Genomic DNA, 57,256 nt, shown 5'->3' on the forward strand with positions numbered 1-57,256 from the left:
TTCTTAAATCTGCACAATCTTACGGTAGCTCCGAGAGGTGATCCAAAAGACGATCAGGTAGGTGACGAGAAAGACACCACAAACGCTGAGGGTTACGACGAGGACTTGGCCACTATTGATGACACCGAGGACTTTAAGAATGAGGCGGATCATATGGTAGGCAAAGGCCAGGTGGATAAAGGCAAAGATGAGAGGGAGGAAGAAGACGGTCCGCACTTGACGGTTGATGGTCCGTTTGACCTCGTTTTCATCGAGCCCCACCTGTTGGAGGATGACGAAGCGGTCACGGTCTTCATAGCCTTCTGAGATTTGCTTGTAGTAGATGACGATGACGGTTCCGACCATAAAGATCAATGACAAGAAAATACCGATAAAGAAGATGCCACCAAAGAGGCTATTCAACTCTGCCACATCATTGGCTCGGTTGCCTCCATAGATAAATGTTCCTTGGGCCTGTTGGCTACTCAATTCATCGATCATCTTGTCATAGCTGGCTGCCAGCTTGAGTTGCTGGCCTTCGTCAACATTGACATTGAAGCCACCATAAATATTGGTATTGATGGCAAGATCCGGAAACTGAGCGACAAAGGCTGAGAGGTCTGGCACGATCAGGTAGTTGAAATCCTCCGTCAGCATGTTAAACTGATTGGGCACGTGATCGGTGATAAAATCCTTGGTCACTTCTTCCTTGACTTGGAAATCTTTCCCATTGATGGTGAACTGCTTTTGCCCTATCAGAGCCTTGTTATGAGCAAAGAGGATGACTTGGTTGCCGGTCAGATCGACCTTTTCTCCGGTCATTTGCTCATAGCTAGCTGTATCAAAGACCATAAAGACAGTTTTAGGAGTGACGCTGCGTTCATCAGCTGGATAGACGGTGAAATCCGTACCCTTTTGTGATTTGACCCCAAAGTTGGCATAGGTCATCAGATCGCGATTTTTGATCTCAAGATGATGCTCAGAAGCAAATTCATCAAATTTCTGATTAATCTGCTCCAGGTCTACCCCTTTTCCTTGGACTGAGAAATCATGAGGAGCCATGATTTTCTTGACCATTTCGCTACCGACATAGATGTTGGTTGCAGCAGAGATCGTCACCAGCACCATGGTCGAGAGGATGGCAATGGTCGCAAGCCCCACTGCATTTTTCTTCATGCGATAGATGAGGTTAGAAACCGAGATCATGTTGTTGGGTTGGTAATAATAACTCTTCTTTTTCTTAAGAAGGTGCAAGAAGACAGTGATCCCAGCATTAAAGAGCAGGTAGGTCCCGATCATAACCAAGACAACAGCTAGAAAGAAGATCAAAATCGCAGACATGGGGTCTTTGACAGACAAAGCCAGGTAGTAGCCAAAACCGAGAGAGGCTAGGCCCAGGATGGTTTGGGGCCACAAGAAGCGAGCTTTCTTTTCACCACTAGCCTTCTCACGCGTCAACTGCAAGGCATTCAAACGGAGAATGCGCCAAGCATTGAGAAGAATCAAAAGGGCAAAGATGAGACCAAAGGTGACAAAAACTAAGACCACAATCCCAGGTTGGAAGGTGGACACTAGCTGGACCTTCATCTTCATGAGTTTCAAGAGAAAGGCAAAGATCAGCTTGTCAAAAAGGGCTCCAATCAAGACACCGGCTGAGATGGTTAGAAAGCCAAAAAGCAAGAGTTCCTTGAAGATCATGCTGATGAGATGGCGTTTTTCAAGGCCTAGCATGCTGTAGATCCCCAGCTCCTTGGAGCGATTTTTCATGACGAAGCTATTGGCATAGAGCACGATGATAGCTCCCGCAGCATTGACCACGAACAGTCCCAAGACCAGGGTAAATATCATGGGATCTCCCCCTCGAAGCTCATGAATGTGAGGATTAAAGGTCAGGGAGTCAAAGAGGTAGGCGATGGTCACTGCGAGAATGACCGCAATCGCAAAGGGATAATAGAGCTTGCGGTTCTTGATCAGATTGGAGCAAGCTAGTTTAGTGGTTAATCGAAACATCTACTCCACCTCGCTTGCCATGACCGTCAGAGTATCCGAGATTTCTTGGAACATCTGACGCTCCGTCTTTTCTCCGCGGAAAATCTGGTTGTAAAGGATCCCGTCCTTGATAAAGAGCACGCGCTTGGCCCGAGCTGCTGCTGCGGTCGAGTGGGTCACCATGAGAATGGTTTGGCCCATGGTATTAATATCTTCAAAGACATCTAGTAACGCAGCTGAAGACTTGGAATCCAGCGCCCCTGTTGGCTCATCAGCAAGGAGGATTTCTGGCGAGGTGATGATAGCCCGTGCTACGGCTACCCGTTGTTTTTGCCCACCAGAGATTTCGTAGGGATATTTTTCAAGCAGTTGGTGGATGCCCAATTCCCGACTGACGCTATCGACCTTGCTCATCATTTCCTTGACCGGTCTGCGGGAGAGGACCAAGGGCAGAAGGATATTGTCCTTGACAGACAAGGTATCGAGCAGGTTGAAATCTTGAAAGACAAAGCCTAGTTTTTCCCGACGGAAACTGGAGGCATCCTTGTTTTTGATGGTCGAGGTGTCGGTGCCATTGAGGTAGACCCGGCCTTCCGTCGGCTGGTCCAGCATGGCTAGGATATTGAGAAGTGTCGATTTACCGGATCCTGATTCCCCCATGATAGCGACATACTCACCCTTCTCCACGGTGAAGTGGATATCTTTTAGGGCTTCAACCTGCGTTCCTTGGAAGCGGGTTTTGTAGATTTTTTTGATATGTTGAACATCTAGCAATGACATACTTTTCTCCTTTTACTAGTAGATCAAGAAAAATTCTTGGGTTTGTTGTAGGACTTGGAGACCAAATTCCGTCTTTTCCAAATCGGTTTGGTTATTTGGTTTCTTAATCTTTTTGGGTTGTTTCATCCATTTCAAGAGTTTCATTTTCTTGACCTCCTTCATTTGATGAGACTATTGTATAAAAAATAAAAGGCGGCTACCATAACCTAACCTTTCATTTTGACCTTTATTTCTTACATTTTTGTAAGATGGGGAAATCCTAATCCATGACCAACTTCTTCTCTTCAAAGTGAATGGCAACGGTCGTGCCTTGACCGACCTCTGAATGGAGGGTGATCCTGTGGCCCAATTGCTCTGCGATTTTCTTAGATAGATAGAGTCCCAGCCCTGAGGATTGCTGGGTCAGGTGGCCATTATAGCCGGAGAAGCCCCTCTCAAAGACGCGAAGGACATCGCTATTTTTGATCCCAATCCCGCTATCTTTTATATAGAGAGTCTGGTCTTTAAAATAGATTTCAATTCCACCGGTGCTGGTGTACTTGAGGCTATTGGACAAGAGCTGCTCGATGATGACCAGGAGCCACTTGCGATCGGTGATGACCTCCTGCTCCAAATCATGTAGGTCCACGGTCAAGTTCTTTTGGATAAAAAAGAGGGCATACTTGCGGACTACTTCTTTGACCAAGTCTTCTACCGACACGCGCTTTAAGACCAGATCATCATGAAAACTCTCCAGTCGCAGGTACTGCAAAACCAGATTGGCATAGGAGTCAATCTTAAAGAGCTCCTGCTCCATCTGCTGCTTGACAATGGGCGTCTCGACATCTTGGACCAAGAGCTGACTAGCCGCAATGGGCGTCTTAATCTGGTGAACCCAGAGGGTATAGTAATCCATCAGGTCATTGAACTTGGCCTGGGCTGTCTTCCCTTCCTCCAAGCGCGCCTGCTGTTCTTCCGTGTATTTTTCATAAAGGAGGTGTTCCAGTGGTGAGGCAACCTCAACTTCCTCATATAGTGTGGCTTTGCGGTAGTCCCGAAGGGTCATGGCGAAATCCCAGACCAAGACACAGAAGGCAAAAAAGCCAAGCACTAGGGTCGCATAGAGAAAAACCGTCCCCGTCTCTGGAAAGAGATAGGCAAAGACCAAATCAATCATCAAAAAGATGACCAATAGATAGAGTAGGCGCCTGCGGGATACCACATACTGCCAGAAGATCGTTCCAAATTTATTCATGGGTCAACCCGTATCCGATGCCTTTCTTGGTTTCGATGAAGTTTGACAAGCCAGCCTCTTCTAATTTCTTGCGAAGGCGGGCCACATTGACAGACAAGGTATTGTCATCAATGAAGAAGTCGCTATTCCAGAGCTCCTTCATCATGTCATCACGCGCCACGATACTGCCCGCATGTTCAAATAGGACGCGCAGGATCTGAAATTCATTCTTGGTCAGCTTGATGACTTCCCCTTCATACATCAAGTCCGTAGACTTGAGATTGAGGATGGCTCCCCGGTGCTCCAGCAGATTTTGATCCGTGCCAAATTCGTAAGAGCGGCGCAAGAGCCCTTGGACCTTGGCAAGGAGCACATTTTGATCAAAAGGCTTGGTGACGAAGTCGTCTCCCCCCATATTGATGGCCATGACAATATCCATGGCTTGATCCCGTGAAGAAAGAAACATGATCGGAACCTTTGAAACCTTGCGAATCTCTTGGCACCAGTGGTAGCCATTGTAAAGAGGCAGGCCAATATCCATGAGGATCAAGTGAGGGTCACTTTCAACAAAGATCCCGAGGACATCCATAAAATCCTCTACTGCAACCACTTCATAGCCCCATTGTTCCAATAATTGTTTGACCTGTTGGCGGATAATTTCATCGTCTTCCACTAAGAGAATTTTATGCATGGCTTTCTTTCCTTCTTTTTTTCTTCTTCCTATTATAACAGATTAAACAGCAGAGAAAAAGATCGAGCGTAGCCTTCTTAACAGTAAGAGCTTTTTCTACTCCCATTTTTGTGCTATACTGAAAGAAATAAGACACGGGAGGCACAGATGTCAACTATTTTTGATTACCTAAAAGAAGTGACCTACGATTCCATATATGACCGCCCCTTCAAGGAGCTGGATGTCCTCGCATTGACAGAGCTGACCTATCTGCCCTTTGGACACATTGTGCCTCAAGGAGATACAACAGGAATTCCAGTGCGCCTGTCTGATGCGATGGAACTGATCGATCGGACCACCGATTTCATCGTGAGTAACCAGCACCTGCAATTAGTCGATGAGTTGGCTACTTCAAAGCGCTTTAAAAACATCAAACTCCTCAACTACGTCGATGAGTACGATCCCGATGTGCAAAAACAGTTTGCGGCCATGACCTATCGGATTAGTCTGGATACGTATTTGGTCGTTTTCAGAGGGACTGATGACACCTTGATCGGCTGGAAGGAAGACTTCCACATGACCTATATGGACCATGTACCAGCTCAGAAGCGCGCGTCCAGCTACCTGCAACATGTCATGAAGGAATTTCCAAAAGGACGTTTCTTAGTAGCCGGTCACTCCAAAGGGGGCAACCTTGCGACCTATGCTTGCTCGTATCTACCTGATTCCTTATTTGAACGGGTCGACGCGATCTACAGCTACGATGCTCCTGGCCTCAACAAGGCCATTATCGAGACCGAAGGCTACCAGCGCACGTCTCCAAACATTCGTCGCTTTGTCCCTCAAGGGTCCATTGTTGGCATGATGTTGGAAGTGCCAGAACCGACGACCATTGTCAAGAGTCACGCCTTTGGTGGCTTTGCCCAGCACGATGCCTTTACTTGGGAAACTAAGGATTATAGCTTTGTGACCGTTTCTGAAACCAGCCCCGATAGCCAGCAGACCGATCTGACCTTGAAGCAATGGGTTCGCGAAACATCGGCAGACGAGCGCAAGAAGTTTTTTGACACCTTTTTTGGTATTTTTCTGGATGCCGGCATCACTTCCATCAATGATCTAACCGATCTCAAGCAGCTAGCTAAGGCCAAAGAAATCCTCCAAAATGCCCAGGATTTGGATCCAACTGAGCGGGAGATGCTAGAACGATTGGCCAAGCAGCTCATCGATACCCGCTTTCAAGCTTGGAAAAAATGGCAGACGGTTCCCCGCATCCTGGTTCAAATGGCCACATTTTTCAAGCGAAAAAAAGCAGTCGAGCTTTCCTCACCACTGCTCTTAGAACACAAGGAGTGAGGCTCAACTACTGAAAAAAGAGACCACTTCTTCTATTCACTAAAACGCAAAAAGAGGCTGGGACAAAAGTCCTAGCCTCTCAATTATTTTTGGATTGTCGAGCAAGACGCAGTGGTTGAGTGGGCTCTACTACGCTGATTTCATCAGCTTTTACAGCCCTACTCAACTGTGCGGAGGTGGGACGACGAAATCGAATTCTAACGAATTACCGATTTCTGTCCCACTCTCTTTTCTATTTTCTATTGGTTCTGAGGAGATGGAGTATCTGGCGTGCTTGCTTCTGTTACAGCTGCGCTTGCAGGCTCTGTTTCTGTCTCAGTTGTGGCAGGCTTGCTTCCTTCTGAAGCTGCTGCTTCTTTTTCCACCGGAGTTTCTGTAGCGACAGGCGTTTCAACCGTGGTAGCTGGTTTGCCCGCTTCGTTTGCAGATGGCATTGCTGCCAACTCTGCCTGGAAGGCTTGGATGGCCTGTAGTAAGGCTGCTTTATCACTCTTTGGATTAGCCAATTGGTCAAAGAGAGCTTCTAAGCGATCAAATACCGCATCACTAGCTCCCTTGTCCTGCAATTGTTGGTGCAGGGCCATCAATTGGTTATAGAGCTGTTGATAAAGAGCGACATCCCCAATTTGAGGTTCTTCGGTTTGCTTTTGTTTTTGCTTTTCAATGGTATCACTGATTTCGCGTAGAAGTGCTTCCCCACTTGAAATAGCCTTGTCTGGATCGGTCTCATTTTTAAGCTGAGCCAAGCCTGCTTCAAAAGCAGCTCGTTTGCCTTGGTCTTCGACTTGTGGCAAGAGCGACTGGATTTGCTCTGAGAGGGCTGTCAAAATCTTGTTCTGTTGACGTGCTTCTGTCGCCTTATCCAACTCTCCATACAAACCTTTGAGGAAATCATAAACCGCTACGTTGTAGGATGGGGTTTGACTTCCTTTTTGATCCAAAACTGTTTTTTCAATAGGATAGGTTTGGCCTTTTTCTTGAGAGAAGAGCTGGTCAATTGCCTGTTTGGTTTGGTAGAGTTCCATAAAGTGAGACTTGGAATCCCAGGCCTCTTCAAAGGCTTGGGCCCGATAGAGTTTCAAAGCTAGATCTGCTGCCTTGGTGCGCAATTCTGGTGTCAAGCGCGCATCGCTCAAGCTTTGATAGAAGTACTTGAGATAGTCGACCGATGTCACACCCGTCCGATCTTGCATCTCCTGAACAGCTTCTAATAGCTTCCCTTCCTGCTCTAAACGCTTGCTGTCCTTGGCAGCATAGGCTTCCTGCAGTTGAGAGACCAACTCTTCCTTCTTCAATTGGAAGGCTTCTGTGTCTAGCAAGCGCACTTGTTCCAGCAATTCTTGGTAACGACGATCTAGGGCTGTCTCTTCTTTTGGTTTGACCGCTTGGGTCGCATGAATGTACTGCTCATCAACCTGTTTGAGACTGGCTAGATAGCCCTCTGTTGAGTTACTTGGGAAGCTCTTGACATTTTCCAAGAAGTGGCCCAAGATCAGCTCAATCCGTCGTTGTTGCAATGGATCAGAAGCATAGAGACTGCGGCTTTCTGCTAAGAGCTGGTTGACCCTGTCCTCTACAACTTTCTTGTCCAAGTCTCCTTTTTTGTAAGGAGATTGGATGGTTGGAAGACGGTGGGCTAAGTAGTCTGCTAGTCCTGCTGAACGCACCTTGATGTAGTGGTTGTGATCGCCGTGCGGGATGACAAACTGACCATTTTCAATCTGGAGGCTATAAGGAGAAATCCCCGAACGAAGCGCTGTTGCATAGAGTTCATTGATAAAGTCTAGTTCAGGATTGCCAGTTTCAAGTGGGATGCGGACATGTTCCTTCCGAACGGCATAAGGATGGATGTGGGTCGGATCGTATTCTTGGTCTGGATTATTAAAGACAAAGAAACCATTGGAAATCTTAATGGCCTCGCGAGGGACACCGTAGGTCTTGCTGATGTACTGGATCTTTTCCTCATCTGAGGCATCGCGAGAATAGCTGGCAACGTCATCTGTCAGTGGCTGTCCCTTATCCTCTTCTTTCTTACCTGCCAGAGTTGCCTCTGCTGCTGCAATCTCTTGAGGAGAGAGGTCCTTTTTATAGAAATAATGAGCGTGGTTGCCATGAGCGACCATGTAACCGTCCTCGTCCTTACTGATGACCATGTCTGCATGGAAACCATGATCGTGCTCCTCTTCGTGCTCGTGATCATGACTGTCCCCATGTTCATGCTCGTGACTATCTCCGTGTTCATGCTCGTGCTCATGGCCAATTGGTTTTGTACTTGGACTTGAAGGCCGGTTTGGACTTATTTCAGCAGGTGTAGTAGCACCTTGGGCCCGAAGCAGTTGGAATTGCCGCGCCAGCTCACGTTCTAAAGGAGATAGGGAGCTGTAAGGGATAAAGTGGAAATGATCCCCGTGAGGGTAGACAATCCCTTGATCGGTCCACTTGGTAATCTTACTTGGATCAAAGACAGAACCATCAGATTCCACATGACGAGAAGTCAGAGGGGTTTTTTGCAATTCTTCCATCAGATTGCTGAGAGTTGGACTCGGTTTCGAGCTTACAGGTTTAGAAATCGTTGGGGTCGTCTGTGTAAGGGTTGGACTAGCAGACGGCTGACTGCTCGCTTGTTTTCCTAAGCTTGGGGAGGCTTGATTTGGAGTCCCTTGATTCTTACCTGCTTCTACACTTGGGTTTGCGCTTGCTAAGTACGAGCTTCCAGCCTGTTGGCCACTTTGACCGCCTAGGACAGAGAGGGCCGCTGCTAACTCGCCAGCAGATAAGGCACTCTTTGGAATATAATGGTAATGTCCACCATGGGGCACAATGAAGCCGTCTCCTGTATCTGAAATGACATCTCCAGGGCTAAAGACATAACCATCGTCCGTACGATAGCCTCCTCCTGAATGGTTTTTAGCAGTCAGCGTTTCAAGGGTCTTCCCCTCTTTTAGCGCTTGACTTGGCTGACGAAAATCTCGAGTTTTAACCCCTTTGTGCGAGGAGCTCGCCTGCACCGATCCCGTTTCCCCTTCTTCTTTAGCGCCTCCTTTTTGTTGTTGAGCGATCTCTTCGATCGAGCGCACATTGACCGTATGCTGCGCATCCTTTAAGTAGAGATAGTATTTACCAGCGCGTTTAATGATATAGCCATCCTTGACCTTGCTGACAATATCAGCTTCTTGGAGCTGATAAGTTGGATCTCGCAAAATCAACTCCTCACTAAAGATGGCATCAAATGGGACCTTACCACTATAGTAATGAAAATGATCTCCATGAGAAGTGACAAAGCCTTCATCCGTAATTTTGATGACAATCTGCTCCGCTTGAGTCTTTTCCTTGGCATTGACCGCTTCGATGCTGTCTTCCTTTTTGCTGGAGGCAGTCGATGACGCTTTCTTTTCTGCCTGTAGATACTGAATCTGATTCTTTTTCTCTTCCTTAGCTTGTGGTTGCTGACTGAGCGCATAGGCACATAGTCCTATTCCCAAGGTCGCTACCAATCCAATCGTTCCCTTTTTCTTCATTCTTGATTTACTCCTCTAATTCCTTGGCTAAAGTCGCCATATTTTCTTCTAAATTTTCTAATAGATCCTTATCGTTTTGCGGATCGGCTTCCAGTGGATCCAAGACCTTGACACGCGCCCCTGTTGCCTTGGCGATACTATCTGCCACTTTTGACGACGTGTTCTTTTCCACAAAAATCGTTTTCACCTTGTAATCTTTGACAAACTGCTGAATCTCTGCCAATTGCCGGGCGGTTGGTTCCTGCTCAGGGGAAATCCCTGCAATCCCCAACTGCTTGAGACCAAAGCGTTTGGCCAGATAAGAAAAGGCCGTATGCTGGGTCACAAAGGTCTTTTGCTTGGCCTTGTCAAAGACAGGCTGGTAGCGGGCTACTAGTTCCTCACAGCGCTTTTCAAGCTTTTGGGCATTGGCCTGATAGAGCTTCCTATTCTTTGGATCGATCTCTCCCAAGCGCTGAGCGATAATCTTTCCTTCCTCTGCAATTTTCGCAGGGTCCAACCAGGTATGCGGGTCATACAGGTGCTTGGCTTCTTTTCCTTGCCCAGCCTCGACATCCTCTAATCCAGCCACCTTATCAAGTGTCATTCCTTGACTACCTTCGATCACCTGTAACTTAGAACCTTGTAGGTTAGGATCTAAGCGACCGGCCCAAGATTCCAGGGTCTGAGAATGATAGACAAATACATCCGCATCATAGATCTGAGCCACTTCCTTGGTTGAGGGCTCGTAATCATGGATCCCTGCACCGGACTGAACCATCCAGATGTCATTTTGATCCCCAGAGATTTCCTTGACCAGGGCATAGATGGGATAAAAACTCGTGACAATTTTAAGACCTTTTTTAGAAGGGGGCTTGCCTGCATTTACTTGGCTAGCACAACCTGCAAGTAGAAAGAAACCGAGGAACAAGAGTCCCAGCACCTTCATTTTTCTCCTTATCATCCTTCACCTCTTTTTCATTTTCATTAACTAGTTTATTAATCAGTTAATTAACTAGTTAATAATACTGCTAATCATTTGCTTTGTCAAGTCTTTTTTGCATATTTTTCCTTTTAATGCTAGAGACTAACAATTTCCTAGACCCCACGAGCCTTTCTTACCGTAAAAAAAGAGGCTGGGACAAAAGTCCTAGTCTCTCAATTGTCTTTGGATTGTCGAGCAAGACGCAGTGGTTGAGTGGGCTCTACTACGCTGATTTCATCAGCTTTTACAGCCCTACTCAACTGTACAGAGGTGGGACGACGAAATCGAATTCTAACGAATTGCCGATTTTTGTCCCACTCTCTTTTATTGACGGTAGAAATATTGATCAGCTGGGTAGTTTCCTGCAGATTGCGTGAGCACCAGACGTGGCTTGCTGGTGTCAGACTGGTCTCCATCTGGATTTTGGAAGCCAATTTTCAGCAGTCCAATCGCCGCACCGGTCTCACCCATCTTCATTTCAACATAAGGGATCTTGCTCTTCTTATCTGAGTCCGCAACGGCCTTGAGGCTACCTTGGCCCTTGACTTTCCCATCTGCTTGGATGACGATCTCAGCCCCTTTGCCATTGCGCCAGGTTCCAGCTAGGCTTGAGAAATCGCCTCCGTTAATGGCTGCAATATCCAAGTCTTTCTCTTTTTTCGGTTGCGGGTAGGCTTTCCACCACTCTAGATGGTAATCCCGAAAGGCCACATCCCCAAAGAGAATCCGACGTTCTTGCGAAGCCACTCCATCAGGACCTGTCACACCTGCTGGGATCAAGTACAAGATTTGCTCTTGCCCTTGGATCGCAGTCGCATTGGCTCCAGTGAAATAAACTTCATAATAGCCTTTTCGTTTCTTAGGCTCTTTTTCTTTATTGAGCAGGTAACTTGCCCGAGTGCCTCCGCTCCAGAAAGTCCAGCCAGTCTCACCATTTACAATGCTTGGAAAGGCGTTTGTCTTGTTTTGGTAATATTCTTCTGGAGTATAGCCATAAAGTTTAAAGCCGGAATCGGCGATTTCCTTTTCATAAGTATCATTGGAATAAGCACCTTCAAACGGTGAGAGATTGCCATCAAGGACAACATCATTTGGATCTGTCGATTTGAAAAAATCCTCCCGGTTGGCAAAGACCATCTCGTGGTCGGGATTTTTATCGGACATGGTGACCGTAATCAAAGGCTTCTTATCCGTCTTATATTTGAAGACGCGAACAGTGACTGTAAAATCGGTATTGCCATCGGACTTTTTCATCTTGCCTGTCGAAACCTTGTTAGACCCTTCAACCTTCCAATCCGTGCTAAATTCAGCAGCTACCTTACCGTCAGCCGTTTGGTAATCGATCTTCCAGGCCTTGCCTTTTTTCTCGATTTTGGCTTCGTCCCGTTCATTGGAGACATAATCGCCACTCAAGTCAATGGCTTTTTCTTTTGGCTTGGTGACCTTCTTGCTGGTCTGGTTAAATTCCTTTTGATGGTCTGGTTGGATGTTGGAACTAGAGTAGAGATAGACCCCACCGATCAGAACAGCTGCTCCGACCAGTCCCAAAATCGGCCCCAGGTATTTTTTCTTCCATTTTAGATTCATTTTACTACCTCCATGGAATAAGATCTTTACACTAGTATACCCTAAATCGAAAGTATAGTAAAATTCCCCTCTATGTAGTGGTTTCCTAAGTTTAAACTGACCAGTTGTAGCACAGAATACCCGTTTTTCAAAAACAATATTTTGTTTATCATTATTTTTTTATCGTTTTTCGATACTTTTTCGTTGACTATTTTTTTATAAGGAGTATACTATAAGTGAAAAATAAAAAAACTTTAAGGAGGCTTGCGATGAAAAACTCAAAAACCTTAAAAAATGTCATTGAAGTCTTAACGGCTTTCATTTACTTCTGTGGCTTTATGACCCTGGCTGCACTGGTCGTCCACCTGCTTTCCCGCATGGGGCTTTTTAAAGATCTCATTCAATCAGGTCGCTTGTCCTTTGATGTGAATGGCATCCAGCTCTTCCCCAAACATCCGCAACCTCTCTGGCAGTTGCTCTTCCCACTAACCTCCAGTGCTATCTATATTTTTCTTCTCATCACCATTCGCACCTTCCTCCAAAATCTTTACCAAGAAAAGATCTTTTCTCACTCCAACATTGATCTTTGCAACCGAGCTTGGAAGGTCTTGCTGGTTTTAACCTTTATGTCTGGCACACTTGAAACCGGTGGTGATGTTTATCTCCTTCCCTTCACCTTCCAATTCTCCTTTAATTCGGATCTTCTCCTAGCCGTTGCAATTGTCTGGGTCCTTGGCAAAATTTTAGAGAGAGGGATTGAGATCGCAGAAGAAAATGAGCTAACCATTTAAGGAGGTTGCCATGATTATCGTCAATCTAGATGTCATGCTAGCCAAGCGAAAGATGAAATCCAACGAGCTAGCCGACAAAATCGGCATCACCACAGCCAACCTCTCCATCCTCAAAACTGGCAAGGCCAAAGCCATCCGCTTCACCACCCTTGAAGCCATCTGCAAAGAACTCGACTGCCAGCCAGGAGATATCCTAGAATACCGGCCAGATGAATAGGACATATATTTAAAAATATAATTGGAGACCTTCCTTAGGTGAGGACGGACGGTAGCGAATCCCTTTGGGATTCCATACCTAAGATTTGAGCCCACTGTCTCAAATCTTCCGAGAGTCTGAAATGATACCGTTTCAGACTCTTTTCTCACTGCGGAAGTCTCCATTAATATTCATTACTAATAGAACTCATATACCATCCTTATAAAATTCAATGATGGGAACTATATCGACACAAGAAAAGCACTCCCGCGGGAGTGCTTTTTTTCTATAGTGGTCTGTTTAATAACACTAAATCTTATCGATTATTAAAGTTATCTTATTCAATCGAACTTAATAAGTTTTATCAATTTACTCTTCTATAACTTCAGCTTCTTTACGAATCGATTCGAGATCTTGTTCATATTGTTTTGTATCATAATTAATCATCTTAGAAAGTTCTTTTTGCAAGTTCTCTCCCATAGGTTTCATAGTAGCAAATGTCATTCCGCCTGAGATTACACCTGAAACAACTGGTAAAACTTTAGAAACCCCTTTTGCAAAAGTCCCTTTAGTAAGACTAATTCCAAAGATTTTTAGAACTTTTTTCAAAATTGGATAATACATCGTTTTAGTTAAAGCTTTTTGAGGAATTGATTTTAAAGCCTGTTTTCCAATCGCTACTCCACCTGCACGTAAAATTGCAGCAGCTCCTGATACACCCAACATAATTCCCAAGTATAGTAACAATGTATCTTGTGCCTCTTCTGTTAGCTTATCTTTTTCAGACCATAAATATTGGAAACCATAGATATACCCCAGCTCTTGAGCTAATTTTAAAGACATCGCATAATATTGTGCAACATTAGCAGGGATTGTAATTGCCATAGCAACTCCTCCTGGTAATCCCGCTAATACAGATGCTCCGCTTGCCATCAATACATTATCCATAATACATGTTTTCGCAACTTTATCCAATCGTTCTTTGTCAACCATGTTTACTGGACCGTCTAATAGTAGTTGATTCACCTGATCTCTGCTCAATCCTTTTCCAAACTTATCCATAAGAAATTGATTTCGATCAACTTTAACAACTGGTATTTTAGCAACTTGCTCTAATACCTTAATAGCCATATCCTCTGGTCTATCGTTAATTTTCTCTTTTGCACCATTAAATGCTTTACCGATTTCTTTTGAAGTAGTATTTGCGATATCACCTACAACTTTAGTTGTTGTGTTAAATCCATCTCCAACAATTTTCGTTGTGGCATTCACTCCATCTCCAACAACTTTTAAAGTCCCATTTGCAATATCGCCAGCTCCCTTGACAATATCATCCCAAAAAGCCATAACAAATCTCCTAAACTTTTCTTCAAATAATTCTATAGATAAAACAAAATCTATATCTAAATTATCCTACATGGAGATAATTTTGTCAATGGATATATAAATATTTTAAATTCTAGATAAGTAGTATTTACTAGCTAAAACACTAGTGGAAACAGCCTTGAATGGCTGTCTCATATACAAGAAAAGCACTCCCGCGGGAGTGCTTTTTTCTTTCTCTATCGTTTAGCCGATAATGCTTCCATTTGGAACAGATGGATCAACAGTCAAGACCGTTAATTGATCTCCGTGTTCTGCGGAAAGGATCATGCCTTGGCTGACATATTTCTTCATCATCTTCCGTGGTTTGAGGTTGGCCACGATTTGGAGTTTCTTGCCGACCAATTCTTGTTCGTTTGGATAGAATTTCGCGATACCAGAAAGGATTTGACGGTCTTCGCCATCTCCTGCATCTAGACGGAAGCGAAGCAATTTGTCTGATCCTTCGACTCGTTCCACTTCTTTGACTTCTGCTACACGGATTTCAACCTTGTCAAAGTCTTCAAATTTGATCTCGTCTTTTTCAGACTTGAGTTCCACTTCTTCTGGAATCCATTCTTTTTCTTGTGGTTTTCCTGCAGTCATTTGAGATTGGATGTAGGCAACTTCTTCTTCCATGTCGAGACGTGGGAAGATTGGAGTTCCTTTGGCAATCACTGTGACACTTTCAGGGAAGCCTGCTAGGGTCAAGTTTTCAAGATCGAAGTCCAAGCCCAAGCCAAGTTGTTCCATGATGGCATTTGAGGTGTTCATCATAAATGGTTGGATCAAGTGAGCCACGACACGAAGGCTAGCAGCTAAGTGAGCCATGACTGCTGCCAATTGTTCCTTGTCGCCATCTTCTTTAGCGAGAACCCAAGGAGCAGTCTCATCGATGTACTTGTTGGTACGAGAGATGATGTTCCATACGGCTTCCAAAGCGCGTGGGTAATCAACCGCGTTCATTTGCTTGTGGTATTCAGCGATGTTTTCTTCAACTACCTTAGCCAAATCAACATCAAATGCAGTGACATTTTCGACATAAGCCGGAACTTGACCACCAAAGTATTTATTGATCATGGCTATCGTCCGATTAAGGAGGTTTCCAAGGTCATTGGCCAATTCATAGTTGATGCGGGCCACATAGTCTTCTGGTGTGAAGGTACCGTCTGAACCAACTGGCAAACTGCGCATGAGGTAGTAACGAAGTGGATCCAAGCCGAAGCGTTCCACCAACATTTCTGGGTAGATGACATTCCCTTTAGACTTAGACATCTTGCCGTCTTTCATGACAAACCAACCATGGGCAATCAAACGTTCTGGCAATTTAACATCCAACATCATGAGAAGGATTGGCCAGTAAATCGAGTGGAAACGAAGGATGTCTTTTCCGACCATGTGGAAGACGGTTCCGTTCCAGAACTTGTCAAAGTTTTCATGATCTTCTTGACCATAACCAAGAGCTGTCACATAGTTGAGAAGGGCATCAATCCATACATAGACCACGTGTTTTGGATTGGATGGAACTGGCACACCCCAGGTAAAGGTGGTCCGAGATACCGCCAAGTCTTCCAAACCTGGCTCGATGAAGTTTTTCAACATTTCATTAAGACGGCCATCTGGCGTGATGAAATCAGGTTGGGATTTGAAAAATTCCACCAAGCGGTCTTGGTATTTGCTGAGACGAAGGAAATAAGATTCTTCAGAAACCCATTCTACTTCGTGGCCTGATGGGGCTACCCCACCGATAACCTTGCCATTCTCATCACGGTATACCTCAGCCAATTGGCTTTCTGTAAAGAACTCTTCATCAGAGACTGAATACCAACCAGAGTACTCACCAAGGTAGATGTCGTCTTGCACTAGCAAACGTTCAAAGACTTGGGCCACCACTTTTTCATGGTAGTCGTCTGTCGTACGGATGAATTTATCATATGAGATATCAAGTAATTGCCAGAGTTCTTTCACTCCAACGGCCATCCCATCTACATAAGCTTGTGGCGTAATCCCAGCTTCTTCTGCTTTTTGCTGGATCTTTTGACCATGCTCATCGAGACCAGTCAGGTAGAAAACATCGTAGTTCATCATGCGTTTGTAACGCGCCAAGACGTCACAGGCGATCGTTGTATAAGCTGAACCAATATGCAATTTACCAGATGGGTAATAGATAGGGGTTGTGATGTAGAATGATTTTGTCATTTTCTTTTCCTTTCAGGGCTAATGGAACCCAATTTAGTAACACTCTATTATAACATTTTTAGGAGACCCTGAAAACCCAAAACCAGCTAGGATCTAAGGAAGACAAGCAAAAAAGCTGACCGAAGTCAGCTTTTTTTTATGTATAACAAATTATGTTATCTTACTTTCCAAGATAGTATTCTTTTACAACGTTCAATTTTTCGTCAAATTCGAATACCAATGGTGGGAAGTTAGGGATTTCCACGTCCATGATTTCGTCATCTGACAATTGTTTGATGTGTTTAACAAGAGCACGGATTGAGTTACCGTGTGCTCCTACGAATACGTTTTTACCGTCCTTAAGAGCTGGAGCGATTTTATCTTCCCAGAATGGAAGGGCACGTTCCAAAGTAACTTTCAAGTTTTCAGCATCTGGAATCACTGAATCGTCAAGTGAAGCATAACGACGGTCAGTGTGTGCTGAGTGTTCATCATCACGGTCCATTGCAGGAGGCAATACATCGTAAGAACGACGCCAGATGTGAACTTGTTCATCACCAAATTGTTCAGCAGCTTCTGCTTTGTTTTTACCAGTCAAACCACCGTAGTGACGTTCGTTCAAGCGCCATGATTTTTCAACTGGAACCCACAATTGGTCAGAAGCTTCAAGAGCCAAGTTAGTCGTTTTGATCGCACGTTTCAATACTGAAGTATAAGCTTGGTCAAATTCGATACCAGCTTCTTTGATCAATTTACCAGCGTCGATCGCTTGTTGTGTACCTTTTTCAGACAAATCAACATCAGCCCAACCAGTGAAAAGGTTAGCTTTGTTCCATTCAGACTCACCGTGGCGAGCAAAAACCAATTTTACCATTAGATGGATCTCCTTTTTATTCTCCGAGGTTTCCCCCGTTTATCTATTCTATTCTACTAGATTTTTAGTGAAAAATCTAGTGGCGACCATAGAAAAGTGCAATTTCTCACAAAAAAGAGCCTGACGGCTCTGGTTTCTCTCCCATTAATTTTTCTGACAGTCGGGGCAAATGCCATAGACGGTCATCTGGGTCTTGGTGATCTGGTAGCCACTTTGACTCGCTGCTTCTTTGCGAAGATCTGGGACTTCAATGTCCACATCTGCGATACGGCCACATTTTTCACACACCACATTCAAATGGTCATGCCCCATGAAATCAAAATAGGTCGTGGTATCATTGCGAACCTTGATCTCAGAAACAACCCCCTCATCAATCAAAACCTTGATATTGTTGTAGACAGTTGCTAAACTCATGCTTGGAAACTGAGGCAATAAATCACGATAGATCTTCTCAGCGCTTGGATGTTCATGACTCGCCACTAAATAAGAAAGAACTGCTCTGCGGGTATCGGTAATCCGAATGCCCTTAGCACGCAAATTTTGCAAGACTTCTTCCACGCGCTCTTCTTCATGACGATGCAATGCGTTCACTATGATTCCCCCTTTCCAATATGATTTAATCGATTCGTTACCCTTATTATATCATGTTTCAAAATAAATCACTATTTAGAATGCTTTTAATTAAAAAAAATGTCCAGTGGACATTTTTTTCACGAGCCTGAAAATGGAAGAGCGAGTTTTTGTCCGGGGGACATTGATTCACGAGCCTGAAAATGAAAAAGCGAGTTCATGTCCGAGGGACATTGATTCACGAGCCCGAAATAGATTCATCTACTCTCAGCCGATCCAACTGGTCATCCAGCGCACGGTTCCTAGGATCATTTTGACCACGAGGATCATAAAGCAAAATTCCAGTACAAACCACAGCCCTTTCAATAGATACAAAATAGGTCGGATAAACAACAAGGCAAAGAGGCCTAAAATGAATCGCATGGTCTTTTCTCTCTTTCTTTTTTCCTATTATACCCTTATCCTATAGAGCTGTCCAACAAAAAAACCACCCTAGAAATCTAGGATGGCTTTTCAAAATGCAATTATTTAACTGCTTCTTTAAGAGCTTTACCAGCTTTGAATGCTGGAACTTTAGAAGCTGCGATTTTGATTTCTTTACCAGTTTGTGGGTTGCGACCTTTACGAGCTGCACGTTCACGAACTTCGAAGTTACCGAAACCGATCAATTGAACTTTTTCACCTTTTGAAAGGTATTCTGAAACTGCTGCGAATACAGCGTCAACAGCTGCTGCTGAATCTTTCTTAGTCAATTCTGTAGCTTCTGCCACTTTTGCGATCAAATCTTGTTTGTTAGCCATTTAACAAATCCTCCAATTTTTTTTAGGCTTTACGCCTTAACAGTACTATCATATCTAAAAAAAGCCTTTAGGTCAAGTACTAAACCTGTTTTTTTAAACATTTATTTAGCTTATTCGTAGCGCACCAAAACTGCAAATGCATTCTCACCTGTATGGGTTTGAATAATCGATCCAGTTTCGAGAACAGGGATCGCTTTTTCGACGAGTGATTGCAACTGAGCCTTCATTTCATTGGCCCACTCTGGTGTCCCTGCGTAAGAAATCCCGATCTCAGCCACCTTGCTGTGGGATAGTTTTTCTACTAATTCATCCAACCATTTCTTAAAGGTCTTGTTTCCACGTCCCTTGACGATTGGTTCCAATTGATGGTCCTTCATTTCCATTACCACACGGATGTTGAGAAGCGAGCTCAAAAGTCCGGTAACACGGCCAATCCGACCACCTTTAACTAGATTTTCCAAGGTAGATACGCCGATATACAACTCTGTCTTTTCTTTGACTTCTTCAATACGAGCTAAAACGGTGTCTAGATCTGCTCCTTCTTTAGCCAACTTAGCTGCCTCAACCACTTGGAACTTCATGGCTTGGTCTGTAAAGCCACTATCAATCACAGTTACTTCTGCCCCTGACAAGGTTGCCCCTTGACGAGCCGCCTCTACGGTTCCTGACAAGGCATGAGACATATGAATTGAAACGATATGAGCTCCATCTGCTGCTAGGTTTTCATAAATTTCCGCAAAGACTCCAACAGGTGGTTGGCTGGTCTTTGGAAGATTTTTGCTAGACTGCATTAAGCGCAAGAAGTCCCCTTCGCCCAACTCACTGTCGGAATAAAGGACTCCATCCACCATAACAGAAAGTGGCACAATGGTAATGCCATATTCTTCAACCACTTCAGGCTCAATTGTAATAGATGAGTCTGTAACTATTTTAATATTTGCCATATATTTCTATACTCTTCCTAAGAATGTTCTGTTTTCATTATATCAAAAAACACGGGGTTTTGCAGTGAAAGATATCCATTCCTGCTTCCTCAGTCGTCTGCGGCAGAAAAACCTGTATTATGAAGGACATGGTCATGGACGATGCCTTGATCATCCAAGAGCAATCCATGGAGGACTCCACCATAGACAGCGCCCCCATCGACGCCCATCTTCTGATCTGAAATCCAAAGATTTTCGGTACCGACCGGCTCATTGAGCAGTCCATAAACCGGCGTATGGCCAAAGACGATCCATTTTCCTGTATGATTCTCCGCTTCATGGAATGGTTTACGAATCCAGACTTTTTGGTAATCACTGGTTTCCCGCCAATTTTCAAGGGTTAGATCCACACCAGCGTGAACAAAGTAATAGGTCTCTGTCTCGTAGTCAAAGGGCAAACTGCGGATAAAGGCCACCAAGTCAGGGACGGCACTCTCTACGGCTTGTGCATCCGCAATGCCATCCACAGGAGCATCGAGCGGCCGGCCTAAAAGAGAGTTGATGGTCGTATCGCCACCATTTCTTCGATAGTGGTCATAACGCTCTTCTGGATTGTCCAACCAAGCTAAAAACATGTACTCGTGATTCCCAGAAAGGCAGACAGCTCCGTGGTGGTCTACGTAGTCTTTTACGATTTCAATCGATCGTTTGCTGTTTTCGCCTCGATCTATCAAATCCCCTAAAAAGACCAATTGAGCTTTTCCATCCCACTCTGTCATGAGCTCTTCTAGCATTTGTGCTTTTCCGTGAATATCCCCGACTACAAAGTATGTTGACATTGGTTCAAACCTTCTTTCTCTTAACTCTTGAGAAGTTGCTCTGCTTGTTGACGGGCAGCTTCCGTTAGATCCTCTCCTGCCAGCATCTTGGCAATTTCTTCGATTCGTTCTTCTCTATTGAGCAAACGCACAGTAGATACAGTTGAGTGTTCATCACTGATTTTCTCAATATAGAATTGATAATCTGCTGCAGCGATGACTTGAGGCAGGTGAGAAATAGCAAGCACTTGGCCATTTTGACCAATCTTATGAATTTTCGCTGCGATGGCTTGAGCCACGCGCCCAGAGACTCCTGTATCCACCTCGTCAAAGACAATACTGGTTTTTCCTTCTTTTCGAGAAAAAGCAGACTTAATGGCCAACATCAAGCGTGACAATTCTCCGCCAGATGCCACCTTGACAAGAGGTTTAAAGTCCTCACCTGGGTTGGTCGAAATGTAAAACTCGACGGCTTCATTTCCCTCCCGATTAAACTTAGCCTTGCTAAAACGCACTTGAAAACGCGCCTTGTCCATGTAGAGATCTGCCAATTCTTGCTGGATTTCATTTTCCAAAGCTTGGGCCAGGGCATGCCGCTGATCACTCAAATCTTGAGCCAAGGTGACCAAACTCTTTTCCAAACGTTTCAGTTCTTTTTCCAAATCCTCAGACGAGAGGTCACTTCCGGTGAGGAGGCTATATTCTTTGGTGATTTGCGCCAGGTATCCCAAGACGTCCTTGACTTGGCCACCATACTTGCGCGTGATAGAGTGGATCAAATCCAAACGTGATTCCACCTGCATGAGGCGATTGCCATCAAACTCCAGACCATCGACCACATCTTCTAAGCGCTTGGTAATATCCTCAAGGGCATAAAAGGTTTCAGATAACTGGCTTGAGAGCTCTTTGTAGCTGGGATCGTATTCTTCGATGCTTTCCAGATCATTCATGGCTGAGCGAACATTGGAGAGGCTCGAAAATTCTTCTGCATCCAGCATAGTATAGGCATTGGTTAGGGTATCTGCAATCATCTTGTGATTGAGCAGGCGTTGGCGTTCTTGCTCCAGACGCAGGTCCTCATCCACTTCCAAGGAAGCAGCCTCAATCTCTGCAGTTTGAAACTCCAACATCTCAATACGGGCCTTGTTTTCCTGCTGATTGCGCTGGAGTTCCATCACTTGTTTGCGCAGGCGTTTGTAATCTTCAAAGGTCTGACGATAAGCATCTTTAGTTTGGAAAAAGGCTGCATCCCCAAATTCATCCAGCATAGCGATATGCAATTGGGGCCGCATAAGTTCTTCCTGATCATGCTGGCCATGGATGTCCACCAAATGTTGCCCAACTGCCTTTAAGACAGACAAATTCACCATTTGTCCATTGATCCGGCTGACACTTCGTCCATTTTGCAAGATCTCTCGGCGAATGATCAATTCATCGGTCCACTCTAGTCCTTGCTCTTCAAAGAGAGCCGTCAAGTGACGATTGCTCTCAACGGTGAAGAGACCTTCGATTTCCGCTTTTGGGGCTCCGTGTCGAATGACATCCGTCGTTGCACGGCTTCCCAGCATCATGTTCATGGCATCGATGATGATGGATTTACCAGCACCTGTTTCCCCTGTCAGTACCGTCATTCCCTTTTCAAAATTTAAGGAAATCTCTTCGATAATGGCAAAGTTCTTAATCGAAATTTCTAATAGCATAGGCTCTTACCACCCAAAGATTGATTTGAGGATATTCTCTGCTTCTGGAGCTGAATAGGCGATCAGCAAGATTGTATCATCATCTGCGACAATACTAAAGATATGATCCTTATAAATCTCCCGCAAGCGCCGTTTAACTAAAGGAGCTGTCCCTGGAACCATGGTGAAATTGACATATTCTCCCATGCGACGATGAGACAAAATATTGCTTTCGATCATCCCGATCCCTTGGTGGTGCTTGCGTGGCAATTCATAGACATAAGTCATATCTTTCAGAGGACGTTTTACGATACCCAATTCTTTGATATCCCGTGATACTGTCGCTTGGGTTGCTGAGATTCCTTCTTCTTTCAAATGTTCGACGATTTCTTCTTGTGTCCCCACTTCATGATCGCGAATGAAGCGGCGAATTTTTTCTAATCTAATATTCTTACTCTTCATGTTTAAATTCCTTGTGTGCCCGCTCCACAACAGCCTCCAGCTGCTCTGTAGTTGGCTTTGTTTTCTCTTCTTTTTTTTCTAGATACATCAAAAATTCGATGTTGCCATGGCCTCCTTGGATAGGGGAATAATCTACTCCCATTACCGCAAAGCCATGTGTCCCTGCAAAAGCAGTGACCTTTTCAAGAACGGCTAAATGAATCTTAGGATCCTTAATGATCCCATTTTTCCCGATCTGTTCGCGTCCTGCCTCAAACTGAGGTTTGACCAAGGCCACGACTTGTCCATTATCTGCCAAAATCCGGTGAAGGGCTGGCAGAATCAAGTCCAAGGAAATAAAGCTGACATCGATACTCGCAAAGCTCGGTGTCGCTTCAAAATCATCTGGCTCGGCATAGCGGAAATTGAACTGCTCCATCGAGACCACCCGAGGATCATTGCGCAATTTCCAGGCCAACTGATTGGTCCCGACATCCACCGAAAAGACCTGGCTGGCTCCGTTTTGCAGCATGACATCTGTAAAGCCACCTGTAGAAGCCCCAATATCAATCGCAATTTTCCCCTCTACAGATAAACCAAATTGGTTCAGGGCTTTTTCTAATTTAAGACCTCCCCGGCTGACATATTTAAGCTTTTCGCCTTTTAATTTCAACTCGGTTGCTTCATCAATTTTTTCACCCGGTTTATCGAAGCGCTCACCATTGATAACGGCAACGACAAGACCTGCCATCACCCCTCTTTTGGCTTGTTCGCGGGTATCAAATAGGCCTTGTTTATAGGCTAATACATCCACTCTTTCCTTAGCCATCTATTCGTAATCCTTCTATTAATTTCTTGATCGCTCGCGGATCAAAGTCGCAAGTAGCTGTAATCTGATCCAACAAGTCCTCGCAAGCATCTAATTCGCTTGTCAGCAAAGCTTTTGATTCTTCCAATCCCAACAGAGCTGGATAGGTCGATTTTTCAGCCACTAAGTCCTTTTGAGGGGTCTTCCCCAAAGCCTCAAAATCAGCGACCAAATCCAAAATATCATCCCTCACTTGAAAAGCCAGGCCTAATTTTTTCCCGATTTTTTCTAAAAGCTGAGCAATGTCTGCTTGCAACTCTAAAATCAAACCAGCTGCGATGAAAGGATAGGCAAGGAGGCGTCCTGTCTTATTGGCATGGATAGTCTGCAACTCTGCTAATGTGAGCTGTTTGTGCTCCCCTTCCATATCAAGGACTTGGCCAGCTACCATTCCACGACTACCGGAAGCATCTGACAATTCAAGGATCAAAGAGACCTTGACCGCATCAGGAAGGGCACTGGCAGCAATCATCCCAAAGGGATCAAGAAAAAGCGCATCCCCTGCTAAAATCGCCAGGTCTTCTCCGAATTTCTTATGATTGGTCAATTGCCCCCGACGGTAATCATCATTGTCCATGGCTGGCAAATCATCGTGAATAAGGCTTCCTGTGTGGATCATCTCTAAAGCCCCTGCCACTTGAAAGTGAGCCTCCGTCAATTCCTGTCCAAAGGCCTCTAACAATTCTAGAAGAAGCAAGGGGCGCAGGCGTTTTCCTCCTGCCTGGATCGAATAAAGGACCGACTCCACTAAATGGGGGACAACAGATTTTTCCTCATAAAAAGAGCGAACTGCTTGCTCTACTCTATTTCGTTTTTCTTCTTGTCTCATGCTAGATCCGCTTCAGTACCATCTGCTTGCATGACCTTGACCAGGGTTTTCTCTGCTTGATCCAAGGTATCTTGCAATTCTTTTGATAACTTCATTCCTTTTTGGAATTCTGTGATGGCTTCTTCAAGAGCCACATCACCACTCTCTAATTTTTGGACAATGGCTTCCAAATCTGCTAAATTTTCTTCAAATTTCTTTTCTTTCGACATGTTTTACCTCTACTTCTAACTGGCCATCTCTCATGATGAGGGATAGCGGATCCCCTTCTGTTACTTTTGCAACGGAATCTAGGACCTGATCTCCTTTCTTGACCATGGCATAGCCACGCGCAATAATCCGACTGGTATCGAGCATCAAGAGGGCTTCTGATAAGCCTTGCACCTTGATCTTTTGCTCTTTTAGGACTTGTTCCACTCGGCTGGTTAAGATTCTCTTATCTTGGAGCAGGCGATCTTGGTAGCGCTCGATGCGATGCAAAGGAGACATGGCTTCTAGGCGATGACGCAGACCTTGCAGCTGATTGGCCCCTTGCCCATAAGCATCTCGCATCCCTTGTTTCAAGCGCAATTGCAACTGATCAATCTTTTGCAGGTAGCCATCATAGAGTCTTTCAGGCTGTCTAAAAATAACCGATTGACTTAATTTTGCCAAGCGTTCACGATTATAGGCCAAGCGATTGGACATAGCTGTTGCCATGCGATTTTCCTGCTTTTGTAAATGGGACAAGAGATCCAACTTCGTTACTGGAGTGGCCAATTCAGCAGCAGCTGTCGGAGTAGCGGCTCGTCGGTCTGCTACAAAATCGGCTAGAGTCGTATCTGTCTCATGTCCAACACTGGAGATAATCGGAATCCTCGATTCAAAAATGGCTCGCACCACTGCTTCTTCATTAAAGGCCCAAAGATCTTCAATTGAACCACCCCCACGACCGATAATCAAGACATCCAAATCATCCCGTTGGTTGGCTCTTTGAATATTAGCAACCACCTCACTAGATGCTCCTTCACCCTGAACCTTGGTCGGGTAGAGCACAATCTCTACACCAGGGAAGCGTCGGCTCACCGTTGTGATAATATCGCGAATCACGGCCCCACTTTGACTGGTGATGACCCCGATCTTTCTAGGAAATTGTGGCAGAGCTTGCTTCCACCGATCCTGAAAGAGCCCTTCTTCGGTCAACTTTTTCTTGAGTTGCTCAAATTGGATGGCCAAGGCCCCTACCCCATCTGGCTCAGCCTTTTCAATGACAATGGAATAACTCCCACTTGGCTCATAGAGCTGAATGCGACCGATGACGTTGATCTTCATGCCTTCTTCTAGCTCAAAACCAAAGCTTCGATAAACCCCAGCCCAGACCGTTGCCTGAATGACCGCTTTTTCATCCTTTAATGAAAAATACTGGTGGTTGGGACGTTTTCGGAAATTGGAGACCTGCCCTGTCAGATAAACCCTTTCCAAATAGGGATCCTTATCAAATTTTAATTTCAAATATTTGGTCAAACTTGATACGGATAAATAGTTGGACATAGGAACTCCTTTCTGCAGAATATGATCAAGTTTAATTATACCAAAAAACACCAAAAAAGGCTGGCAGACAAAGCGAAATCATGAATTTCCTTTCTCTACAGGCCTCATTTTATTCAAGTTGCTCTCTACTTGTCTGTTTGACACCAGCATCCTTAAAACTCAAGACCAAGTTGGAATACACAAAAAAGACAAGTCACAGTACTTGTCTTTTTATTCTTTAGGAGGCTATTGCTTTCCTATTTTTGATAGGTTTTTACGACCCAATCAACTCCTTCATCTGCCGTGAGGGTATAGACAGGATTCTCAGTCGTTTCATAAAAGGTCATCGAGAGAGTTTTACCATCCACGAATACTTCGATTGAGTTGGTATCGCGAATGATCAAAAAATGATGATCCTTTTCAGCATCCAACTGAATCCATCTCGATTGAAATGCTGGATTTTCTTTTCCAGAAATGGGGTGCCCAAATTGGTCTCGACTTAAGCTAAAGCGTTTTTGAGAGGCGTCGTAAACCAATTGCAAGACACTATCAGGATCGGTTTCATCGCCATATCCAAGGATAAAGGAGCGACCCGGTTTGGTATCTAGCTCAAACAAGGTTTGTTTCCCTCTCGCTGGGATCGTAATCTGATTGCCCTGAACAATGGTTTCTGATGCATGTTCTACAAGAAAGTGTTCTTTCACTGACTCAGGTAACTCCTGAACCAATCGTCCGTCTTTCAAGGACAATTTTCTTGGAAGAGTCATACTACCTGCCCACCCATGAGCTAAATCATGACTGGGGATAGACCGGTGCCACATTTGCATCCAGGCAACCATGTATCGTTCGCCATTTGGTCCTTGACTAGTTTGAGGGGCATAGAAATCCAAACCACCATCCAATTCATCATAAGAATCGACATGAAAGCGCCCTGTTTCCCAATTCATGTCACCGATAAAGGCAACCGTCGAATTTAAATTCCAGTATTTTTCTTGCTGCCTTTCCATTTCAATGGGAGACAGAATCAAGACCCATTTGCCATCTAAAGGGAAGAAATCAGGACACTCCCACATAATCCCTTGCCCTTTTTCACCTTCTAGAAGGACTGATGTAAAGTCCCAATCTACTAGATTACTTGATGCAAATAGGAGAATTTGACCTCTGTCATCTGGCGTCTTAGAAGCAACGACAGCGTAATAGCTTCCTTCGTATTCAAATACTTTAGGATCACGAAAATCTGCAATATCTGCGATCCCCTCAATATGTTGAGCATGGATCACTGGATTAGTAGGCAACTTTTCAAAGGTAATGCCATCTGTCGACACCGCAAGACACTGAGTCTCCTCGCGCTTTTCCTCATCGTCTACATGACCAGTATACAGCAAATAGAGCTTGTCATCTTTCACAATAGCACTACCTGAGAAACAACCATCCTTATCATAGCTTTCACTTGGTGCTATAGCTACTGGTAATTCTTCCCAATGGAGAAGATCTTTTGATTTGGCATGCCCCCAATGCATGGGACCCCAAACACTATCATAGGGATAGAATTGGTAAAACAAATGGTATTCCCCACGGAAATAAACAAAGCCATTTGGATCGTTCATCCAACCGATTGGAGGTAGCAAATGAAATGCTCCTCTATATTGCTGGTCAACCTTCTCCCTGTTTTCATCGATATACTGATTTGCTTTTCGAATGCTTTCCTTCATCTTTTTTACCTACTTCCTATTTTCAGTGCTGGTAACCTGATCTTTGTCGCTCCACTTCTTCATCCATTTGGGGATTTCTTGGCTGATGGTCGTCGGTAGAACCACATAAGCCTCCTTGCTCAAGTCTTCTGCAATGGCTGAATGGAGATAGGTCGCAACCGCCACACGCTCAAAGAGACTGACCTGTGGGAATTGACCCGCAAATCCTGCGATCATCCCTGCCAAGGTATCTCCCATGCCACCTGTTGCCTGATAGGGACCACCAACATCTAGCTGATAGCCTTCTACTTGCCCACTTGTCCAAATGCGGGTGTGTGGCCCTTTTTCTACAATGACAGTCCCTTGAGGAAAGTTCTGTACTGCTCTTCGACTCTTGTCTTCAGTCTGGCTTGCTAGATCAAGCCCTGACAGTTTTTCCCATTCTTTTTGATGAGGGGTAAAGACCAACTGAGCCTCTGGCAGGTCAAACTGAGAGGCTGCAAAAAGACTAATAGCTCCTCCATCTAATATCAAGACCTGCTGGCTAGAGACTTGTTCAAAAATCATGTGCAAGATCGCTTGGCTTTCTCTTGCTTCCTTTAAGCCCGGTCCTACGAGAATCACGCTGGCTTTTTTGAGCTGCTCACAAAGGAGTTCGTGATCTGCCAAATCAAAGCCCATAGCTTCAGGAAGATGGCTATGAAGGGCTGTCAGATTATCAGGATTTGTTGCAACAGTGACTAGACCCGCTCCACTGTGAACCGCAGCAAGCGCCGCCATAATGATGGCTCCCCCATAAGGGTAAGTCCCTCCAATCAAGAGCAGGCGACCAAAATCTCCCTTATAAGAATTCGCCTCTCGCTTCACAATGACACGCTGGATCTCTTCTTTCTCAACTATTCTCATACCTTCCTCATTTCTAGCGAAAAAGGAGAAGCCACGACTCCCCCTCCATCTTTTATTTTCCTCTGAATTCTGCAAAGACTTGCAAGATCTTAGCAGCCACAGCTTGTGGTTGATTTTGTTTGGCTACCAATTGATCATCCGCATAAGGCCGAAGGGCTGGAAAATCACCAATCTGAACTGCATAAAGAGCTTTTTCAAAGAGCTCGATATCATTTTGATCATTGCCAAAAGCCACGAAATTCTCTCCACAGAGTTCTTCTACGGTTGTTGCTTTATGCGTATCTGCTGGATTGAGATAGATGCATTTTTCATGCGCATGATAGCGGATATGGGCCTTGTCTGTCTTTTCGATTCGCTCGATGATCTCATCCACGAGCTCCTCATGGCCACCCATATAGATCACAACCTTAATCGGATCTGTCAGCTCCTCTAACGAACGATACTGGGCTTTCTTGAGAGGGTCTACATTAGCAACAAAAGGAATCTTTTCCAAAATCTGTCCGCTATAATCAAAGGTATCATCCACAAAAAATGGTAGATTGTAATGACGACAAAAGCCAAGGACTTCCCGATACACATCTTTGTCCAATTGTTCCTCATATACTAATTGTCCCTGACGATAGGCCAATCCACCATTTAAGCCTATCACGAGTTGTTGACTCAATGGATCCCCTAAAAGGTCCAAGCAGTCCCGGTAAGAACGTGCAGAAGCAAAGGCAACTTCATGGCCAAATTCTTCTGCTCTCAATAAGACCTGTTTGATTTCATCATCGATTGTGACACCATCGAATGACAGGGTTCCATCTAAATCAAATACAAACTTCATCTTGTTCACACTTTCATTTTTTTAAGGCACGAACAGCTGCTTCGTAGGTCTGCTCCATCAGCATGGTGACGGTCATAGGACCAACTCCTCCTGGTACCGGGGTAATATGACTGGCCAAAGGGGCAACGGAGTCAAAATCGACATCCCCACACAATTTGCCATTCTCATCACGATTCATTCCGACGTCAATGACGACGGCACCTTCTTTCACGAAGTCTGCTGTTACAAATTTCGCACGACCGATCGCAACAACCAAGATATCTGCTCTTCTAGCAATTTTAGGCAGATGATGGGTCCGAGAATGGGTCAAGGTTACCGTCGCATTTTTGGCGAGGAGCAACTGCGCCATTGGTTTCCCAACGATATTGGAACGACCAATCACGACTGCTCGCTTCCCTTCTAGATCAATCCCATACTCTTTGAACATCTCCATGATGCCAGCAGGTGTTGAAGGGACCATGAGAGGATTTCCAGCCCACAAGCGTCCCATATTCAATGGATGAAAGCCATCCACATCTTTTGTCGGATCAATGGCTAAAAGGACTGCATCCGCATCGATATGCTTAGGCAGTGGCAACTGAACCAAAATCCCATGCCAAAGGGGATCTTGATTGTAGTGTTCGATCACTTCTAATAACTCAGCTTGGCTGATGCTTTCAGGAAGTCGTCTCACTTCACTCCGAAAGCCTGCCGCAATAGCAGAACGCTCTTTATTTCTTACATAGATTTTGCTAGCTGGATTATCTCCTACCACGATTACAACGAGGCCAGGCACAACTCCTGTCTCTTCTTTTAATCGTGCTGTTTTCTTCGCAATCTCACCCTGTAATTTTGTAGCGAGCGCCTTCCCATCAATGATTGTCGTCATGTCAATTCTCTTTCTAGTCAAGTAATGAAAATAGTCCTCTCTATTATAGCAGATTTCAACTCTCAAACCTAACTGTTCCTGCTTAGAATTTCTTATAGACGAAAACTATAACCAGATGGACAAAAAATGAGCTTGAGACCACCCCAAACTCATCCACTCAGCTACTTAGTAAAGTAATTCATAAATTTCCATTGCAATTAAATCAATGCTATCAAATGTATAGGTTTCACGCGCTTTAACATCACGAAGTGTAAAGGTTGAACCTTCTTCTTCATTGTGGTTATAGGCTACTTCAGCGACAACAACACCGTCACGTTCAAAATTACGTTTTAAGTTTCCACCGTCTTTTGTCATCGTCTCCAAACGGTTAATAATCCGTACTAAATGTGATTCCATTTTATTTCTCCTCTTTACTTTCTACTCTCCTATTTTATCATAAAAGAGAAAGCTCTTCCAATAAAAATTCACATTTTTCCATTGATTTACTCTCTTCTTCAATCCTTAGCGACATTCCGTAGCAAATTCTTGCAAACTTCTAGAATACTGATATAATGAAACTATAAATCTTTGACTATTTTTGACCTTTTAAAAATAGGCTCGTCTCTTGATGGAAAACCATCAAAAACCTACTGTGAGGTATGTATATGCTTTGTCAAAATTGTAAAATAAATGAATCAACCATCCATTTATATACAAATGTAAATGGACGTCAGCAGCAAGTAGACCTCTGTCAAAATTGCTATAAAATTATGAAAACAGACCCAAATAACAGCTTCTTGAAAGGCATGAGCCAACGGAGTCAACTCACTGGAGATCCTTTTGAAGATTTCTTCAATAACCTTGGAAACTTCCAAAGTCCGCAAGAACCTCAAACTCCTCCAACTCAATCCGGAGGCAGTTATGGAGGTGGCGGCTACGGCCAAAACAATAACCGTGGTGGTGGTCAAGACCCTCGTCAAGCACGCCCTCAAAAGCCAAAAGGTCTTTTAGAAGAGTTCGGCATCAATGTCACAGAGATTGCCCGCAAAGGGGATATTGACCCTGTCATTGGCCGTGATGAAGAAATTATCCGTGTCATCGAAATTCTCAACCGTCGAACCAAGAACAACCCGGTTCTGATTGGAGAACCCGGGGTCGGAAAAACTGCCGTTGTGGAAGGCCTGGCTCAAAAAATCGTTGATGGCGACGTTCCACATAAATTGCAAGGAAAAGAAGTCATCCGCTTAGACGTCGTCAGCCTCGTTCAGGGCACAGGCATCCGTGGTCAATTCGAAGAACGCATGCAAAAATTAATGGATGAAATTCGTCAACGCGAAGATGTGATTTTGTTCATCGACGAAATCCATGAAATTGTTGGCGCAGGATCAGCCGGCGAAGGCAATATGGACGCTGGAAATATCCTCAAACCAGCCTTGGCGCGTGGAGAACTCCAATTAGTTGGGGCTACTACCCTCAATGAATACCGTATCATTGAAAAAGATGCGGCCTTGGAACGTCGGATGCAGCCCGTTAAGGTCGATGAACCAACGGTTGAAGAGACCATCACTATCCTCAAGGGCATCCAGAAAAAATACGAAGACTACCACCACGTCCACTATACAGACGGGGCCATCGAAGCGGCAGCTATTCTGTCAAACCGCTACATCCAAGATCGCTTCCTGCCAGACAAGGCCATTGATTTGTTGGATGAAGCAGGGTCTAAGATGAACCTGACCCTAAACTTTGTAGATCCAAAAGTGATCGACCAGCGCTTGATTGAAGCGGAAAACCTCAAAGCTCAAGCAACCCGCGAAGAAGACTTTGAAAAAGCAGCCTACTTCCGTGACCAAATCGCGAAATACAAGGAAATGCAAGGTCAACATGTCACCGATCAGGAAACCCCTGTCATCAGCGAAAAAACGATTGAACACATCGTTGAACAAAAGACCAATATTCCTGTTGGTGATTTGAAAGAAAAAGAACAGTCTCAATTGATCAATCTGGCTTCTGATTTGAAAGCTCATGTGATTGGTCAAGACGATGCCGTAGATAAAATCGCGAAAGCCATTCGACGCAACCGTGTCGGCCTAGGATCGCCTAACCGTCCGATCGGAAGCTTCCTCTTTGTCGGACCTACCGGTGTCGGAAAGACCGAACTGTCTAAACAATTGGCGATCGAGCTCTTTGGCTCTGCAGACAATATGATCCGCTTTGATATGAGCGAATACATGGAAAAACATAGCGTAGCAAAACTAGTCGGAGCTCCTCCGGGCTATGTTGGCTACGATGAAGCTGGACAACTAACGGAAAAGGTCCGTCGCAATCCTTACTCCCTCGTGTTGTTGGATGAAGTGGAAAAAGCCCATCCAGATGTCATGCACATGTTCTTGCAAGTCTTAGATGATGGCCGTTTGACAGATGGTCAAGGCCGTACTGTCAGCTTTAAAGATACTATTATCATCATGACCTCTAATGCTGGAACCGGTAAAGCTGAGGCCAATGTTGGTTTTGGAGCTGCTCGCGAAGGTCGAACCAACTCTGTACTTGGAGAACTCGGGAACTTCTTTAGCCCTGAGTTCATGAACCGTTTTGATGGCATCATTGAATTCCAACCTCTATCAAAAGAAAACCTTCTTCAAATCGTTTCCCTCATGCTCGATGAAGTCAATCAACGTCTCGCACAAAATGAGATTCATCTGGATGTGACAGAGAAGGTCAAAGAAAAATTGGTCGATCTGGGTTACGATCCAAAAATGGGGGCCCGCCCACTCCGTCGTACCATCCAAGACCATATCGAAGATGCCATTACCGATTATTACCTGGAACATCCAAGTGAGAAACAACTCAAAGCCGCCATGACCAGCAATGGGAATATTAGCATCAAAGCTGTTCACAAGACGGCTGAAAAGAAGTCAGAATCATAATCAGTAAAGGTACATTCAGAGACTGGAAAATCCAGTCTCTTTCTTTTTTCCCTCCAGATTTTTGCTAAAAAATATGATATAATGATGAAAAAATAAGAAAAGAGAAAACCATGACCATTCCAAGTTTTGGTGAAAAAAAACAAGATGTGACCTACGTCAATCGCTATGGTGTCTACGCTGTTATTCCCAATAAGGACAAGGATCAGATCATCCTCGTTCAAGCTCCAAATGGGGCTTGGTTCTTGCCTGGCGGGGAAATCGAGGCAGGTGAAGATCACTTGCAAGCTCTGAAACGGGAACTGATCGAAGAATTAGGCTTTACCGCTGTTTTAGGGCAATACTATGGCCAAGCAGATGAGTATTTCTATTCCAGTCATCGCGACACCTACTACTACAATCCTGCCTATATTTATGAAGTAGTGGATTATACAGAGGCTCAAAAACCACTGGAAGATTTTAACAATCTTGCTTGGTTTCCTGTAGAGGAAGCTATTGAAAAACTCAAACGTGGCAGTCACAAATGGGGCATTGAACAGTGGAAAAATACCCACAAAAAATAAAGGAATTCTTTCACAAAAATTAAAAAAGTGCTATAATAAATGAAGATAGAGGTTAGGAGGAACTCATATGAAGCTCATTAATACCACAAATAGTCATGCTGCACTGGTCAAAAGCCAACTTGCCAGCACTGACGCCTTGCTTGTCGAGGTTTATTCCGCGGGCAATACCGATGTTGTTTTTACACAGGCCCCGACACACTATGAATTATTGATCAGTAACAAACACCGAGCTATTCGTGAAACTGAAGTAGAAAAAATTCGTGAGTTCTTTTTAAAACGTAAGATTGATCTTCAAATCATTGACCAATCCGCTATTAAAACCCTCTACTCCGATAAACTAATTGAAATTTCCTTTCCAATTACAAAGTAAGGCCAATTTGCCTTACTTTTTTTATTTCCTTAATGCATGAATCTATACACCATTTTAGCCATTAAAAAAGAAGTTCCTTTATGGAACTTCTTTTAATGTATTTTATTTAGCTTCAAATCCTTCTGCGACTGCGTCTGCAAAGTTCTCTTCGACGATGCTTGCACAGTGATCACAGATGGTTGCATGGTAGTGACGTTCAGCCGTTGTTGGATCGATGCGACGGCAACGCTCACAAACTTCACCAGCGGCACGTTCAACCGTGAAGGCTACATCTTCAAAGGTCACTGCACCTTCTGGAGCTGGGCCTTCTGCGATAATTAATTCAGAAACAATCAAGAGTTGAGCAACATTGCTATCAACAGCTCCAAGAAGTGTTTTCACAACTTCATTTGGATAAACTGTCAAATGAGCTTCAAGTGATTTACCGATCACTTTTTCATTCCGCGCTTCTTCCAAGGCTTTTTGAGCTTGACCACGGAAGTCCATGAAGGCTGACCAAGTATCCAAGATTTCTTCTTGGTTGGCAAACGTTTGAGCTTCTGGCAATTCTGACAACTGAACGAAGTCTTCTGCTTCAAACTCAAGATAGGACCAGATTTCTTCAGCAGTGTGAGGAAGAATTGGCGTCAAGAGTTTCGTGATTTTCACAAGGATATCATAGAAGACTGTTTGCATTTGACGGCGTTCAAGTGATTTTGCACCTTCAATATAGACAACATCTTTGGCAAAGTCAAGGTAGAAGGCAGACAAATCAACGTTAATAAAGTTAACTAGCGCCTTGTAGATCGTCAAGAATTCGAAGTTTTCATAAGCATCACGGATGGTCTTAACAAGTTGGTTAAAGCGAATGGTCATGTACTTGTCAACTGAACGAAGCTCGTCATAAACAACTGCATCCTCAGCTGGGTTAAAGTCAGAAGTGTTGGCAATCAAGAAACGAAGAGTATTCCGGATCTTACGGTAAGTCTCAGACACTTGGCTCAAGATATCCATTGAGATACGCACGTCATTACTTGAGTCTACACTAGTTACCCAGAGACGCAAGATTTCAGCACCAAATTGCTTTTCAACATCACTTGGAGCAATGGTATTTCCAAGAGATTTAGACATCTTCTCACCTTTCCCATCCAAAGCAAAACCTTGAGACAAGATTTGTTTGTATGGTGCAACACCATGGTTCGCCACAGATGTGATAAGAGATGAGTTGAACCAACCACGGTATTGGTCTGAACCTTCTAGGTAGAGATCCGCTGGATATTTGAGTTCAGGACGGTTAACGACAACCCCATTCCATGATGAACCTGAGTCAAACCAGACGTCCATGATATCTGTTTCTTTTGTAAATTCGCCATTTGGTGAACCTGGATGCGTAAATCCTTCTGGCAAGAGGTCTTTCGCTTCACGCTGCCACCAGATAATGGAACCATGCTCTTCAAAGAGTTGCGCTACATGTTCGATGGTTTCAGCCGTCATGATTGGTGTTCCATCTTCTGCATAGAAGATTGGAAGAGGCACACCCCAGGCACGTTGACGAGAGATGACCCAGTCACCACGGTCACGAATCATGTTGTAAAGACGGACTTTCCCCCATTCTGAGTGGAATTTAACTTTTTCAATTTCGTCCAAGATATCTTGACGGAATTTCGATACTGAGGCAAACCATTGTGGAACTGCACGCCAGATAATTGGTTTTTTCGTCCGCCAGTCAAATGGGTAGGAGTGAGAGATTTCTTCTTGAGCAAGGAGCAAATCGCCAAGTTTTTCGATAACCGTTGGAACAACCTTGTCATAGAACTGACCTGCAAAGTCAGGGCCAGCATTCTCCATCATGATTCCGCGTTCGTTAACAGTAACAGCAACTTCGAGACCATTGGCAATCCCTACATTGTAGTCATCCTCACCAAAACCAGGAGCAGTATGGACGATACCAGTACCTGAATCAAGGGTTACATGCTCACCAAGGATCACCAATTCATCCACTTCAGGATCCCATGGGTGTTCTGTAACGATATGGTTCAATTCTTTCCCTTGGTAAGTCGCAAGGACTTCAGCATTTTCCCAACCGAATTTTTCAGAAAGGCTTGGCAAGAGCTCAGATGCTACGACATACTTGCGGTCAGATCCAGCAGGTTTCACTACGACATAATCAAACTCTGCCCCCACCGTCAATCCACGAGAAGCTGTAACAGTAAATGGAGTTGTTGTCCAGACAACGATGTAAGTGTCTGTATCTAGGACACCCTTACCATCTTTAACCTTGTTCGCATAGTAAAGAGACGTTGATACCAAATCATGGTATTCAATCTCTGCTTCAGCAAGGGCTGACTCAGAAGACCAAGACCAGTAAACTGGCTTAGCCCCACGGTAGATATAGCCTTTATTGGCCATTTCACCAAAGACGCGGATTTGCGCTGCTTCATAGTCAGGCGTCAAGGTTACATAAGGATGCTCCCAATCACCTGAAACACCTAAGCGTTTAAAGTCTTCGCGTTGTTTATCTACTTGAGAAAGAGCGTATTCACGGCAGAGTTTCAGGTACTCAACCAAGTCCATTTCTTTACGTTTCACACCTTGTTTGGCCAAGACTTGCTCAATTGGCAAACCATGGGTATCCCAACCTGGAATATAAGGGGCGTAAAAGCCTGACATAGACTTAGAACGAACAATGATATCTTTTGAGATCTTGTTCATGGCATGCCCTACGTGAATATTTCCGTTAGCATAGGGAGGGCCATCATGAAGGGTAAAATGCGGTTTTCCTTCATTCAACTCTTGACGGCGTTGATACAATTTTGCATCTTCCCATTCTTTTTGCCAAACTGGTTCCTTCGTTGGAAGCCCAGCCCGCATTGGAAAAGCTGTTTTCCCAAGATTCAATGTTTCTTTGAGTTTCATTGTGTCTCCTTATTGATTTAAAAGCTATAAAAAAAACACGAGCATCCTAAAAAGGACGATTGCTCGTGGTACCACCTTTGTTCGAGAAGTCGCAAGCGACCTTCTCCTCTCATCCCGTAACGAGGGAAACGTCCGTTCTTACTCAAGGGTTCAGAACGAATACTGTAAAAGGATCATCCATTAAGAGGGAGTGCAGATCTTCCACCATCATCTGCTCGCTAGACCTATCATTAATGGACCTGTTTTTACAAAATTATAAAATATTGACAGATTCACGATTTGCATCATCTTCAGGTTGAACAGTTTCTTCAACCTCAACGACTTCCTCATTTTCATGACGAGTGTGCTCTGCTTCTTCTAAAGCGGATTGAACTTTTTCATTCAAACCTTCAAACGCTTGTGTTGCACCCAATTCTAAATTAGCAGCTTCGATTCGTTTTTGCAATTCTTCGATTTCAGCTGGAGAGAATTGACGAGTCAAATCAATGTTATCATCTTCTGCATGATGATGGTGAACTGATTCACCCAAAGCTTTCTCCACAATTTCACGGAAAGCTTCATCACTTGTTTGAATGTACATAGCTGTTGGACGAAGAATTTCATCCCATTCAGGTGTATCGATAATACTCAATTGGCTTTCGATTGTTGATTTCAAACGTTGATGGAAGACGCGTGTCTTGTTCTTCAATTCCTCTGTTTCAACGGCAACCTTCTTGGCATTATCCGTTGCATGACGAAGGATTTCATTTGCTTTTTGTTTTGCTTCATCTACTAAGTGCTGTGCATCTTGTTCAGCTTGACGAACAATATTTTCAGAACGTTCGTTAGCTGCTTGTTTCACACGTTCCGCAGTATCTTGTGCAATCAAAACAGATTGACTCAATGAATCTTTCATTTCATCAAAATAGTTTAAGCGTTCTTCAAGAGCTTGAATTTTTGCTTCTTGATCATGATTTAAACGAACAAGATCTTCATAATCGCGAACAACGATATCTAGGAATTCTTCTACTTCGTTCGCATCATACCCTCTAAATTTAACGCCAAAAGTTTTATCTTTAATTTCTAAAGCAGTAAGAGCCATAACTCCTCCTCATTTTTTACTTAAGAGTACTTCAACAGTTACTTTATATTTTCCACTCTTTGAAATACCATTTTCAGAAACAATTTTAAGACGCCCAAAGCGTCGGACACTGACTAAATCATTCAGACCTACAGAATAGCTAACATTGGAAGTAGTCGCATAGTTAACTTTCACTAGACCAGAACTAATCAACTGACTAGCTTGTGAGCGCGAAAGCTTGAAGGTCCCAGCAATCACCTTATCTAACCGATAACTCGACACGAGAATATCTCGCTGCTGGCTTTCTTCCTCTACGATCATTTGTTCAGATAGAGGAACTTCCCTCAGCTTAACAGGTACCCGAGAAATTTTCTGGATGTGATCCATGAAATAGTGAACAAAACGCTGTTCAACAAATACTTGGATCTTTCCATCACTCGTCAGAATATCTCCAAAGGACTTGCGCTCCACACCTAATTGGTGAACAATGGTCCCCAGTACCTGGGAATGGGTCAAGTGATGAAATTTTGAAGCATAGACCATTTCCAATAAGGCCAGATCAAAGTCACTTGGATCTAATTGGTAATAATCTGAAGCAACAATAACCTTAGCATACTCCATTTTCTGCTCATCACTGGAAGCAAAGACCTGTAACTGGTAGCTTGCCGCGACATTTCGTAAAATAGTGACCTGATGAGGGTTTAAAAAACCCGTCACCTCAACAGAATAGCGTTTCACCACTCTTTCAGACAATTCAATACAGCGATCAATGAATTCGTGATCTTCGCGATTGAAATGTTGGTAAATCTCTGTCTGTCCCATCGTATTCTATCCAATCAAAAGTAGGAACAAGCGGGCTAATAACTGATTCATCAAGTTCAAGACTAAAAGTGCTACTAGAACTGTAAAATCCAAGCCCCCAAACTGCAATGGTAACTTTCTAAAAAGGCTCAAAAATGGTTCAACTAGGCGGTGAACCATTTGTCCAAGAGTACTCTGAGGTGCCCCAGGGAACCAAGATAGTAAGGCATAGATGACAAGAATGATGGAATAGATTTGAATGATATTTGATAAGTATTGAAAGATAACCATCTTAACGATTACGTTTCATATCATAGTCAAATTCTGTCACTTCCACATCATTTGGAAGGCGGATATCTTCAATGTTAACGACTACATTAATTGGAGTCAACAAGTACATGGTACTTGCAACACGACGAAGATTTCCTGCTAAAACATAACGAGCCCCATCCAAATAATCTAAACAACGACGTGCTTGTACTTCAGTCATATATTGGAAGTCAATCAAGATACTCTCATTAGATAGTAATAGATCAACAATTTCAGTCGCTTCCTCGTATTTGCGGGGATAGCGTACATCAATGGTAATCTTTTCATCTGTATTCGCACGATTGGCAGCCAATTCACGTTGACGTTCATGCAAGCGAGTAATATTCTCAGATGTATTTTTCGTTGTTGAAACAGGTTCCTTCACTGCCGCTGTAGACACTGGATTCGTAACAGGTGCGACAGGAGTCGGTTTTGGTTTTACTGGTTCTCTTTGACTAATCTGCGGACGTGGAGAAGTCACTTGAGGAGTCGGCTGTGGCTGTGGAACTGGTTGTGTTTCCGCCCCAGCTGCTTTTGCCTCATGAACTTCTACTTCTTCACCGTCTTCTGTGAAGTAGTCAATAAAGTTGTTAAATTTATCTTTTAATGACATAGTTCTTTCCTATTTAAAAAATGATGTCCCAATTCTAACATAAGTCGCTCCGTTCGCAATGGCTACTTCAAAGTCACGACTCATACCCATACTTAGTTCTGAAAAAGGCATATTTTTTAATTGTTTCTTTTCTAGTTGTTTCTGAAGTTGGTGAGTTTTTGAAAAAATATCCTGCAACTCTTCTTGACTAGCCTCAAAAGGAGCCATCGTCATTAAACCAACAATTTCAATTTTGTCCAGCTGTGCGATTTCCGCTAAAACATCATCCAGTTCATCGGGTGCAAATCCATGCTTACTTTCTTCACCAGAAATGTTCACTTGGAGGAAACACTTGATTGGGTGTTCTGCTCGCTTTTGAATTTCTTGAGCCAGCTTCACCGAATCCAAGGCATGAAAGTAATCGACGAGATTGATCACGTCTTTTACTTTCCGCCGTTGGAGGCTCCCAATCAAGTGCCAAGTGAGGTCATACTCTTTTAAAGCTTGATACTTTTCTAGGAATTTATCGACACGATTTTCACCGATATGTTGGATACCTGTTTTCACCAGTGCTTCTGTTGTAGCAACATCCACATACTTGGTGACAGCTATCACATTAACTTGATCTTGACGGTTAGCTTTGTTTCTTGCTGTTTCTACTTGTTGCCGAACAAGATCAGCATTCTCTACCAGATTCATGATTAACGATTCCGGAAGAATGGTGGTGTTTCCAATTCATCATCATCTGAAGATGAATCTACGTAACGATCAACTTGATGTGTTGATGTTGGTTCAGTTTGGCGAACGATATTCTCACGACGAATATCCCAATCACCAAAGGCTGAGCCACGGTTTGGTTCTACCGCTGGACGACTTGGAGTTGTTGGCAATTCAACATCTTGTTTCAAATCAAATTCACGGTCAAATGGTGCAGCTTGTGGACGTTGTTCACGTGGTCCTGTTTTATAAGGACGTTGTGAGGAAGCAATTCCGCTAACGCGTTCTACCTTGTCTTGACGGACACCAGTTGCAACAACTGTCACGCGGATTTCATCTTTAAGAGATTCATCAATAGATGTACCCAACCAGATGTTCACTCCGTGACCTGCAGCTTGGTTCACAATTTCTGAAGCTTCTTCAGCTTCGATCAATGTCATATCCAAACCACCTGTTACGTTGACGATCACGTCTTCTGCACCATCAATTGTAGTTTCAAGAAGTGGAGAGTAAATTGCTTTACGAGCCGCTTCGATAACGCGTTCTTCACCGCTACCAACACCAATACCCATGAGGGCATTTCCTTTGTTTTCCATAACGGTCTTCACATCTGCAAAGTCAAGGTTGATCAATCCAGGACTTGTGATCAAGTCAGTGATCCCTTGAACACCTTGACGAAGAACGTTATCTGCTTCACTCAAAGCTTCAAGAAGCGGTGTCTTCTTGTCTACAATTTCAAGCAAGTTGTTATTAGAAATAATCAACAAGGTATCTACATGCTCGCGAAGTTCGTTGATCCCTTCAATAGCAAAGTTGCCACGTTTTGAACCTTCAAACCCGAATGGACGAGTCACAACGGCTACTGTCAAAGCACCTACAGCTTTGGCAATACGAGCAATGACTGGTGCAGCACCTGTACCAGATCCTCCACCCATCCCTGCAGTGATGAAGACCATATCTGCACCTTGCAAAGCTTCTGTTAATACTTCTTCGCTTTCTTCAGCCGCCTTACGACCAACTTCAGGTTGACCTCCAGCACCCAATCCACGAGTCAATTTTGGACCCAATTGGATAACTGTTTCAGCTTTTGCACTTGAAAGTGCTTGAACATCTGTATTAGCTGCGATGAATTCTACACCGGCAACGCCTTCGTCAATCATACGATTGATGGCGTTTCCGCCACCGCCACCGACACCGATTACTTTAATTACTGCACCTTGTGCCGCTGCTGTGTCAAATGAAAATGTCATAAATACTTACACTCCTTAATCAAACATATTACCGATCAAATTTTTCATTCGGTCTGTGAATGTAGTTTTTGGTTCTTGTTTGCTATCATTGCTTGCTGCTGGAATTCCTTGAGCATCCACTGGAGATTCAATCTTCTCAGCATTGTATGCAGGTACTACCGGTTGTGCTGGAGCAGCAGGTTGTGGTTGTACTTGTGGTTGCACAGGACGATCAAATTGAATCGGTTGTTGACGCAAGACTTCGTCTCCATGAACCGCAGCTTGAGCAATAATATCCACATCTGTCAAATTGCCTGCATATTCAGACAAGCTAATCACATGGGCAAAAGCTGGATTGCGAATTCCAATTTGATTTGGAACAAACAATTTCACATTTACACCAAAGACTTCTTGAGCCAATTCTTCAACACCAGGAAGGATCGCACCTCCACCGATAATCACAATACCACCAGGAAGATCCAACAGATGCCTTCTCTCAAGGTCTTGCTTGATTTGCTCAAAGATGTGTTTAATACGTGCTGAAATGATTTCAGCTAAGTACTTCTCTGTAACTTCAACCGGCTCTACTTCACCGATGACTTCTACATGGAAGACTTCGTTCCCAGCAGATGGTACATAAGCTTCACCGTAGTTGAACTTCAAGCCTTCTGCCAACTTTTGAGAAGTCTTCAATACTTTAGAAATATCTTTGGTAACGTAATCGCCACCTTCTTGGTAGATATTTGTAAATTGAAGTTCTTGATTTCGAACAGATGCCACTGTTGTTTGGCCACCACCTAGATCAATCACCGTTGCTCCGAATTCACGTTCACCTTCGTTCAAGACTGTTTTGATCATAGCAAGTGGGGAAATGATGATATTTTCAACTTGCAAGCCTGCACGTTCAACGGTTTTACGCAAATTGTGCAAGATTGTACGAGGTCCTGTATAAAGAAGGCCACGCATTTCAAGTCGGATCCCCATCATTCCGCGTGGATCACGGATTCCTTGGAAACCATCAACTGTGAATTCCTCAGGAATGAAGGTGATTACTTCACGATCCGGTGTCATGCTTTTTGTGAGTGCAGATTTGACAACATTTTCAACATCTGCATCTGTGATTTCTTTTGAATCACTTGTGACTGGAATCATTCCTTGAGTTGCTTCGATTTGTAGTAAGTTTGCAGGCAACCCAACATTGACTAGATTGATTGAAATCCCTGCTTTTTCTTCAGCTTGGCTGATTGCATTTTTAATTGCATTTGAAGCAGCTTCGATATCTACTATAATTCCATCTTTGACGCCAGCACTTTTTGCATTGCTGACTCCAATTACATTCATTTCTCCATTGACATGTTCTGCCACCAATACTTTTATTGAACTAGTACCGATATCTAAACCTGTAAAAAAGCCGTCTCTAGCCATTACACCAGTCCTCTCTCTTTATTTGTTTTCACTTTACATCTATTTATAGCCCTTTTAGTTGGAACTATCCAAACTTCATTATATCACAAAGAAGCCTAAAATGGACATTTTTTCTTCAATTATTTGAGATAATTTATGGGCTTTACTCATTCCCAGAAGAATTCTCTCTTTCTGGATTCTGTTCTTGGCTTGCTTCCTCAGAATGTTCTTCTTGATTTTCTGTACTTTCAGCCTTTTCTTTTTCAGCTTGCTCTTTGGCATCTGCAATGGATTGTTCACTATAGCTGAAAACTCCAGCTTCCATATCGATAGTCGAATCATCATCTAATTGCTTGCTGATAGCCTTATAATAAGGAAGCTTGCGGGTAATTTGGGAAACAGGCACCAAGATTTTATTATTGTTTTTCATGGTAATGGTCACCAGATCCTTGGTGACCTTGCTCGGTGTCAGATCAACCGAAACAATTTTATCCGTAATGGAAGAAGAAATAGACTTCATTTCTTGGACAAATTGTCTAACCAATTCTCGATCTGAGAATTTCAAGCTAATATAGGAGGACGGCAATTCCGAAGCTGGAGTTACTGTCTCCACCACTTCTCCATTTTCCAATACTGGATAGTGGTCTTCTCCGGTCACATAATAGGCAACCACTTTGTGTTCTACGACATTGACTTTAAAGGTCACTGGGAATTGATAATTCATGTGAATCTCTTTGATCCATGGACTAGCCGTTTTCATATTTTGTTCATAGACCGATTTATGAAGGAAGGTCGTCAGAGTATAATCTTCTTCTTTGATGTGACTTTGTTCATACAATTGTTTCTGATCAACCGCTTTGTTCCCTGAAAATTCAATCACTTTCTGTGTGGATAAGGGGCTTAAAAAATAGATTGAGAGAAGCGCGACGATCGAGCTGATGCCGATAACAGGAAGGGCACGATAGATATGACGTTTTGCCACTGCCGGTTCCTTCTTTGGCTTTTTCGTCCTCAAGCGTTCAAATAATGAAGGCTTTTTCTCTTGCTTCTCTGAAGGATCTAGCTCCTCTATAGCCGGATCGTCCTCTTCTCCTTCTGAACTTTCTCCATCTGCTTCTGAATTCTCTTCGACCTCAGATTCATCTTCCTCTTCAGACTCTTTTATTTCGTCAGATTCTTCCTCTGAGACAGAAGCTGTCTCTTTTTCTGAAAGGTCTTCGTCTTCTTTTGCTTCTTCGCTTTCAGTTTCCTCTGTTTCGGCTTCTTTCGCTTTTTCAAGCGCTTTTTTTTCTAAATATTCTTTGTTTCTTTTTTGCCAGGCTGACAATTCTGTAATTTTGTCATCCGTTGGCGTTTTTTTATTGTCGTCCGTCATCTTTTCCCTTACTGATATCTTTTTGAAGCAGGCCATAAAAATCGTCTAGTGAAAGGAGTTCTGTAGATTTTTCCATTGCTTGGTGGTAGACTCGGCTTTGCTTCAACATTTCTTGAATGGTTTCATTAAAGGTTTCGAGTGTCAATTGATCTTCCTGCAATTGCTCTGCATAACCTTTATCCACAAAATATTGGGCATTTTCAATCTGATCGCCACGGCTGGCTTCTTTTCCTAGTGGTACTATCAAATGGAGTTTGTTCATAGCTAAGAGTTCAAATAAGGTATTGGCTCCACCTCTAGTCACCACTATATCAGCCTTCTGGAGCATGGGCAAATACTGATCCGTTACATAATCCACTCGATACAAACCGCCCTCAGCCTGATTCAATGTTGAATCGCCTGTCAAATTGATGATATTGTAGTGCTGCAAGAGGTCTGCTTGATACTCTGTCACAAATTCATTAAAAACACGCGCACCAGCTGATCCTCCGACAAAGAGAAGAGTCGGCAACTCTTTTCGAAAACCTTTTGTTTTTTCTTCTAAAACTTCTGAAGTCGGCGGAATATGATCTGTGACCTTGGTTACTGCACCGATATGCTCACTCTTTGTCAAACCATGTGCTTGCTCAAAAGTCGTGTACATCTTGGTGGCGAATTTATAAGCAATTTTATTGGCCAATCCCATAGAAAGATCGGACTCATGGATATAGACAGGGACACGCGTGAGTCTAGCTGCGATCACTGGAGGCACCGAGACAAATCCCCCTTTTGAGAAGAGAACTTGTGGACGCACACGAAGCAGGATTGCAATGGACTGGAGCGTTCCCCAAGCTACCTTGAACACATCCATCATATTTTGGAAAGAGAAATAGCGACGCAATTTCCCCGTTGCAATTGAATGGAAGCGTACGTCTAAGCCAGACTTTTTGATCTCTTGGTATTCGATTCCTTTTTTGTCTCCAATATAATGGACTTCCCATCCATCTTCGATAAATTTTGGAATCAAGAGGAGATTAAGGGTCACATGTCCCACGGTTCCCCCACCAGTAAACATTATTTTTTTCATCTTATTTCAACCTTTTTACTGTAGCAAGGAATTCATCCCCACGCACTTCAAAATTCGGATACATATCCCAGCTAGCATTGGCAGGACTTAGTAGGACAACATCGCCAGGGCTAGCCAAGTCGAAGGCTTTCTTTGTCGCATCTGCTACATCTGCCGCATCGACATAAGGGACGCCTGCTTTATCGGCTGCGCGTTTCACTCGAGGAGCTGATTCCCCGAGAATCACCATTTCCTTTAGGCCAGTAATGTGAGGCACTAATTCATCAAATTCATTGCCACGATCGAGCCCTCCTGCAATCAAGATCACCTTGCTGTTATCAAAACCAGAAAGGGCTTTTTGTGTCGCCAAAATATTGGTCGACTTACTGTCATTGTAGAATTTGACACCTTGAATTTCATCCACATATTGAAGACGGTGTTTCACTCCTCCAAAGGCTGACAAGGTTTCTTTAATGACCTCATTCTCCACACCACGGACTTTTGCAACAGCAATCGTTGCCAAGGCATTTTCTACATTGTGGCTTCCTGGAACACCCAGCTCATCCGCACGCATGACAGCTTCTCCCTTAAACTTGAGAAGTCCATCTTCCAAATAAGCACCGTCCACCTTTTCAATTGTAGAAAATGGAAGGACCCTTGCCTTGGTTTTTGTAGCCAGTTCCTTAGCCAAGTCTTGATTGAAGTTCAATACAATGACATCTTTTTCTGTCATATTCTTTTGAAGATTCCATTTGGCAGCTACATAATTTTCAAAAGAACCATGATAGTCGATATGGGTTGGCATGAGGTTGGTAATCACTGCAATCTCTGGATGGAAAGCTTCAATTCCCATCAATTGGAAAGAAGACAATTCCATGACCAGGACTTCCTTTTCGGTCGCTGTTTGTGCAACTTGACTAGCTGGAAAACCGATATTTCCAGACAATAGACCACCTTGACCGGCAGCTGTCAAGACTTCTCCGATCATGGTTGTCGTCGTCGTTTTTCCGTTTGATCCTGTAATCCCAATAATTGGCGCATCCGAAATCAGATAAGCCAATTCTACTTCAGTAAGGACTGGAATGCCTTTTTCAAGCGCTTTTTCGACCATCGGGTTCGAATAAGGGATCCCTGGATTTTTGACCATGACTGCAAAGTCTTCATCCAACAATTCCAGAGGGTGACCTCCTGTCACGACTTTAATCCCTTCTTCCAGTAAACTTTGTGCTGCTGGATTTTCTTCAAAAGGTTTGCCATCATTGACGGTCACAATCGCTCCTAAGCGATCCAACAAACGAGCAGCTGACTCGCCTGACTTAGCCAAACCCAACACAAGAACCTTTTTATTTTCAAATTGTTTCACAAATTTCATGATTTCTTCGCTCCATTTTTATCACTCTCTATTTTACCTTTTTTTAGCAAAATTAAAAAGCCCAAAGACAGAAAAAGAAACAACATCCGATTAAATCCATTCAACTGATGTTATTTCTCATTCTTATACCTCTATCTATTTCACTAACTGTTTAAGAGGCATTCCTAGTTTAATATTTAGTTTGTTACAAGGTTCTTTTGTTTTTTATGGAGTATAGACAGACTCCTCTAAACTCATTAGATTCCTTGAGATAAGCCTTGTAAATAGCTTGTTTCAGTTTCTGACAATCCTCAACTATACCCCATTCCTATATTGTCTAGACGATAGAGAACATCAAATCTACTCTGCTTAGATTTTTTTAAAGGTGTCCCTTGTAGAATCTATCTTTCATCAAAAGAAAAGTTGAGGTTAAAGGATATTGCAGGCATATAAGAGCTTTCAGGCATCATATATACATAGAACTTTGCTCTTGTATCATCCCATCGTTCATGATTGTTAAAGGCAACTAGATAATCCCATGAGTAGGGCAATTCATGTACATAGGTAGGATAACCTCAATCATCTAAGGCTAGATCAACAAAGAAAACGTAAACTATCACCATCGGATTCGACTTCTATTGTCCGAGTCAAATAACACCCACCGAAATGTAATAAGTGATTACTTACCGGTAGGTGTTGTCTATATTAGAAATGAAAGTTAAAGCTCCGTCTACTCTAACCCATCTTTCTTTTCTATATTTCTTGGCAAAAAATTTTAGGGATGATCAATAAGAAGCAAATCAGCGGAATCCGTCTCCCATTCTGTTTTTTCAGAGAGTGGAATCATAATCCGTTTTTTCACCTCTAAGGTTGCAGCATCAAATTCAACAATGGTCCCCATTTCTTTAGTGGAAGCTTTTGCTGGAGTCGCTAAGACTACGACCTTATCATCCGTATAACAAACTTTTTGGACTTTTAGACCTTTATCACTAAAAAGCTTGATAAAATCAGTTCCGGATAAATCTTTTTCAGAAACAAGTTTTAAGTCACTTGTATATTCTAGCAATCGATGATCTGATGTCACAAAGCGAAAGTGATTATGAATAGGATAAGCAGTGAGGACTCTCTCAGCTTCAAAGGTCTCTTCGCTTACTTCTAACGTCTCTGGATCAACACTTGTCAGGCTAATTTTATTTTTCTTTTCCTCTCGCTTTTTCTCATCATCAAAGCGAGTAAATTTAGGATTCCCAACGGTTATCACTTTCCCGTCTACCAATAAAAGTTCCTGAAAATCAGACTGAGACGAATCCTGCAACTCAATAAACTCAAATTCGTTCTTTTCCTCATCTAGGTAGAGAAAACTCATATCATCACCAACTAAATCAAATCCTGTAACAAAAATTTTTGAATTGACTTCGATTCCTTTATCAAGGCTCAGATCAACCTCTGGTGACACTACCTGCTTGTTTTTAGAGTTGGTGTAGCGGATGCGACTTCGCAACACACCTACCTTCCCATCCTCCACAGATAATCCTTCAATAGGCCCTTTCTGTCCCTCTGAAACAAATCGAACAGAATAGGTAGTCGAACCCATAGAGAAAATTTGACTTGGATAAACGAAATAAGTAGAAGGGGACTTGAACACCAAATGAGGTCTAGTTCCAAAAGAGTAGGCATAGAGTTCATTTCCTTTTTGGAAAAGCGTACCAACATTATACCCTTTTAGAGAATATTCTTTTTGTTCTCCTTTTTTGTCAATGAAAAAAATCTTCGTTAGGATATCCCTTTTGCCCTTTGGGCGATAGGAATAAAAGCTAACAGCATATTCATACTGTGAAAACTCGTCAGAAGATTTTTTTGGTATAGAGTTCCAACTACAAGATCCTAAGAGTAAAACACTAATCCCACCAAGAATCAGAAACAGATTTCTAATCATTTTTGATTTCATCTCTATTCCCTCCTTATTTCTTTCCTTTATTATACCCTTAGCACAATCAATTAGCAAACCGATCAAGGTGTGCTCCTTTTTCATTGTTTGAAGTACTTTTTGGCTCATACCAAAGAAAAAAGAGTTACAAAAGAGAAGAATTTCCCTTTTATAACTCTAACGATTTATATTGAGCTTCTACTGTTTCCGTTTTTTTAACTCGGTTGGTAATCTTGAAATATCCACCAAAGCCAGGTAGCCAACAAAGGCTAGTAAGGCGCCGACAAAAAACTCAGATGGTAGTTGGAATATCTGAAAAACAGCGAGACAGATTAATACGATAATCGAGACGATCAAAATAACCAATACCACACTATCTAACGTGCCACGAATGCTTTTTGGTGTCATAAAAAGGTAAAAAAGGAGAATCAAAATTCCTAAGATAAAATAGACCATTTTGTTTCTCCTTTCTTTCCGTATTATTCAGCAGCTGCTGATTTTTTCTTTTTATTTGCTTTTTCGCGTTCTGCTTTGTTCAAGATTTGTTTCCGCAAGCGGATAGATTCAGGCGTTACTTCCATGTACTCATCGTCGTTCAAGAACTCAAGAGATTCTTCCAAGGTCAAGATACGAGGAGTCTTGATAACCGCTGTTTGGTCCTTAGTAGCTGAACGAACGTTGGTCATTTGTTTGGCTTTCGTAATGTTTACGGTCAAGTCGTTCTCACGAGAGTTTTCCCCGATGATCATTCCTTCGTAAACTTCTGTACCTGGATTGACAAAGATCGTACCACGTTCTTCGATAGACATGATAGAGTATGTGGTTGCTTTTCCGTTATCGATTGAGACAAGAGCACCACGGTGACGTCCACCGATTTCTCCTGGAATCACTGGCAAGTATTGGTCAAAGGTGTGGTTCATGATTCCGTAACCACGTGTCATTGACAAGAACTCTGTTGAGTAGCCAATCAAACCACGAGCAGGAACTAGGAAGACCAAACGAGTTTGACCATTTCCTGTTGCAATCATATCCAACATTTCACCTTTACGTTCAGAAAGGCTTTGGATAACAGATCCTTGGTATTCTTCTGGTGTATCGATTTGCACGCGCTCAAATGGTTCACATTTAACACCATCGATTTCCTTGATGATAACTTCTGGACGAGATACTTGCAATTCGTATCCTTCACGACGCATGGTTTCGATCAAGATAGACAAGTGCAATTCCCCACGTCCTGAAACTGTCCATTTATCAGGTGAGTCAGTCGGGTCAACACGAAGAGAGACGTCTGTTTGCAATTCCGCTTGCAAGCGTTCTTCAACTTTACGAGAGGTCACCCATTTTCCTTCGCGACCAGCAAATGGTGAGTTGTTAACCAAGAAGGTCATTTGAAGCGTTGGTTCATCGATGTGAAGGATTGGAAGAGCTTCAACTGCGTCTGTCGGTGTGATCGTTTCTCCAACGAAGATATCTTCCATACCAGAGATAGCGATCAAATCACCCGCTTTAGCTTCTTGAATTTCACGACGTTCCAAACCAAAGAAACCAAAGAGTTTGGTAACACGGAAGTTCTTAGTCGTTCCATCCAATTTAGAAAGGGTTACTTGGTCCCCAACTTTTACAGTACCACGGAAGACACGTCCGATACCGATACGTCCAACGAAGTCGTTGTAATCAAGCAGGGATACTTGGAATTGAAGTGGCTCATCTGAGTTATCAACTGGGGCTGGGATGTGATCAATGATGGTATCAAAGATCGGTGCCATTGTGTGCTCTTGATCAGCTGGATCATCTGAAAGTGAAGAGGTTCCGTTGATCGCTGATGCATAAACAACTGGGAATTCCAATTGGTCGTCATCCGCACCCAATTCGATGAAGAGTTCAAGAACTTCGTCTACAACTTCTTCTGGACGAGCAGATGGTTTATCGATTTTGTTGACTACAACGATCGGAACAAGATCTTGTTCCAAGGCTTTTTTCAATACGAAACGCGTCTGAGGCATGGTTCCTTCATAGGCATCAACGACCAATACAACCCCATCGACCATTTTCATGATCCGTTCCACTTCTCCACCGAAGTCCGCGTGTCCTGGTGTGTCCATGATATTGATTCGAGTTCCGTTATAAGCAACGGCTGTATTTTTAGCAAGGATAGTGATCCCACGTTCTTTTTCAAGATCGTTTGAGTCCATTGCACGTTCTTGCAATTCTTTACGTTCATCCAAGGTGTGCGATTGTTTCAACAATTCGTCTACCAAGGTTGTTTTACCATGGTCAACGTGGGCAATGATCGCAACGTTACGAATATCTTCTCTTAATTTTGTCATGATTTCCTCTATAAAATTTTAAATAATATTTCTAACTGAACAATTATACCACAGTCCTATCTAAAAAACACAGTTCAGCTAGTTGTAAATGTTTTCATCTTCATTTCTTTTCTCCGACTCGATTTCCTTTTCTTTTCATGATACACTAATGATAAGACTTACAGAAAAAGAGGCTCCCATGAGATTAGATCAATTGATGGCAGACCATCAGTACTCTCGCAAAGACATCAAACAACTTCTGGCTCGAAGGCAAATCTTGGTCGATCACCTACCAGCTCAAAAGCTATCCCAAAACATCGACCCTGGACTCCAACAGATTCAAATAGGGGATCGGATCATTCAAGAACCGCGTCACCACTACTACATGCTCCACAAACCAATCGGGGCCGTGACCGCCAAAAGAGACGCCCACCATCCAACGGTGATCGAGCTAGTGGACCCCCAGCAAGAGTACCCAGACCTCTATCCTCTTGGTCGCCTCGATCGCGACACCAGTGGTCTGCTCCTCATCACAGATAATGGTCCCTTAGGCTTTCAACTGCTCCATCCTCAATACCATGTGGAGAAGGTCTATGAGGTAGAAGTCAATGGTCCGCTCTATGCAGCCCACATCGAGCAATTTCAGAATGGAATTTCATTCACAGACGGTCCTATCTGCAAGCCCGCCTCCTTAACCATTCTAGAAAGCACCCTCAGCTACAGCAAGGCCCAGATCCGGATCTCAGAAGGAAAATACCACCAAGTGAAAAAAATGTTTTTAGCCATAGGGGTCAAAGTAATGACCTTAAACCGCTTGTCTTTTGGTCCCTTCACCTTGGATCCTCAGTTAGCCCCTGGAGAAAGCCGACCTTTGAATGAGGTGGAGCTCACATGGGTCAAAGAGTCCCTTGAAAAAACGAGATAAAAAAGCTCTAACTACACAGCTGGTGCAGTTAGAGCTCTTTTTATTAAGCATCTTTTTTCACTTTCCCATTCCAAGAATCAAGACCATAAGACAAGACATAAATGTCTGTGTAGCCCTGTTTCTTAAGATAGAGAGCCGCATTGGTTACTCGAGAACTACGGCTATTCTCATAGAGCAAAATTGGTTTGTCTTTGCGCAAGGCTGCAAGACTCAATTTCAACTGAGTTGAAGGAATGTTGCGTGCTCCTAAAATATGCTTGGCATGAAACTCAGCTGGCTCTCGCAAGTCAATCAACTGACCTTTACGAATCAGCTCTTCAAAAGTAGCATTGTCCACAAATTTAGCAGCTTTACGGATGCGGAAATAATTAAACGCCATCCATCCAAATGCTCCTAAAACAACCAACCAAAAAATGATATTTCCCATCACTCTACCTCACTCTTTTTCAAAAATTCTAATTCTTGCTTGTGCTCTCTTCTTAAAACGGTATCGGCTTCTAAATAATCGAGCCGCTCCATCAGGCCTGCATCATAAAGACGTTGAAGCTCAATTTTCATCAATTCGATGTCATAGAGGCGCTTCCCTACGTAAATGATGATTCCAAAACGTTTTAAAAATTGTTGAACATCATACAGGTTTTTCATGTTCATTATTGTATCAAATTTAGAAAGGCTTTACAAGATTTTCAAGCAAATGATGAAATTTTCCGATTGCTTTACGAATAAATAAGTATGATCAACTTTTATTTTTTTACCATCGGTACTTGCATCGCCTCTTTTTTGGGACTAGTAGTCGATCGTTTTCCAAACCAATCCATTCTCACTCCTCGCAGTCATTGCGATCAATGCCAGCACGTCCTTGGAGTTTGGGACCTCATCCCTATCCTCTCGCAACTCCTGCATCGCTTTCGCTGTCGCTATTGTCATCAGATCTACCCATTTTGGTACTGCCTTTTTGAGGTCTGGAGTGGCCTGCTCTTTTTAGCCTGCGCCAATGGTTACCTTTCTCTGCCTCAACTTCTAACACTACTGGGAGCTGCCGTTTTAGCCATCTATGACCTTCGCTTTATGGAATACCCTTTATTCATCTGGTGCTGTCTCCATGCCCTGGTCCTCTTTTTATCCGGTAGTAATCTCCTCATGCTGGTCTTTTTACTCCTTGCGATCGGAGCTCACTTTTTCTTTATCGGAATGGGAGCAGGAGATTTTCTCTTACTAGCTACCTTTTCGCTAAGCTTTTCTTCTACCCAGATCCTCATTCTCATTCAGATCGCATCCATCTTAGGCATTCTCGTCTTTGCTCTCAAAAAAGAAAGAGACCGGATTCCCTTTGTTCCCTGTCTCTTTCTCAGTTATCACGCTTTACTGCTTTATACGATGTTTTGCAGATAAATTCTTTTTATTTTGCAGCCTTCGCTTCTAGATAATCGGCGATGGCAGCCACATCTTTATCCCCACGTCCGGAAACGTTGATGATAATGATCTTGTCTTTATCCAATTGTGGAGCACGTTTGACCGCTTCTGCAATCGCGTGTGAGCTTTCAATGGCTGGGAGGATCCCTTCTGTCTTACTGAGAAGAAGAAGAGCTTCTACTGCTTCATCATCTGTCGCTGCTACATATTTGACACGACCAGAATCTTTAAAGAAAGCATGCTCTGGACCAACCCCTGGGTAGTCCAAACCAGCAGAGATCGAGTACACTGGCGCTACTTTTCCATCTTCGCCAAAGACTGCATAGGTCTTCATCCCATCAACCACACCGATAGTCCCTTTGGTCATGGTCGCTGCGTGTTGATCGGTGTCCAAGCCATGTCCAGCTGCTTCTACCCCAACCAAGTCGACTTCCTCTTCTGCAACATACTCAGAAAAGGCACCGATGGCATTAGAGCCACCACCGACACAGGCAATCACATAATCCGGCAAACGGCCTTCTTTTTCCAAGATTTGACGTTTAGATTCTTCACTAATCACTTTTTGGAATTCATGCACAATGGTTGGGTAAGGGTGAGGGCCAACAGCAGAACCCAAAACGTAAAAGGCATCCAGATCCGCCATCCATGCTCCAAAGGCAGCATCAACGGCGTCTTTCAAGGTCTTAGTCCCGGTTTCAACCGCATGGACGGTTGCCCCCATCATTTCCATGCGGAAGACATTGAGACGTTGACGTTCAACGTCTTCTGCTCCCATGTAAACATCACAGGCCATACCGAACTTAGCTGCCGCAGCTGCTGTAGCTACACCGTGTTGACCAGCCCCTGTTTCAGCAATCACGCGCGTTTTGCCCATGCGTTTGGCCAAGAGGATTTGCCCCAAAACGTTATTCAATTTATGCGAACCTAGGTGATTCAAGTCTTCGCGCTTCAAATAAATTTTTGCCCCACCTAAATGTTCTGTCAAACTTTCCGCAAAGTAGAGCGGTGTTTCCCGACCAGAATAATCTTTCAAATAATGTTTGTATTCTGCAATAAATTCTGGATCATTTTTATACTGTTCAAAGGTTTCCTCTAATTGATTGAGCAAGTTTTGAATCGGTTCTGGTACGAAAGATCCACCAAATTGTCCGAAATAGCCTTTTGTTTCTGTCATGATTGTGTCCTCTTTTCTATATCTTTAATCCTGTTTATGATCTTTTTCTCTCGCGGGCCCTTTGAGCTGCAGTCTCATTGGGTTCCTTTGAGATACAAAAAACCTCACACAGAAAAATCTGTGTGAGGACGATTCGATACCGCGGTGCCACCTCAATTGTAGGAAGCTATTCTTTCTCCTACATCTCTGACCTGTCTAACAACAGGGTGCACGATAAGGTGTGCTCACCGAATTTTTATTGTTTCAAATTCATCATCATAAACACATCAGCCCATTTCAAGATTCACCACTGCTTGTTCGCAATCACCACAAGCTCCCTGGAAGTGAGAAAAATCTCTACTTTTCTGATGTCTTGAAGATATTATAGCTCCCGCTTCTGATTTTGTCAACAAAAATTTCAAAAAGACACTAAAATGTTCGGATTTTACATTTCACCATTTTTTGCTAGCAATCGTGCTCGGAAATACTGAAAGCCTAAATAAGCTAGATAAGCGCCTAAGGTATTGGTCCACAAATCATCTAGCTCAAAGACACGATTGGCATCAAACAAGAGATCTAACAGAACTTGGCTACATTCAATCCACAAGCTCATGGCAAAACCGAAGCACAAGACCCGTTTGCGACTCCTCAACCAGGGCCATAGCCAGAGAAGTTGAAAGACCAGCGGGCTTAACAAAAAGATATTGGCTATATTTTGGAGAATGACCTTAATGAGTTGGATGACACTGGTGATCTGACCAAGATTCATCACCGAATTAAGAGGAACCAGCAGGACGACGATGCGACCGAAATGTTGAATACCCGGTGTTTCCATACCCGGCTCTGGCTGTTGGGGCAAAAAACACATCAGACACAAAAGGATAAAATAGAAGAAGCTGCCACTCCGTAACAGCCTTCTTCCTCTTTTTGTTAGTTCTGTATGATCGATCAGCCCTTGTTTAAGGTTGCGCATGTTCAACAATCGCTTTCTCCCGATCCCGTTTCATGGTATTTGAACGCAATTGGCCACAGGCTGCATCAATATCCGTACCGTGCTCTTGACGCACTACACAGTTAACACCTTGTTTTTTCAAGGTATCATAGAAGGCCATGACCCGTTCTTTGGGACTCCGGCTATATTGGTCATGCTCACTGACAGGATTGTAAGGAATCAAGTTAACATAAGACAATTTCTTGATATTCTTGAGCAATTCTGCCAACTCTAAGGCTTGCTCGACCCCGTCATTGACTTCATTGAGCATGATGTACTCAAAGGTCACCCGACGGTTCGTAGTCTCAATATAGTATTCAATCGCCGCAAACAATTTTTCAATTGGAAAGGCCCGGTTGATCTTCATGATGCTAGAGCGCAAGTCATTGTTTGGAGCATGAAGAGACACTGCCAAATTGACTTGCACACCTTCATTTGCAAAGTCACGAATTTTATGAGCCAAACCAGAAGTTGACACGGTAATATGACGAGCACCAATCGCTAATCCCTTGTCATCGTTGACCGTCCGGATAAATTTCAAGACATTGTTATAGTTGTCAAATGGTTCTCCGATCCCCATGACAACGATATGACTGACCCGTTCATCTTGGCCACGTTCGTCAAAGTATTTTTGGACCAACATGATTTGAGACACGATTTCCCCATTGTTCAAATCGCGTTGTTTTTTGATCAAACCAGAAGCACAGAAGGTACAACCGATATTGCATCCGACCTGAGTCGTTACACAGACAGATAATCCATAGTGCTGACGCATCAAGACGGTTTCAATCAACATGCCGTCTGGCAATTCAAAAAGATACTTGACCGTTCCATCTGCTGACTCTTGCACGATCCGTTGCTTAAGTGGGTTGACGACAAATTGATCATTTAACTTTGCAATCAAATCCTTAGAAAGGTTGGTCATTTCTTCGAAAGACTGGACGCGTTTGCGATAGAGCCATTCCCAGATTTGTGCTGCACGGAATTTCTTTTCGCCGTTTTCTTCCGCCCAATCAATCATATCTTGGCGTGTTAAACTATAAATGGATGGTTTCATTCTTTCTTACTCCTCTTTTTGTCGAATCACAAAATGACGTTTGTTGTCTGTCTTCGTTGTCTTTTTAGTCTCAGCAGACGGTCTTGTTTTTTTCGAGTTTTTGGCTGGTTGTCCCTTGTCGCGTTCTCGTTTTTGGAAACGATCTTTTTGTTTGCGATTGCGCGAACGCTTCTTGGGCTCTCTTTCTTCTGATTGAGCTTTTTTGACCGGTGATTTCTTATCAAAAGAAGCACGATGAGGTTCCTTATTTTCAAGGACAAAATAAGCACAACCATAGCTACAATATTCTAACAAATAATCGTCTAAACGACTTAGTTTATCCATCGTTGCAACATCGCGCTCTTCCTTATAGAAGCCACGCAAGCGCAACTGCTCATTGCTCCAATCACCAACAATGTAATCAAACTTGGTTAAAATCTCAGAAAATCGCTGACCAAAAACAGTCGCATCAAAAGCTTCCTTCTCATTTTTCAAGAGCTCAAAGGAGAGGTTTTCTGAACGGATTTGGTCTCCTACCTGATGAAAGACAGGTCCAGGAAATTTATTGTAATTATATAATTCAGGGTCAATCTCTTTTCGCATAGTGTTCCTTCATCAAAATCTATTTACTGTAACACTTTATTTTATCATAAATTTGATGACTTGCGTCAGATTTGACTAGAAAAGAGTTGAAATTCCTTTGAGAGCAAAAAGAGAGTGGGATAGAAATCGGTAA

Annotated in this window: 55 protein-coding genes and 1 other annotated feature; of the genes, 8 read left to right on the forward strand and 47 right to left on the reverse strand. The window is 43.3% G+C overall.

The annotated features are described in order from the left end of the window. Positions 1-3 precede the first annotated feature (3 nt). From O3642_RS08620 to O3642_RS08640, 5 genes are all read right to left on the reverse strand, one after another. Complete coding sequence (locus O3642_RS08620; RefSeq protein WP_371605801.1) at positions 4-1,989, reverse strand: FtsX-like permease family protein; 1,986 nt, start codon at positions 1,987-1,989, stop codon at positions 4-6. After that, complete coding sequence (locus tag O3642_RS08625) at positions 1,990-2,748, reverse strand: ABC transporter ATP-binding protein (RefSeq protein ID WP_006596750.1); 759 nt, start codon at positions 2,746-2,748, stop codon at positions 1,990-1,992. Positions 2,749-2,763: 15 nt separating this feature from the next. Beyond that, complete coding sequence (locus O3642_RS08630; protein WP_256263169.1) at positions 2,764-2,892, reverse strand: hypothetical protein; 129 nt, start codon at positions 2,890-2,892, stop codon at positions 2,764-2,766. A 115-nt stretch (positions 2,893-3,007) separates the two neighbouring features. Then, complete coding sequence (locus O3642_RS08635; protein ID WP_371605802.1) at positions 3,008-3,982, reverse strand: sensor histidine kinase; 975 nt, start codon at positions 3,980-3,982, stop codon at positions 3,008-3,010. Continuing rightward, entirely contained in the window at positions 3,975-4,652 is a 678-nt protein-coding gene (locus O3642_RS08640; protein WP_049505925.1) for a response regulator transcription factor, read from the reverse strand. The genes O3642_RS08635 and O3642_RS08640 overlap by 8 nt, the downstream gene beginning before the upstream one ends. Positions 4,653-4,799: 147 nt before the next feature. On the opposite strand from O3642_RS08640, the gene O3642_RS08645 reads away from it, so the two are divergent. Beyond that, positions 4,800-5,984, forward strand: coding sequence for a DUF2974 domain-containing protein (locus O3642_RS08645; protein WP_371605803.1), 1,185 nt, complete (start codon positions 4,800-4,802; stop codon positions 5,982-5,984). 239 nt (positions 5,985-6,223) lie between these two features. Here O3642_RS08645 and O3642_RS08650 read toward each other — a convergent pair whose 3' ends face one another. From O3642_RS08650 to O3642_RS08660, 3 genes are all read right to left on the reverse strand, one after another. Continuing rightward, entirely contained in the window at positions 6,224-9,502 is a 3,279-nt protein-coding gene (locus tag O3642_RS08650) for a pneumococcal-type histidine triad protein (protein ID WP_371605804.1), read from the reverse strand. 7 nt (positions 9,503-9,509) lie between these two features. Beyond that, complete coding sequence (locus tag O3642_RS08655) at positions 9,510-10,445, reverse strand: metal ABC transporter solute-binding protein, Zn/Mn family (protein WP_155171448.1); 936 nt, start codon at positions 10,443-10,445, stop codon at positions 9,510-9,512. 345 nt (positions 10,446-10,790) lie between these two features. Then, positions 10,791-12,053, reverse strand: coding sequence for a DUF6287 domain-containing protein (locus tag O3642_RS08660; protein WP_371605805.1), 1,263 nt, complete (start codon positions 12,051-12,053; stop codon positions 10,791-10,793). 248 nt (positions 12,054-12,301) lie between these two features. Here O3642_RS08660 and O3642_RS08665 point away from each other — a divergent pair, with 248 nt between their 5' ends. Then, positions 12,302-12,823: a DUF2975 domain-containing protein gene (locus O3642_RS08665; RefSeq protein WP_371605806.1), complete on the forward strand. Its 522-nt coding sequence runs from the start codon at positions 12,302-12,304 to the stop codon at positions 12,821-12,823. A 10-nt stretch (positions 12,824-12,833) separates the two neighbouring features. Beyond that, positions 12,834-13,040 (forward strand): helix-turn-helix transcriptional regulator, encoded by a 207-nt coding sequence (locus O3642_RS08670; protein WP_003006064.1) that lies wholly within the window; start codon positions 12,834-12,836, stop codon positions 13,038-13,040. 348 nt (positions 13,041-13,388) lie between these two features. Here O3642_RS08670 and O3642_RS08675 read toward each other — a convergent pair whose 3' ends face one another. The 19 genes from O3642_RS08675 to O3642_RS08765 all read right to left on the reverse strand — a co-directional run bounded on the left by O3642_RS08675 (position 13,389) and on the right by O3642_RS08765 (position 30,554). Then, complete coding sequence (locus O3642_RS08675; protein ID WP_371605807.1) at positions 13,389-14,366, reverse strand: hypothetical protein; 978 nt, start codon at positions 14,364-14,366, stop codon at positions 13,389-13,391. 222 nt (positions 14,367-14,588) lie between these two features. After that, entirely contained in the window at positions 14,589-16,580 is a 1,992-nt protein-coding gene (metG, locus tag O3642_RS08680) for a methionine--tRNA ligase (protein ID WP_371605808.1), read from the reverse strand. A 160-nt stretch (positions 16,581-16,740) separates the two neighbouring features. Beyond that, complete coding sequence (locus O3642_RS08685; protein WP_003012031.1) at positions 16,741-17,433, reverse strand: phosphoglycerate mutase; 693 nt, start codon at positions 17,431-17,433, stop codon at positions 16,741-16,743. 144 nt (positions 17,434-17,577) lie between these two features. After that, entirely contained in the window at positions 17,578-18,024 is a 447-nt protein-coding gene (locus O3642_RS08690) for a Fur family transcriptional regulator (protein ID WP_195529680.1), read from the reverse strand. A 246-nt stretch (positions 18,025-18,270) separates the two neighbouring features. After that, a complete protein-coding gene (locus O3642_RS08695; protein WP_004219735.1) occupies positions 18,271-18,426 on the reverse strand; it encodes a hypothetical protein in 156 nt (51 codons plus the stop codon). A 101-nt stretch (positions 18,427-18,527) separates the two neighbouring features. After that, positions 18,528-18,803, reverse strand: coding sequence for an HU family DNA-binding protein (locus O3642_RS08700; RefSeq protein WP_003006038.1), 276 nt, complete (start codon positions 18,801-18,803; stop codon positions 18,528-18,530). 110 nt (positions 18,804-18,913) lie between these two features. Next, a complete protein-coding gene (locus O3642_RS08705) occupies positions 18,914-19,747 on the reverse strand; it encodes a DegV family protein (RefSeq protein ID WP_003011558.1) in 834 nt (277 codons plus the stop codon). Positions 19,748-19,836: 89 nt separating this feature from the next. Continuing rightward, entirely contained in the window at positions 19,837-20,565 is a 729-nt protein-coding gene (locus tag O3642_RS08710; protein ID WP_003012337.1) for a metallophosphoesterase, read from the reverse strand. Positions 20,566-20,585: 20 nt separating this feature from the next. Then, positions 20,586-22,244: a DNA repair protein RecN gene (gene recN, locus O3642_RS08715; RefSeq protein ID WP_371605809.1), complete on the reverse strand. Its 1,659-nt coding sequence runs from the start codon at positions 22,242-22,244 to the stop codon at positions 20,586-20,588. A gap of 6 nt (positions 22,245-22,250) precedes the next feature. Continuing rightward, on the reverse strand, positions 22,251-22,685 hold the full coding sequence (locus tag O3642_RS08720) for an arginine repressor (protein WP_003012247.1): 435 nt from the start codon (positions 22,683-22,685) through the stop codon (positions 22,251-22,253). Continuing rightward, positions 22,675-23,493 (reverse strand): TlyA family RNA methyltransferase, encoded by an 819-nt coding sequence (locus tag O3642_RS08725; RefSeq protein ID WP_371605810.1) that lies wholly within the window; start codon positions 23,491-23,493, stop codon positions 22,675-22,677. The genes O3642_RS08720 and O3642_RS08725 overlap by 11 nt, the downstream gene beginning before the upstream one ends. Next, complete coding sequence (locus O3642_RS08730) at positions 23,486-24,361, reverse strand: polyprenyl synthetase family protein (RefSeq protein WP_371605811.1); 876 nt, start codon at positions 24,359-24,361, stop codon at positions 23,486-23,488. Before O3642_RS08730 ends, O3642_RS08725 begins: the two co-directional genes overlap by 8 nt. Continuing rightward, entirely contained in the window at positions 24,358-24,570 is a 213-nt protein-coding gene (locus O3642_RS08735) for an exodeoxyribonuclease VII small subunit (protein WP_003006013.1), read from the reverse strand. Before O3642_RS08735 ends, O3642_RS08730 begins: the two co-directional genes overlap by 4 nt. Beyond that, positions 24,548-25,888, reverse strand: coding sequence for an exodeoxyribonuclease VII large subunit (gene xseA / locus O3642_RS08740; RefSeq protein ID WP_371605812.1), 1,341 nt, complete (start codon positions 25,886-25,888; stop codon positions 24,548-24,550). The genes O3642_RS08735 and xseA overlap by 23 nt, the downstream gene beginning before the upstream one ends. 236 nt (positions 25,889-26,124) lie before the next feature. Next, a complete protein-coding gene (locus tag O3642_RS08745) occupies positions 26,125-27,579 on the reverse strand; it encodes a glycoside hydrolase family 32 protein (RefSeq protein WP_371605813.1) in 1,455 nt (484 codons plus the stop codon). A gap of 9 nt (positions 27,580-27,588) precedes the next feature. Beyond that, positions 27,589-28,464, reverse strand: coding sequence for an NAD(P)H-hydrate dehydratase (locus O3642_RS08750; RefSeq protein ID WP_155171432.1), 876 nt, complete (start codon positions 28,462-28,464; stop codon positions 27,589-27,591). Between the two features lie 52 nt (positions 28,465-28,516). Further along, positions 28,517-29,290, reverse strand: coding sequence for an HAD-IIB family hydrolase (locus O3642_RS08755; protein WP_155171430.1), 774 nt, complete (start codon positions 29,288-29,290; stop codon positions 28,517-28,519). A 13-nt stretch (positions 29,291-29,303) separates the two neighbouring features. Then, positions 29,304-30,158, reverse strand: a complete 855-nt coding sequence (locus O3642_RS08760) for a bifunctional methylenetetrahydrofolate dehydrogenase/methenyltetrahydrofolate cyclohydrolase (protein ID WP_070586413.1) — start codon at positions 30,156-30,158, stop codon at positions 29,304-29,306. Positions 30,159-30,323: 165 nt separating this feature from the next. Beyond that, positions 30,324-30,554, reverse strand: a complete 231-nt coding sequence (locus O3642_RS08765) for a DUF1797 family protein (RefSeq protein ID WP_003011913.1) — start codon at positions 30,552-30,554, stop codon at positions 30,324-30,326. Between the two features lie 248 nt (positions 30,555-30,802). Here O3642_RS08765 and O3642_RS08770 point away from each other — a divergent pair, with 248 nt between their 5' ends. From O3642_RS08770 to O3642_RS08780, 3 genes are all read left to right on the forward strand, one after another. Next, positions 30,803-33,061, forward strand: a complete 2,259-nt coding sequence (locus O3642_RS08770) for an ATP-dependent Clp protease ATP-binding subunit (protein ID WP_155171428.1) — start codon at positions 30,803-30,805, stop codon at positions 33,059-33,061. A 110-nt stretch (positions 33,062-33,171) separates the two neighbouring features. Continuing rightward, on the forward strand, positions 33,172-33,621 hold the full coding sequence (locus O3642_RS08775; RefSeq protein ID WP_155125506.1) for an NUDIX hydrolase: 450 nt from the start codon (positions 33,172-33,174) through the stop codon (positions 33,619-33,621). A 67-nt stretch (positions 33,622-33,688) separates the two neighbouring features. Next, on the forward strand, positions 33,689-33,991 hold the full coding sequence (locus tag O3642_RS08780) for a DUF1827 family protein (protein WP_003012157.1): 303 nt from the start codon (positions 33,689-33,691) through the stop codon (positions 33,989-33,991). A 102-nt stretch (positions 33,992-34,093) separates the two neighbouring features. Here O3642_RS08780 and ileS read toward each other — a convergent pair whose 3' ends face one another. From ileS to typA, 14 genes are all read right to left on the reverse strand, one after another. Next, positions 34,094-36,886, reverse strand: coding sequence for an isoleucine--tRNA ligase (gene ileS, locus O3642_RS08785; RefSeq protein ID WP_320910879.1), 2,793 nt, complete (start codon positions 36,884-36,886; stop codon positions 34,094-34,096). A gap of 253 nt (positions 36,887-37,139) precedes the next feature. Then, positions 37,140-37,967 (reverse strand): DivIVA domain-containing protein, encoded by an 828-nt coding sequence (locus O3642_RS08790; RefSeq protein WP_155125502.1) that lies wholly within the window; start codon positions 37,965-37,967, stop codon positions 37,140-37,142. Between the two features lie 9 nt (positions 37,968-37,976). Continuing rightward, on the reverse strand, positions 37,977-38,768 hold the full coding sequence (locus O3642_RS08795) for an RNA-binding protein (protein WP_371605814.1): 792 nt from the start codon (positions 38,766-38,768) through the stop codon (positions 37,977-37,979). A 6-nt stretch (positions 38,769-38,774) separates the two neighbouring features. Continuing rightward, entirely contained in the window at positions 38,775-39,038 is a 264-nt protein-coding gene (locus O3642_RS08800) for a YggT family protein (RefSeq protein ID WP_003011858.1), read from the reverse strand. A 1-nt stretch (position 39,039) separates the two neighbouring features. Then, a complete protein-coding gene (locus O3642_RS08805) occupies positions 39,040-39,669 on the reverse strand; it encodes a cell division protein SepF (protein WP_003011597.1) in 630 nt (209 codons plus the stop codon). Positions 39,670-39,678: 9 nt separating this feature from the next. Then, positions 39,679-40,347: a YggS family pyridoxal phosphate-dependent enzyme gene (locus O3642_RS08810; RefSeq protein ID WP_003011742.1), complete on the reverse strand. Its 669-nt coding sequence runs from the start codon at positions 40,345-40,347 to the stop codon at positions 39,679-39,681. 2 nt (positions 40,348-40,349) lie between these two features. After that, a complete protein-coding gene (gene ftsZ, locus O3642_RS08815) occupies positions 40,350-41,615 on the reverse strand; it encodes a cell division protein FtsZ (protein WP_003005955.1) in 1,266 nt (421 codons plus the stop codon). A 15-nt stretch (positions 41,616-41,630) separates the two neighbouring features. After that, a complete protein-coding gene (ftsA, locus tag O3642_RS08820) occupies positions 41,631-43,019 on the reverse strand; it encodes a cell division protein FtsA (RefSeq protein ID WP_371605815.1) in 1,389 nt (462 codons plus the stop codon). A gap of 142 nt (positions 43,020-43,161) precedes the next feature. Beyond that, a complete protein-coding gene (locus tag O3642_RS08825) occupies positions 43,162-44,373 on the reverse strand; it encodes a cell division protein FtsQ/DivIB (protein ID WP_371605816.1) in 1,212 nt (403 codons plus the stop codon). Next, entirely contained in the window at positions 44,357-45,439 is a 1,083-nt protein-coding gene (locus tag O3642_RS08830) for a UDP-N-acetylglucosamine--N-acetylmuramyl-(pentapeptide) pyrophosphoryl-undecaprenol N-acetylglucosamine transferase (RefSeq protein ID WP_371605817.1), read from the reverse strand. Before O3642_RS08830 ends, O3642_RS08825 begins: the two co-directional genes overlap by 17 nt. A 1-nt stretch (position 45,440) precedes the next feature. Then, the gene (gene murD / locus O3642_RS08835) at positions 45,441-46,790 is read right to left on the reverse strand and encodes a UDP-N-acetylmuramoyl-L-alanine--D-glutamate ligase (RefSeq protein WP_371605818.1); all 1,350 of its coding nucleotides are present in this window, start codon (positions 46,788-46,790) and stop codon (positions 45,441-45,443) included. Positions 46,791-47,544: 754 nt separating this feature from the next. Next, on the reverse strand, positions 47,545-48,783 hold the full coding sequence (locus tag O3642_RS08840) for a hypothetical protein (RefSeq protein ID WP_371605819.1): 1,239 nt from the start codon (positions 48,781-48,783) through the stop codon (positions 47,545-47,547). Positions 48,784-48,894: 111 nt separating this feature from the next. After that, entirely contained in the window at positions 48,895-49,152 is a 258-nt protein-coding gene (locus O3642_RS08845) for a DUF3165 family protein (protein WP_371605820.1), read from the reverse strand. Between the two features lie 23 nt (positions 49,153-49,175). Then, complete coding sequence (typA, locus tag O3642_RS08850; protein WP_003011633.1) at positions 49,176-51,023, reverse strand: translational GTPase TypA; 1,848 nt, start codon at positions 51,021-51,023, stop codon at positions 49,176-49,178. 178 nt (positions 51,024-51,201) lie between these two features. On the opposite strand from typA, the gene O3642_RS08855 reads away from it, so the two are divergent. Further along, complete coding sequence (locus tag O3642_RS08855) at positions 51,202-51,927, forward strand: 16S rRNA pseudouridine(516) synthase (protein ID WP_155125486.1); 726 nt, start codon at positions 51,202-51,204, stop codon at positions 51,925-51,927. A gap of 43 nt (positions 51,928-51,970) precedes the next feature. On the opposite strand, the gene O3642_RS08860 is transcribed toward O3642_RS08855, so the two are convergent. Beyond that, complete coding sequence (locus tag O3642_RS08860; RefSeq protein WP_049503555.1) at positions 51,971-52,354, reverse strand: rhodanese-like domain-containing protein; 384 nt, start codon at positions 52,352-52,354, stop codon at positions 51,971-51,973. Next, entirely contained in the window at positions 52,354-52,572 is a 219-nt protein-coding gene (locus O3642_RS08865; RefSeq protein ID WP_003017930.1) for a YqgQ family protein, read from the reverse strand. Before O3642_RS08865 ends, O3642_RS08860 begins: the two co-directional genes overlap by 1 nt. Before the next feature lie 87 nt (positions 52,573-52,659). On the opposite strand from O3642_RS08865, the gene O3642_RS08870 reads away from it, so the two are divergent. Beyond that, positions 52,660-53,319, forward strand: coding sequence for an A24 family peptidase (locus tag O3642_RS08870; RefSeq protein WP_155125484.1), 660 nt, complete (start codon positions 52,660-52,662; stop codon positions 53,317-53,319). Between the two features lie 7 nt (positions 53,320-53,326). Here the strand turns inward: O3642_RS08870 and trpB are convergent, their stop codons facing one another. From trpB to O3642_RS08890, 4 genes are all read right to left on the reverse strand, one after another. Continuing rightward, entirely contained in the window at positions 53,327-54,514 is a 1,188-nt protein-coding gene (trpB, locus tag O3642_RS08875; RefSeq protein WP_371605821.1) for a tryptophan synthase subunit beta, read from the reverse strand. A gap of 121 nt (positions 54,515-54,635) precedes the next feature. Further along, positions 54,636-54,876 (reverse strand) — a binding site (T-box leader). 62 nt (positions 54,877-54,938) lie between these two features. Then, entirely contained in the window at positions 54,939-55,466 is a 528-nt protein-coding gene (locus O3642_RS08880) for a VanZ family protein (RefSeq protein ID WP_155125480.1), read from the reverse strand. Then, positions 55,453-56,541, reverse strand: a complete 1,089-nt coding sequence (rlmN, locus tag O3642_RS08885) for a 23S rRNA (adenine(2503)-C(2))-methyltransferase RlmN (protein WP_003005918.1) — start codon at positions 56,539-56,541, stop codon at positions 55,453-55,455. Before rlmN ends, O3642_RS08880 begins: the two co-directional genes overlap by 14 nt. A gap of 6 nt (positions 56,542-56,547) precedes the next feature. Then, on the reverse strand, positions 56,548-57,123 hold the full coding sequence (locus O3642_RS08890) for a YutD-like domain-containing protein (protein ID WP_045759156.1): 576 nt from the start codon (positions 57,121-57,123) through the stop codon (positions 56,548-56,550). Between the last annotated feature and the right edge of the window lie 133 nt (positions 57,124-57,256).

Source organism: Streptococcus sp. 27098_8_66 (genome assembly GCF_041431945.1).
Classification (GTDB): domain Bacteria; phylum Bacillota; class Bacilli; order Lactobacillales; family Streptococcaceae; genus Streptococcus; species Streptococcus dentalis.

Coding starts and splice junctions, on each gene's coding strand:
- rlmN (WP_003005918.1), bottom strand. CDS start 56,541: ATGAAACCATCCATTTATAGTTTAACACGCCAAGATATGATTGATTGG.
- O3642_RS08845 (WP_371605820.1), bottom strand. CDS start 49,152: ATGGTCTATTTTATCTTAGGAATTTTGATTCTCCTTTTTTACCTTTTT.
- O3642_RS08830 (WP_371605817.1), bottom strand. CDS start 45,439: ATGAAAAAAATAATGTTTACTGGTGGGGGAACCGTGGGACATGTGACC.
- murD (WP_371605818.1), bottom strand. CDS start 46,790: ATGAAATTTGTGAAACAATTTGAAAATAAAAAGGTTCTTGTGTTGGGT.
- O3642_RS08700 (WP_003006038.1), bottom strand. CDS start 18,803: ATGGCTAACAAACAAGATTTGATCGCAAAAGTGGCAGAAGCTACAGAA.
- O3642_RS08620 (WP_371605801.1), bottom strand. CDS start 1,989: ATGTTTCGATTAACCACTAAACTAGCTTGCTCCAATCTGATCAAGAAC.
- ileS (WP_320910879.1), bottom strand. CDS start 36,886: ATGAAACTCAAAGAAACATTGAATCTTGGGAAAACAGCTTTTCCAATG.
- O3642_RS08755 (WP_155171430.1), bottom strand. CDS start 29,290: ATGAAGTTTGTATTTGATTTAGATGGAACCCTGTCATTCGATGGTGTC.
- O3642_RS08625 (WP_006596750.1), bottom strand. CDS start 2,748: ATGTCATTGCTAGATGTTCAACATATCAAAAAAATCTACAAAACCCGC.
- O3642_RS08645 (WP_371605803.1), top strand. CDS start 4,800: ATGTCAACTATTTTTGATTACCTAAAAGAAGTGACCTACGATTCCATA.
- O3642_RS08760 (WP_070586413.1), bottom strand. CDS start 30,158: ATGACGACAATCATTGATGGGAAGGCGCTCGCTACAAAATTACAGGGT.
- ftsZ (WP_003005955.1), bottom strand. CDS start 41,615: ATGACATTTTCATTTGACACAGCAGCGGCACAAGGTGCAGTAATTAAA.
- O3642_RS08650 (WP_371605804.1), bottom strand. CDS start 9,502: ATGAAGAAAAAGGGAACGATTGGATTGGTAGCGACCTTGGGAATAGGA.
- O3642_RS08855 (WP_155125486.1), top strand. CDS start 51,202: ATGAGATTAGATCAATTGATGGCAGACCATCAGTACTCTCGCAAAGAC.
- O3642_RS08860 (WP_049503555.1), bottom strand. CDS start 52,354: ATGGGAAATATCATTTTTTGGTTGGTTGTTTTAGGAGCATTTGGATGG.
- typA (WP_003011633.1), bottom strand. CDS start 51,023: ATGACAAAATTAAGAGAAGATATTCGTAACGTTGCGATCATTGCCCAC.
- O3642_RS08660 (WP_371605805.1), bottom strand. CDS start 12,053: ATGAATCTAAAATGGAAGAAAAAATACCTGGGGCCGATTTTGGGACTG.
- O3642_RS08695 (WP_004219735.1), bottom strand. CDS start 18,426: ATGCGATTCATTTTAGGCCTCTTTGCCTTGTTGTTTATCCGACCTATT.
- O3642_RS08810 (WP_003011742.1), bottom strand. CDS start 40,347: ATGAATCTGGTAGAGAATGCTGATCTTGTTCGGCAACAAGTAGAAACA.
- O3642_RS08670 (WP_003006064.1), top strand. CDS start 12,834: ATGATTATCGTCAATCTAGATGTCATGCTAGCCAAGCGAAAGATGAAA.
- O3642_RS08745 (WP_371605813.1), bottom strand. CDS start 27,579: ATGAAGGAAAGCATTCGAAAAGCAAATCAGTATATCGATGAAAACAGG.
- O3642_RS08800 (WP_003011858.1), bottom strand. CDS start 39,038: ATGGTTATCTTTCAATACTTATCAAATATCATTCAAATCTATTCCATC.
- O3642_RS08825 (WP_371605816.1), bottom strand. CDS start 44,373: ATGACGGACGACAATAAAAAAACGCCAACGGATGACAAAATTACAGAA.
- O3642_RS08730 (WP_371605811.1), bottom strand. CDS start 24,361: ATGAGACAAGAAGAAAAACGAAATAGAGTAGAGCAAGCAGTTCGCTCT.
- xseA (WP_371605812.1), bottom strand. CDS start 25,888: ATGTCCAACTATTTATCCGTATCAAGTTTGACCAAATATTTGAAATTA.
- O3642_RS08770 (WP_155171428.1), top strand. CDS start 30,803: ATGCTTTGTCAAAATTGTAAAATAAATGAATCAACCATCCATTTATAT.
- O3642_RS08750 (WP_155171432.1), bottom strand. CDS start 28,464: ATGAGAATAGTTGAGAAAGAAGAGATCCAGCGTGTCATTGTGAAGCGA.
- O3642_RS08790 (WP_155125502.1), bottom strand. CDS start 37,967: ATGGCTCTTACTGCTTTAGAAATTAAAGATAAAACTTTTGGCGTTAAA.
- O3642_RS08675 (WP_371605807.1), bottom strand. CDS start 14,366: ATGGCTTTTTGGGATGATATTGTCAAGGGAGCTGGCGATATTGCAAAT.
- ftsA (WP_371605815.1), bottom strand. CDS start 43,019: ATGGCTAGAGACGGCTTTTTTACAGGTTTAGATATCGGTACTAGTTCA.
- O3642_RS08725 (WP_371605810.1), bottom strand. CDS start 23,493: ATGGCTAAGGAAAGAGTGGATGTATTAGCCTATAAACAAGGCCTATTT.
- O3642_RS08890 (WP_045759156.1), bottom strand. CDS start 57,123: ATGCGAAAAGAGATTGACCCTGAATTATATAATTACAATAAATTTCCT.
- O3642_RS08665 (WP_371605806.1), top strand. CDS start 12,302: ATGAAAAACTCAAAAACCTTAAAAAATGTCATTGAAGTCTTAACGGCT.
- trpB (WP_371605821.1), bottom strand. CDS start 54,514: ATGACAGAAACAAAAGGCTATTTCGGACAATTTGGTGGATCTTTCGTA.
- O3642_RS08640 (WP_049505925.1), bottom strand. CDS start 4,652: ATGCATAAAATTCTCTTAGTGGAAGACGATGAAATTATCCGCCAACAG.
- O3642_RS08705 (WP_003011558.1), bottom strand. CDS start 19,747: ATGGCAAATATTAAAATAGTTACAGACTCATCTATTACAATTGAGCCT.
- O3642_RS08805 (WP_003011597.1), bottom strand. CDS start 39,669: ATGTCATTAAAAGATAAATTTAACAACTTTATTGACTACTTCACAGAA.
- O3642_RS08720 (WP_003012247.1), bottom strand. CDS start 22,685: ATGAAGAGTAAGAATATTAGATTAGAAAAAATTCGCCGCTTCATTCGC.
- O3642_RS08710 (WP_003012337.1), bottom strand. CDS start 20,565: ATGTCAACATACTTTGTAGTCGGGGATATTCACGGAAAAGCACAAATG.
- O3642_RS08765 (WP_003011913.1), bottom strand. CDS start 30,554: ATGGAATCACATTTAGTACGGATTATTAACCGTTTGGAGACGATGACA.
- O3642_RS08635 (WP_371605802.1), bottom strand. CDS start 3,982: ATGAATAAATTTGGAACGATCTTCTGGCAGTATGTGGTATCCCGCAGG.
- O3642_RS08880 (WP_155125480.1), bottom strand. CDS start 55,466: ATGCGCAACCTTAAACAAGGGCTGATCGATCATACAGAACTAACAAAA.
- O3642_RS08775 (WP_155125506.1), top strand. CDS start 33,172: ATGACCATTCCAAGTTTTGGTGAAAAAAAACAAGATGTGACCTACGTC.
- O3642_RS08865 (WP_003017930.1), bottom strand. CDS start 52,572: ATGAAAAACCTGTATGATGTTCAACAATTTTTAAAACGTTTTGGAATC.
- O3642_RS08735 (WP_003006013.1), bottom strand. CDS start 24,570: ATGTCGAAAGAAAAGAAATTTGAAGAAAATTTAGCAGATTTGGAAGCC.
- O3642_RS08870 (WP_155125484.1), top strand. CDS start 52,660: ATGATCAACTTTTATTTTTTTACCATCGGTACTTGCATCGCCTCTTTT.
- O3642_RS08795 (WP_371605814.1), bottom strand. CDS start 38,768: ATGGGACAGACAGAGATTTACCAACATTTCAATCGCGAAGATCACGAA.
- recN (WP_371605809.1), bottom strand. CDS start 22,244: ATGCTATTAGAAATTTCGATTAAGAACTTTGCCATTATCGAAGAGATT.
- O3642_RS08655 (WP_155171448.1), bottom strand. CDS start 10,445: ATGATAAGGAGAAAAATGAAGGTGCTGGGACTCTTGTTCCTCGGTTTC.
- metG (WP_371605808.1), bottom strand. CDS start 16,580: ATGACAAAATCATTCTACATCACAACCCCTATCTATTACCCATCTGGT.
- O3642_RS08780 (WP_003012157.1), top strand. CDS start 33,689: ATGAAGCTCATTAATACCACAAATAGTCATGCTGCACTGGTCAAAAGC.
- O3642_RS08685 (WP_003012031.1), bottom strand. CDS start 17,433: ATGGTAAAATTGGTTTTTGCTCGCCACGGTGAGTCTGAATGGAACAAA.
- O3642_RS08630 (WP_256263169.1), bottom strand. CDS start 2,892: ATGAAACTCTTGAAATGGATGAAACAACCCAAAAAGATTAAGAAACCA.